The 57,671-nt window shown below is 75.1% G+C and carries 39 protein-coding genes and 1 pseudogene (2 of these 40 running past the window's edge); 21 read left to right on the plus strand and 19 right to left on the minus strand.

The annotated features are described in order from the left end of the window. From ACF09E_RS14225 to ACF09E_RS14275, 11 genes and pseudogenes are all read left to right on the plus strand, one after another. Positions 1-638, plus strand: the 3' portion of a protein-coding gene (locus ACF09E_RS14225) for a hypothetical protein (RefSeq protein ID WP_392205442.1). Its footprint begins 373 nt before the window's first position; the window shows 638 of its 1,011 coding nt (coding positions 374-1,011); the start codon falls outside the window, past its left edge; it ends in the stop codon at positions 636-638. Between the two features lie 78 nt (positions 639-716). Continuing rightward, positions 717-1,265 (plus strand): SMI1/KNR4 family protein, encoded by a 549-nt coding sequence (locus tag ACF09E_RS14230; RefSeq protein ID WP_392205443.1) that lies wholly within the window; start codon positions 717-719, stop codon positions 1,263-1,265. Positions 1,266-1,620: 355 nt separating this feature from the next. Next, positions 1,621-1,755, plus strand: a pseudogene (locus tag ACF09E_RS14235) (aldehyde dehydrogenase family protein); the annotation flags it as partial. 840 nt (positions 1,756-2,595) lie between these two features. Further along, the gene (locus tag ACF09E_RS14240; protein WP_392205444.1) at positions 2,596-5,859 is read left to right on the plus strand and encodes an amino acid adenylation domain-containing protein; all 3,264 of its coding nucleotides are present in this window, start codon (positions 2,596-2,598) and stop codon (positions 5,857-5,859) included. Next, the gene (locus ACF09E_RS14245; protein ID WP_392205445.1) at positions 5,856-11,645 is read left to right on the plus strand and encodes an amino acid adenylation domain-containing protein; all 5,790 of its coding nucleotides are present in this window, start codon (positions 5,856-5,858) and stop codon (positions 11,643-11,645) included. Before ACF09E_RS14240 ends, ACF09E_RS14245 begins: the two co-directional genes overlap by 4 nt. After that, a complete protein-coding gene (locus tag ACF09E_RS14250; RefSeq protein WP_392205446.1) occupies positions 11,642-13,213 on the plus strand; it encodes an AMP-binding protein in 1,572 nt (523 codons plus the stop codon). Before ACF09E_RS14245 ends, ACF09E_RS14250 begins: the two co-directional genes overlap by 4 nt. Then, the gene (locus ACF09E_RS14255; protein ID WP_392205447.1) at positions 13,210-16,293 is read left to right on the plus strand and encodes an amino acid adenylation domain-containing protein; all 3,084 of its coding nucleotides are present in this window, start codon (positions 13,210-13,212) and stop codon (positions 16,291-16,293) included. The genes ACF09E_RS14250 and ACF09E_RS14255 overlap by 4 nt, the downstream gene beginning before the upstream one ends. Then, complete coding sequence (locus tag ACF09E_RS14260; protein WP_392205448.1) at positions 16,290-16,514, plus strand: MbtH family protein; 225 nt, start codon at positions 16,290-16,292, stop codon at positions 16,512-16,514. Before ACF09E_RS14255 ends, ACF09E_RS14260 begins: the two co-directional genes overlap by 4 nt. Before the next feature lie 140 nt (positions 16,515-16,654). Continuing rightward, positions 16,655-16,879 (plus strand): phosphopantetheine-binding protein, encoded by a 225-nt coding sequence (locus ACF09E_RS14265; protein WP_392205449.1) that lies wholly within the window; start codon positions 16,655-16,657, stop codon positions 16,877-16,879. Between the two features lie 65 nt (positions 16,880-16,944). After that, positions 16,945-18,345 (plus strand): condensation domain-containing protein, encoded by a 1,401-nt coding sequence (locus ACF09E_RS14270; RefSeq protein ID WP_392205656.1) that lies wholly within the window; start codon positions 16,945-16,947, stop codon positions 18,343-18,345. A gap of 65 nt (positions 18,346-18,410) precedes the next feature. Then, positions 18,411-20,249, plus strand: coding sequence for a N,N-dimethylformamidase beta subunit family domain-containing protein (locus tag ACF09E_RS14275; RefSeq protein ID WP_392205657.1), 1,839 nt, complete (start codon positions 18,411-18,413; stop codon positions 20,247-20,249). A gap of 111 nt (positions 20,250-20,360) precedes the next feature. Here ACF09E_RS14275 and ACF09E_RS14280 read toward each other — a convergent pair whose 3' ends face one another. The 13 genes from ACF09E_RS14280 to ACF09E_RS14340 form a co-directional block, all read right to left on the minus strand. Then, positions 20,361-20,882, minus strand: coding sequence for an NADase-type glycan-binding domain-containing protein (locus tag ACF09E_RS14280; RefSeq protein ID WP_392205450.1), 522 nt, complete (start codon positions 20,880-20,882; stop codon positions 20,361-20,363). Positions 20,883-21,998: 1,116 nt separating this feature from the next. Next, positions 21,999-22,568, minus strand: a complete 570-nt coding sequence (locus ACF09E_RS14285; RefSeq protein WP_392205451.1) for a phage tail protein — start codon at positions 22,566-22,568, stop codon at positions 21,999-22,001. Further along, positions 22,565-24,523 carry a putative baseplate assembly protein gene (locus ACF09E_RS14290; protein ID WP_392205452.1) on the minus strand — a complete coding sequence of 653 codons (1,959 nt, stop codon included), beginning with the start codon at positions 24,521-24,523 and terminating at the stop codon, positions 22,565-22,567. Before ACF09E_RS14290 ends, ACF09E_RS14285 begins: the two co-directional genes overlap by 4 nt. Beyond that, positions 24,523-24,945, minus strand: a complete 423-nt coding sequence (locus ACF09E_RS14295) for a GPW/gp25 family protein (RefSeq protein ID WP_392205453.1) — start codon at positions 24,943-24,945, stop codon at positions 24,523-24,525. The genes ACF09E_RS14290 and ACF09E_RS14295 overlap by 1 nt, the downstream gene beginning before the upstream one ends. Positions 24,946-25,042: 97 nt before the next feature. Next, entirely contained in the window at positions 25,043-25,360 is a 318-nt protein-coding gene (locus ACF09E_RS14300; protein ID WP_392205454.1) for a PAAR domain-containing protein, read from the minus strand. A gap of 33 nt (positions 25,361-25,393) precedes the next feature. Next, positions 25,394-27,217: a VgrG-related protein gene (locus tag ACF09E_RS14305; protein WP_392205455.1), complete on the minus strand. Its 1,824-nt coding sequence runs from the start codon at positions 27,215-27,217 to the stop codon at positions 25,394-25,396. Continuing rightward, positions 27,214-27,936 carry a LysM peptidoglycan-binding domain-containing protein gene (locus tag ACF09E_RS14310; protein ID WP_392205456.1) on the minus strand — a complete coding sequence of 241 codons (723 nt, stop codon included), beginning with the start codon at positions 27,934-27,936 and terminating at the stop codon, positions 27,214-27,216. The genes ACF09E_RS14305 and ACF09E_RS14310 overlap by 4 nt, the downstream gene beginning before the upstream one ends. 68 nt (positions 27,937-28,004) lie before the next feature. Then, positions 28,005-28,430, minus strand: a complete 426-nt coding sequence (locus tag ACF09E_RS14315) for a phage tail protein (protein WP_329857183.1) — start codon at positions 28,428-28,430, stop codon at positions 28,005-28,007. Between the two features lie 34 nt (positions 28,431-28,464). Next, the gene (locus tag ACF09E_RS14320) at positions 28,465-31,383 is read right to left on the minus strand and encodes a hypothetical protein (protein ID WP_392205457.1); all 2,919 of its coding nucleotides are present in this window, start codon (positions 31,381-31,383) and stop codon (positions 28,465-28,467) included. A gap of 214 nt (positions 31,384-31,597) precedes the next feature. Further along, entirely contained in the window at positions 31,598-31,756 is a 159-nt protein-coding gene (locus tag ACF09E_RS14325) for a DUF6760 family protein (RefSeq protein ID WP_163014002.1), read from the minus strand. Continuing rightward, the gene (locus ACF09E_RS14330; RefSeq protein WP_392205458.1) at positions 31,753-32,256 is read right to left on the minus strand and encodes a hypothetical protein; all 504 of its coding nucleotides are present in this window, start codon (positions 32,254-32,256) and stop codon (positions 31,753-31,755) included. Before ACF09E_RS14330 ends, ACF09E_RS14325 begins: the two co-directional genes overlap by 4 nt. After that, the gene (locus ACF09E_RS14335; protein ID WP_053640843.1) at positions 32,253-32,693 is read right to left on the minus strand and encodes a phage tail protein; all 441 of its coding nucleotides are present in this window, start codon (positions 32,691-32,693) and stop codon (positions 32,253-32,255) included. The genes ACF09E_RS14330 and ACF09E_RS14335 overlap by 4 nt, the downstream gene beginning before the upstream one ends. Positions 32,694-32,739: 46 nt before the next feature. After that, entirely contained in the window at positions 32,740-34,299 is a 1,560-nt protein-coding gene (locus ACF09E_RS14340) for a phage tail sheath family protein (RefSeq protein WP_392205459.1), read from the minus strand. 250 nt (positions 34,300-34,549) lie between these two features. On the opposite strand from ACF09E_RS14340, the gene ACF09E_RS14345 reads away from it, so the two are divergent. Next, positions 34,550-36,715 carry a DUF4157 domain-containing protein gene (locus ACF09E_RS14345; protein ID WP_392205460.1) on the plus strand — a complete coding sequence of 722 codons (2,166 nt, stop codon included), beginning with the start codon at positions 34,550-34,552 and terminating at the stop codon, positions 36,713-36,715. A 139-nt stretch (positions 36,716-36,854) separates the two neighbouring features. Here ACF09E_RS14345 and ACF09E_RS14350 read toward each other — a convergent pair whose 3' ends face one another. The 4 genes from ACF09E_RS14350 to ACF09E_RS14365 all read right to left on the minus strand — a co-directional run bounded on the left by ACF09E_RS14350 (position 36,855) and on the right by ACF09E_RS14365 (position 43,767). Beyond that, positions 36,855-38,939 (minus strand): AAA family ATPase, encoded by a 2,085-nt coding sequence (locus ACF09E_RS14350; protein ID WP_392205658.1) that lies wholly within the window; start codon positions 38,937-38,939, stop codon positions 36,855-36,857. 17 nt (positions 38,940-38,956) lie between these two features. Then, positions 38,957-39,670 carry a DUF4255 domain-containing protein gene (locus ACF09E_RS14355; protein ID WP_392205461.1) on the minus strand — a complete coding sequence of 238 codons (714 nt, stop codon included), beginning with the start codon at positions 39,668-39,670 and terminating at the stop codon, positions 38,957-38,959. Next, positions 39,667-42,861, minus strand: coding sequence for a hypothetical protein (locus tag ACF09E_RS14360; protein ID WP_392205659.1), 3,195 nt, complete (start codon positions 42,859-42,861; stop codon positions 39,667-39,669). The genes ACF09E_RS14355 and ACF09E_RS14360 overlap by 4 nt, the downstream gene beginning before the upstream one ends. Positions 42,862-43,044: 183 nt before the next feature. Continuing rightward, positions 43,045-43,767, minus strand: a complete 723-nt coding sequence (locus ACF09E_RS14365; RefSeq protein WP_392205462.1) for a response regulator transcription factor — start codon at positions 43,765-43,767, stop codon at positions 43,045-43,047. Between the two features lie 206 nt (positions 43,768-43,973). Here ACF09E_RS14365 and ACF09E_RS14370 point away from each other — a divergent pair, with 206 nt between their 5' ends. Continuing rightward, positions 43,974-45,326: a hydrolytic protein gene (locus tag ACF09E_RS14370; protein ID WP_392205463.1), complete on the plus strand. Its 1,353-nt coding sequence runs from the start codon at positions 43,974-43,976 to the stop codon at positions 45,324-45,326. A gap of 274 nt (positions 45,327-45,600) precedes the next feature. Then, positions 45,601-46,356, plus strand: a complete 756-nt coding sequence (locus ACF09E_RS14375) for a thioesterase II family protein (protein WP_392205464.1) — start codon at positions 45,601-45,603, stop codon at positions 46,354-46,356. A 35-nt stretch (positions 46,357-46,391) separates the two neighbouring features. On the opposite strand, the gene ACF09E_RS14380 is transcribed toward ACF09E_RS14375, so the two are convergent. Both ACF09E_RS14380 and ACF09E_RS14385 read right to left on the minus strand, forming a co-directional pair. Then, complete coding sequence (locus ACF09E_RS14380; RefSeq protein WP_392205465.1) at positions 46,392-47,060, minus strand: SAM-dependent methyltransferase; 669 nt, start codon at positions 47,058-47,060, stop codon at positions 46,392-46,394. A gap of 146 nt (positions 47,061-47,206) precedes the next feature. Further along, positions 47,207-49,033 (minus strand): solute carrier family 23 protein, encoded by a 1,827-nt coding sequence (locus ACF09E_RS14385; RefSeq protein ID WP_392205466.1) that lies wholly within the window; start codon positions 49,031-49,033, stop codon positions 47,207-47,209. 301 nt (positions 49,034-49,334) lie between these two features. On the opposite strand from ACF09E_RS14385, the gene ACF09E_RS14390 reads away from it, so the two are divergent. The 7 genes from ACF09E_RS14390 to ACF09E_RS14420 all read left to right on the plus strand — a co-directional run. Beyond that, entirely contained in the window at positions 49,335-50,051 is a 717-nt protein-coding gene (locus ACF09E_RS14390) for a helix-turn-helix domain-containing protein (protein ID WP_392205467.1), read from the plus strand. 319 nt (positions 50,052-50,370) lie between these two features. Then, the gene (locus ACF09E_RS14395; protein ID WP_392205468.1) at positions 50,371-51,801 is read left to right on the plus strand and encodes a nucleobase:cation symporter-2 family protein; all 1,431 of its coding nucleotides are present in this window, start codon (positions 50,371-50,373) and stop codon (positions 51,799-51,801) included. 326 nt (positions 51,802-52,127) lie between these two features. Next, positions 52,128-52,856 carry a two-component system response regulator CseB gene (gene cseB, locus ACF09E_RS14400; protein ID WP_392205469.1) on the plus strand — a complete coding sequence of 243 codons (729 nt, stop codon included), beginning with the start codon at positions 52,128-52,130 and terminating at the stop codon, positions 52,854-52,856. Next, on the plus strand, positions 52,853-54,112 hold the full coding sequence (locus tag ACF09E_RS14405) for a sensor histidine kinase (protein WP_392205470.1): 1,260 nt from the start codon (positions 52,853-52,855) through the stop codon (positions 54,110-54,112). The genes cseB and ACF09E_RS14405 overlap by 4 nt, the downstream gene beginning before the upstream one ends. Positions 54,113-54,524: 412 nt before the next feature. Continuing rightward, positions 54,525-55,478 carry a D-alanyl-D-alanine carboxypeptidase family protein gene (locus tag ACF09E_RS14410; protein ID WP_392205471.1) on the plus strand — a complete coding sequence of 318 codons (954 nt, stop codon included), beginning with the start codon at positions 54,525-54,527 and terminating at the stop codon, positions 55,476-55,478. After that, on the plus strand, positions 55,475-56,620 hold the full coding sequence (locus tag ACF09E_RS14415; protein ID WP_392205472.1) for an endonuclease/exonuclease/phosphatase family protein: 1,146 nt from the start codon (positions 55,475-55,477) through the stop codon (positions 56,618-56,620). The genes ACF09E_RS14410 and ACF09E_RS14415 overlap by 4 nt, the downstream gene beginning before the upstream one ends. A gap of 284 nt (positions 56,621-56,904) precedes the next feature. After that, a protein-coding gene (locus tag ACF09E_RS14420; protein ID WP_392205473.1) for an AI-2E family transporter crosses the window boundary here: on the plus strand, positions 56,905-57,671 show its 5' portion. It continues 382 nt past the right edge of the window; 767 of the gene's 1,149 nt are visible here — the first part of the coding sequence; its start codon is at positions 56,905-56,907; its stop codon lies beyond the right edge, outside the window.

Raw genomic sequence — 57,671 nt, forward strand, 5'->3', positions numbered from 1 at the left:
CGGCCGGCCATGTCCTTCTGGCAACCATGGCCGGGCCTCTCGGAGCCGACGGGCTTTCCGAGGGCGACATCTGCCGCGTCCTCGACCTGAGCACCGGCGAGGTGCTCGCCGAGCACGTCCTGCCGTCCTTCTCGGCGACGTACGCCTTCCAGCAGTTCCCGGACGCGCGCCCTCAGGTTCTGCTCACCGCCTCCATGGGCCAGGACGGTACGCGCTGCCTCCTGGTCGCCTACACGTCCGCCGGGCTCGACGTCCGGGCGGCGGGCACCGCCGAGGAACCCTACGTCGGCCTCGGCGGGGACGGGGCGTTGGTCAGCCAGGACGTCGGTGGAGGCTATCTCTGCCGCACTCAGGACGGCGCCGACGACGTCATCATCGAGGCCGGCGAGGTTCTCCCCGAGGACTGGGTGTTCGTCGGCTACACCCCGGGCTTCCTCGACGACAAGCGGATCCTGGTCGTGGCGGCCGAGGAACAGTGGGCGGAGGAGGGTACCCACCTCCTCCTCGACGGCCGGACACTCAGGCCCCTCGCCGAACTCGACTACCCGCAGACGCCAGGAGTTACCGCCGTACCGCTCGGCGACGGCACCTGGCTCACCTACGACGAAGAGACAGTCCAGCGCTGGACCACGGCCTGACACGGCTCGCCGGGCAAGCCACAGGGGCACCTGAGAAGGCCGCTCCTTGCCTCCTGAGCCTCTCCTGGAGACACCCCGATGCACCCCGACGTGGAACAGCTCACCCACCTCGTCCCGCCGCCGGCGGAGCGTCGGCCGCGGGCCTGGCCCGAGGTCGAGGCCCGCCTGGGCAGCGCCCTGCCAGAGGACTTCAAGGACCTCGTCGACACCTACGGCGGGGGCGTCTTCGACGAGACGATCTGGATCCTGGAGCCCGACTGCGCCGACCCCGACCACGACCTCCTGGTCATGAAGGAGGAGCGCGCCGAGGTGCTGGCCCGGCTGTGGGAGATCGGTCCCGAGCCCCGTCCCGAGCGGCTGGAGGCCGACGGAGCGGGGCTGCTCCCCTTCGCGTACATCGAGGGGACCGGCGCCTACCTCTACTGGCTCACCGGCGAGGACGCACGCCCCGAGGACTGGACCGTCCTGGCGAACGCGGGCCGTGGACCGGAGTGGGAGTACCACCCGGTGCCCGGCGCCCGGTTCATCCTGTCCGTGCTCACCGGCGAGACCCACTCCGACATCCTCGACGACCTGCCGGCCGACGACCACACCTTCGATCCGAACGACGAGATCCTGGGCGGCTGACGGGCCGCCGGTGCGAGGTCACGCGCGAGCCCCTCCCGGCCGCCCACAGGAAGCCGCACTCTCCTCGCGGCCGACGTGGTGTGAACCACGCTCAACGGTCTCGGCCTCGGCGTCGCCGACCGGGAGGCCGCCGCTGACGCCCGTCAGGCCCATCTCAAGACAGGCAGGTCCACCCGAACCGTCATCGGGAGCGCCCAGAGGCACAGTCGTCATCATCCTCGGTCAGGTGCTCCGTGATCCGCTCCAGGGTCGCCCGAGAGAGGGCCGGAGCCCGCTGCAACCAGCGATCAATCCACTCTGCTTCCGTCATCACGCCTGGTCAACCACTTTCCATGTCTACGGACTTTCATCAAACTCCGCCCACGCGGCCTTCGGCGGCTACAAGCAGTCGGGCATCGGCCGCGAGACCCACCGGATGATGCTGGACCACTACCAGCAGACCAAGAACCTTCTGGTCAGCTACTCGCCGAAGAAGCTCGGGTTCTTCTAGGGAACACGAGAAAGGGCGCCTGCCTGGGCTTCTGCCCGGGCAGGCGCCCACCGGTCGCGTCGGCCGTCACTACACAGGCCATGCGGTGCAGTTCGCGCTCCTCGCCGATCCCGCTCCTGACCGGTCTTCCGGCCTGTGTCCTGTCCAGGTCCGGTCCGGCTGAGGGAATGGCCCCCGGCCGACACGGCCCCGTTCCTCCGTGGGCTGACGATGCGCCCGCTCCCGAACGCCGTCACCGGTGTCACGGGGGTTCGTCCGGGAGGAGCGGCCGTCCACGGGTGCCACATGCCACCAGCACCGCATGCGGAGCATGCCGTTGGACAGGTGGCCCCGGCCTTTCCCCGCCCAGGCCCCCGATCATGACCTGCGGCTCGGCGGCGTCACAGACCGCTCGCTCGTTCCTCCCCGCATCGCCCCGCCCACCCGTCCCCACGCAGCCACACGGTTCCGGCCACAGGGCGCCCCCTCCTCGTTCGCCGTCCGCCCTCGGCCCGCTGCCGGTCGGGTGGCGTGAGCGGGGTCCGTGGGCGGGCCGGGCGAGGCCCTCGCGGCCGGCGACGCGCCTCGGGTGCGGTGGTCCGCACCGGGCTCTCAACTGCGGTGACCGGTCTCTCCCTCTCGCAGGCCGGCACGATCAGATGGTCCAGACCATTGACCTCGCATCGGGCCGCTCCCTAGCATCGGTGCCATCACGGCGGCCGCCCCACGAGGGCTCCCGTTGCTCCGAACGCCCTTCTTCTCATGTCCGGAATCGCTCCGTTCAGGTACGCCCGGTTCCGGTCCGCGCGGCGCCCCCGAGAGGGTGCCGCACTCTCGCACTGAAGTCGAACAGGAGTCCATGTGGAGACCTCGGGAGCCGAGCCGCCGGCCGGTGCAGTGGACGGGGGCTCCGGGGTCCTGTCCGTCGGACAGGAACGACTCTGGTTCTTCGACCAGTTGGAGCCCGGTGACCCCGCGTACAACATCCCGTACGTGCTGCGGCTCGGCGGCGAGCTCGACGCCGTCGCGCTGAGGCGGGCGCTCGACGGGGTCGTCGCCCGTCATGAGGCGTTGCGCATGAGGTTCCCCGCCGAGGACGGGCGGCCGTCGGCGGTCGTGGACGATCCGGGGCCCGTCCCCCTCGACGAGCGTGATCTGCGCGGCGACGGAGCGCGGGACGTCGCCCGGACGCTGGCCTCCCTCACCAACACGGGGTTCGACCTGGCCCTCGGGCCCCTGCTCAAGGCAGCGCTGCTGCGTACCGGCGACGACGAGCACCTGCTCTGCCTCGTCCTGCACCACATCGTCGCGGACGGCTGGTCGCTCGGGCTCCTGCGGACCGAACTCGCCGATCACTACGCGGCATACCGGCAGGGCCGCGAGCCCGACCTCCCCACCGTGCCCTCCTACCGGGCCCATGCCACGGCCGAACGCGCGTGGCTGGACGGCCCCGAGGCCGCCGACACACTGGCCTACTGGCGTGAGTACCTGTCCGGGGCACCCGTGCTGGAGCTGCCGCTCGATCTGCCCCGGCCCTCCGCGCCCAGCAGTTCCGGCGCGTACCACACCCGGGTGCTGCGCGGGATCGGCCCCGTCCTGGACGCCTTCGCCCGCGCCCACCGCGTCACGCCGTTCATGGTCCTCGCCACCGCCTACGCGAGTGTGCTCCACCGGAGCACCGGCCAGGACGACTTCTGCGTCGGCGTGCCCACCGCCGCACGCGACACCGTCGACAGCGAGCGGACCATCGGCTACTTCTCCTCCGCCCTCGTGCTCCGGGCCGACTTCACCGGAGCCCCCACCTTCGCCGGGGCCCTGCGCACGACCCGCTCGGACTGGCTGCGCGCGCTCACCCACCGACGCATCCCCTTCGAGCGCCTCGCCGAGGAGCTGAGAACCGAGCGGGACACGGGCCGCACGCCCGTCTTCCAGACCCTGCTCGCCGTCCACACCCACGAGGGCGGCGCGCTCGGCGAACAGAGCTTCGCCGATCTGACGTGCACCGAGGCCGACGGCGGGCACACCGCGGCCAAGTTCGAACTCGGGCTGGACATCCGGCCGGACGGAGACGACCTGCACGCCGTCTTCGGCTACCGCACCGACCTGCTGCACGCGCGGACCGCCGCCGCGGTCGCGTCCCGCTTCGAGACGCTCCTCCGGGCCGCGCTCGCCGCCCCGGAGACACCGGTCCACCGGCTCCCCCTCCTCGACGCGGACGAACTCCGGCTGCTCGCCGACGGATCCCGCGGCCCCGGCCTCACCGGGCCGGCCGCCCCGACCGTCCTCCAGGCCGTCGACCTGGCCGCGGCCGAGCGGCCCGGCGCCCTCGCCGTCGTCGGTCCCGACGAGAGCCTGACCCGCGGCACGCTCGCCGAAGCCTCCCGGACGCTGGCCGCCCGGATGGCCGCGTGCGGCGTCGCGCGCGGCGACCTGGTCGCGCTCTGCCTCCCCCGCGGGCCGCGGGCCGTCGTCGCCATGCTCGCCGCCTGGCGGCTCGGCGCGGGCTACCTCCCGCTCGACTCCGCATACCCCGCCTCCCGGCTCGCCTTCATGCTCGCCGACAGCGGCGCCAGGCTGCTCGTCACCCTGGACGGGACTCTGCCCGAAGGGTTCCGCGACAAGGCCCCCGAAGGCATCCCGCTCCTGTCCCTGCTTCCCGACGCGACGGAGCCCGTACCCGACACGCCGGCGGAGCCGACCGCCGAGGACGCGGCCCGCCCCGACGACCCGGCGTACCTCATCTACACGTCCGGGTCGACGGGGACGCCCAAGGGCGTGCTCGTGCCGCACCGGGCGCTCGCCGCGCGGGTCGACTGGATGCGCGAGGGGTACGGCCTCACCGGCGACGACCGCGTCCTGCAGTACGCCACGCTCTCCTTCGACACCAGCGCCGAGGAGCTGTTCCCCACGCTCGCCGCGGGCGCCGTCCTCGTCACCGCACGGGCCGACACCCCCCTCCCCGACCAGCTGGCCGAGCCGTACTGCGCCGACGTCACCGTTCTCGACCTGCCCACCCCCTACTGGCACCACCTGGTCGCCGACCTGGACGAGACCCCCTGGCCGGACCGGCTGCGCCTGCTGATCCTCGGCGCCGACCAGGTCCGGTCCCATGCCGTCGCGGCCTGGCGGGCACGGTTCGGCGACCGGGTGCGGCTCGTCAACTCGTACGGCCCCACCGAGACGACGATCATCGCGACCACGGCGGTGCTCGGCGACGAGGACGCCGCCACGCGTCCGCCGATCGGCCGTCCGATCGGCGCGACCACCGTCGCGGTCCTGGACCGGCACGGCGGTCCGGTGCCCCCCGGAACCCCCGGAGAGCTCGTCATCGGCGGTGCCGGAGTGACCGACGGGTACCTGGGCCGGCCCGGCGCGACCGCCCGCGCGTTCGTCCCCGACCCCGACGGGCCGCCGGGCGCCCGCCGCTACCGGACGGGCGACCTGGTGCGGCGCCGGGCCGACGGGGCGCTGGAGTTCCTGGGGCGCATCGACGAACAGGTCAAGGTTCGCGGCTACCGGGTGGAGCCGGGGGAGGTGGAAGCCGCGCTCCTCGCGCTCCCGGGCGTCACGCGAGCGGTCGTCACCGCGCACGGGGACGTCCTCGTCGCCCACGTGGTCCCCGCCCCGGACGCTCCCGCACCCGACTCGGACGTCCTGCGCGGCGGACTCGCCGCGGTGCTGCCGCCGCACGCCGTCCCCCACGCCTTCGTCCTCCTGGACGCACTGCCGCTCACCCCGAACGGGAAGCTCGACCGGGCCGCGCTGCGGGCGCCCGACAGGGCGGCCGCCCCGCGGGCCGCGCACGTACCGCCGCGCACGGAGGCCGAGGAGCTCGTCGCCGACGTCTGGGGCGAGGTCCTGGGCGTCGACGGCGTCGGCGCGCACGACGACTTCTTCGCCCTGGGCGGACACTCCCTCCTCGCCACCCGGGTCGTCGCCCGCGTCCGCGCCGCCGTCGACCTGTCCGTGCCGCTCCGCGCCCTCTTCACCCACCGCACGGTGGCGGCCTTCGCCGAAGCCGTCGAAGCCGCCCTGGCCGCCGAGATCGACGGCCTGTCCGAGGCCGCCGCCGTCGAACTCCTGGCCGCCCAGGACGCCCTGGAAGGAAACCGACCGACGTCATGAGCACCGCCGACACCACGAGTCCGGCCGAGCCGTCCCCGGAAGCCCCGCGCGTCCGCGCCACCGACGCCGCGCCCCCCGCACCCCGGTCCACCCCCGCGCCCGCCCTCTCCGACGCCAAGCGCGAGCTGCTCCGGCGGCGGCTGGCGGGACGGGCGAAGCCCGCGGCCGTCATCCCCCGGCGCGCTCCGGGAACGCCCGTCCCGCTCTCCTTCGCGCAGGAACGCCTGTGGTTCATGGAGCAGTTCGCCCCCGGGACCTCCGCGTACAACATCCCCGTCGTACGGCGGCTGCGCGGACACCTGGACACCGACGCCCTCCGGGGCGCGCTCGACGCGAGCGTCGCCCGCCACGAGACGCTGCGGTCCCGCTACCCGGCGACCGAGGACGGCCGACCGCTGCTCGTCGTCGACCCGCCGGGACCCGCCGCGTTCACCCTGCTGGAGGCGTCCGACGAACACGTCGCCGAGCGGATCGTGGACGAGGCCGCCGCGGTCCCCTTCGACCTGGAGGAAGGTCCGCTGTTCCGGACGCTGCTGGTGCGGCTCGCCGACGACGACCACGTCCTCCTGCTGCTCGTCCACCACAGCGTGAGCGACGGCTGGTCGAGCGAGGTGCTCCTCGGAGAGCTGCTGCGGAGCTATGCCGCCCGGGTGGCCGGCGCACCGGACCCCCTTCCGGAACTCACCGTCCAGTACGGCGACTTCGCCCTCTGGCAGCGCGAGCGCCTGAACGGCGAGCGACTCGCCGCCGAGCTCTCGCACTGGGGACGCGAGCTCGGTGGCGTCGAGCCGCTGGAGCTGGCCTTCTCACGGCCCCGGCCGCCCCGGCAGACCTTCGAGGGCGCCGGTTACGCCTTCTCCGTGGACCGGCCGCTGCTCGACCGGCTGACCGCCCTCGGCGACCGTCAGGACGCCACCCCCCACATGGTGCTCCTGGCCGCCTTCCAGGTCCTGCTGTCCCGCTACGCCGGACGGAGCGACTTCGCCGTCGGATCGCCGGTCGCCGGCCGCCCCGAGCCCGAACTGGAGCCGCTGGTCGGCATGTTCGTGAACGTGCTCGCGCTGCCCGCGCGGCTGGAGGGCGACCCGTCCTTCACCGAGCTGGTGCGCCGCACCCGCGAGACCTGCCTCGACGCGTACGCCCATCAGGAGCTGCCGTTCGCCCAGCTGGTCAGCGAGCTGAACGTACCCCGGGACGTCTCGCGGCCCCCGGTCTTCCAGGCCGTCCTCGCCGTACAGAACTACGCCGTCCAGCGTGACGACACCGGCCTCGAACTACCCCTGGAGGTCCAGCCGTTCGGAGTCCGCGCGCACGGCACCCGGTTCGACCTCGAACTCTTCCTCCAGGAGTGGCCGGAGGGCCTGTACGGCTCCTTCAACTACAACACCGACCTGTTCGCGGAGGAGGACGTCGCCGTCCTCGCCTCCCACCTCGGGCGACTTCTCGCCGCCGTGGCCGCCGCGCCCGACGTGCCCCTCTCCGGCCTCGACGCCGTCACCGACGAGGAGCGGGCGTTCGAGACCGACCGGTTCAACGCCACCGCCGTCGACCGGCCGGCCACCACCCTGACCGCCCTCTTCGCCGAGCAGGCCGCCCGCACGCCGGACGCCGTGGCGGTCGCCGTCGAGGACCGGCCCGCCCTGACGTACCGCGCCCTGGACGCCCTGGCCGGCCGGATCGCCGCCCGTCTCGCCGCGGAGGGCGTCGGCCCCGGCGACCTGGTCGCCGTGAGCGCCGAGCGCTCGCCGGAGCTCGTCGCCGGGCTCCTCGGGGTGATGCGCACCGGAGCCGCGTACACCCCCCTCGAACCGGACTACCCGGCCGAGCGCCTGGCCTTCCTGCTCGCCGACAGCGACGCCCCGGTGCTGCTCACCCAGCGCGGGCTCGCCACCCCCGACGGCTGCACCGCCCGCGTCCTGCTCCTCGACGACCCCGCCGAGTGGCCGCGCGCCCGCGCCGTGCCCGCCGGTCCGCTGCCGGACGACACCGCGTACCTCATCTACACGTCCGGCTCGACCGGCCGTCCCAAGGGCGTGCCCAACACCCACCGCGCCATCGCCAACCGCGTCCAGTGGATGCAGGAGGCGTACCGGATCGGGCCCGACGACGCCGTCCTGCAGAAGACGCCGACCGGCTTCGACGTGTCGGTCTGGGAGTTCTTCTGGCCGCTCGCCACGGGCGCGCGGATCGTGCTCGCCAAGCCCGGCGGCCAGAAGGACAGCGGGTACCTGCGCGACCTCGTCGTCTCCGCCGGCGTCACCGTCGCCCACTTCGTGCCGGCCATGCTCACCGCGTTCCTCTCCGAGGAGGGCGTGGAGCGCTGCACCGGGCTGCGCCGCGTGGTGTGCAGCGGCGAGGCGCTGCCGCCGGACGCCGCCCGCGAGCTGACCTCGCGGCTGCCCGGTCTGGCGCTGGCGAACCTGTACGGCCCCACCGAGGCCGCCGTCGACGTCTCCGCCTGGGAGTGCGCGGGCCCGATGGAGACCGTCCCGATCGGTCTTCCCATCGACAACACGCGCCTCTACGTACTCGACGAGCGGCTGCGTCCGGTGCCGCCGGGCGCTCCCGGAGAGCTCCACATCGGCGGGACCGCCGTCGCCCTCGGCTACCACCGGCGTCCCGGTCTCACCGCCGCCCGTTTCGTGCCCGACCCGTACGGCCCGCCCGGCTCCCGGCTCTACCGCACCGGCGACCTCGCGCGCCGGCGCCCGGACGGCAGGCTCGAACACCTCGGCCGGATCGACCAGCAGATCAAGCTCCGCGGTCTGCGGATCGAGCCCGGCGAGACCGAGGCGGCGCTCCGCGCGCAGCCCGGCATCGCGGACGCCGCCGTCGTGCTGCGCGAGGACCGCCCGGGCGACAAGCGCCTCGTCGGCTACCTCGTCGCCGCCGCGGGCGCCGACGAGCCCGACCCGTCCGCACTGCGCGCCACGCTCCGGCGGAGCCTTCCCGACCACCAGGTGCCGACCGCCTTCACCGTCGTGCCCGCGCTGCCCCTCACGCCGAACGGCAAGCTGGACCGGCGGGCCCTGCCCGTCCCGACGGTCCACCGCGCGGCGGGAGCGGCCGAGCCGGAGACACCGGCCGAGGTCGTCCTCGCCGAGATCTGGGCGGAGGTCCTGGGGCTGCCCCGGGTGGGCGCCGACGAGAACTTCTTCGACCTCGGCGGTCATTCGCTGCTCGCCACCCAGGTCGTGGCCAAGGCCCGCAAGCGGCTTTCGGAGGCGGGGGCCCGCCCGATCAGCGTGATGGACCTGTTCACCCACCGCACGGTCCGCGAGCTCGCCTCCGTCGCCGCTCGGGACGAGCGGGAGAGCGGCCCGCGGTCCCTGCTGCACCGGCTCACCCGCGCGGTCCCCGCCGAGCGGCGGCGGCTCACCCTCGTCTGCGTCCCGTACGGTGGCGGCAGCGCCGTCGTCTACCAGCCCGTCGCCGACGCCCTGCCGCCCGACACCGAGCTGTGGGCCGTCGCCATCCCCGGGCACGACCTCGGGGTGACCGAGGAACGGCTCTCCTTCGACGACCTCGCCGAGGGCATCGCGGCAGAGGTCCGGGAACGGGTGGAGGGCCCGCTCGCCGTCTACGGCCACTGCGCCGTGGGCACCGCGCTCGCCGTCGCCGTCGCCCGCTCCCTGGAGGCGTCCGGCCGCGAGCTGGAGGGCGTGTACGCCGGCGCCCAGTACCCCTTCGCGAAGCCGCGCAGCCGCTTCCTCAGCGCCCTCGGGAAGATCGCGTCGCTGGAGCCGCTGGTCGGCGACCGGACGTACGCGAACTGGCTGACCGGCATGGGCGTCGACACCTCCGAGCTCGACGAGGAGCAGGTCCGGTTCGTCATCGGCAACATGCGCCGGGACACGATGGCCGCCGAGGACTGGTTCACCCGGGCCATCGCGGAGGTCGCCGAGGGCGCGCCCCGGCTGCGGGCGCCGGTCGTCTCCCTGGTCGGCGACCGGGACCCGGCCGCCGACTTCTACCAGGAGCGCTACCGGGAGTGGCTGCTGCTCGCCGAGCGCTCGGCCGTGGCCGTGCTGGACGAGGGCGGACACTTCTTCATCACCTACCGGGCCGCCGAGGTCGCGGAGGCCGTCACCCGCGTGCACCGTGCCGTCCTGGACGGCACGACGGACGCCTTGCCCGCGGCGGATCCGGAGAACTCCTGGTGGTTCCACGGCGAGACCGGTCCCCCCGTCGACGACGCCGCACCGGAGACCACCGCGTCCGCGGCCCTCGCCTCGGGGACCGGTGCCGCCGACGGCAGGGGGCCCGGCCCCGCTGCCGCGGTCGGCGACGGCCCGGCAGCCGGTACGGAGCCGGACGGCGGCCCGCAGCCCGGCATGGGCCGGTTCCTCCTGGTGGCGGGCGGTCAGCTCGCCTCCATCACCGGCTCGGCGCTCACCGAGTTCGCCCTGCCGATCTGGATCCTCCTGGAGACCGGGTCGATGGCCCGGTACGCGCTGTACGCGGTCATCGCGATGCTCCCCGGCATCCTCGTCGGTCCGCTCGCCGGGGCGCTCGTCGACCGGATGGACCGGCGCAGAGTGATGCTCGTGGGCGATGTCGCCGCCGGCGCCACCCAGGCCGGGCTGCTCTTCCTGCTGCTCACCGGCCAGTTGCGATCGTGGGAGGTGTACGTCCTGCTCGGGGTGCTCTCCGTCGCCCTGACCTTCCAGCGGCTCGCCTACGCCTCGGCCGTGCCGCAGCTCGTGCCCAAGCGGTACCTGGGCCACGCCAACGGCATCGTCCAGCTCGCCTTCGGCACGGCTCAGTTCGTCGTGCCGCTGGCCGCCGTCGCGCTGATGGCGGCGATCGGGCTGCGCGGCATCCTCGTCATCGACGTCATCAGTTACGCCGTGGCCATCGGGATCCTCCTCGTGGTGCGGTTCCCGCGCACGCTGCCCTGGACCCGGCGCGAGTCCCTCGTCGCGGAGATCCGCAACGGCCTCGCCCACACGTGGCGGCACCTCGGATTCCGCTCCATGCTCCTGTGGTTCGCCGGGCTCAACGTGTTCCTCTCCCCGCTCTTCCTCCTCACCACCCCGCTGGTCCTCTCCTTCGACGACCTCGGCGGAGCGGCCCGGGTCGCGGTCGCGGGCGGCGCCGGCGCGCTCCTGGGCGGCCTGGCCATGGGTTTCTGGGGCGGGCCGCGCCGGCATCGCCTGCGCGGCATGCTCGCCCTCGCCGGGCTCCTCGCCCTGGCGGGCGCCGTCACGGGCCTGCGCGCGAACCTGTGGGTGGTCGCCCTCGGCGCCTTCGGCATGTCCCTCGCCCTCGCCCTGGTCAACGGGATCTACGCGACGATCGTCCAGACCAAGGTGGCGCAGCGGTTCCACGGACGGGTGTTCGCCCTCAACACGCTGGTCGCCTGGTCCACGATCCCGTTGGGCCATGGAGTCGTCGCTCCCCTCGGCTCCGCGTTCTTCGGTCCGCTGATGGAGCCCGGCGGCGCCCTCGCCCCGGTCTTCGGGCCGCTCATCGGCACCGGTCCCGGCCGCGGGATCGCCCTGATGTACGTGCTGTTCGGACTCGCGATGGCAGGACTGGTCGTCCTCGGGCTCCGGCTGCCGACCCTGGCCCGCTTCGACCGCGACGTCCCCGACGCGGAGCCGGACGACCTGGTCGGCCTGCGGGAACGGGCTCGGGCGGCAGCCGACCGCCGGGCGAAGGCGGGCGGCTCGGAGCACGGGGAGGAGACAGGCTCCGTCGGCCCCGGGGAGAGGGCGAGAGCCGCGGCCCGCGGAGCGGAGCCGGACGCCGTGAACAGCCGGGCGAAGGCCGGTGCCCGGTGATCCGCCGCCCCGGGACCGGCGCCCCCGCGGGCCCTCCCCCGTCCCCGCCCGCCACCCTGCCCGCGCTGCTCGCCCACCGGGCCGCGGTCCACGGAGGCCGTACGGCGATCGTCAACGGTCCGGCGCGGCTGTCCTTCGGCGACTGGCGGGACCGCAGCGGCGCACTGGGCGCCGCCCTGCGCGCGGCCGGGCTCGCCGCCGGGGACCGGGTCGGACTCTGCTTCGGCACGGGCCGGTGGGTGGAGTACGCGGTGGCGTTCCTCGCCGTCCTGCGGGCCGGCGGCGTCGCCGTCCCGCTCTCCGACCGGATGGCGCCCGCCGGCCTGGGACACGCCCTGACGGACTCCGGGGCCCTCCTCCTCGTGCACGCGGGCCCCGGGCTGCCGGCCGGCACACCGCCGGGCGTGCGGGCGCTCACCGAGGAGGACGCGAAGGGGCACCCCGCCGATCCCGGCCTCCCCGAGCCCGATCCGTCGGCCCCCGCCCAGATCCTGTACACCTCCGGCACCACCGGGGCGCGCAAGGGGGTGGTGGCCTCGCACGGGAACCTGGCGCACGGCTGCACACGCGACGAGCGGCGCCGGCCGCTCCGCCACTCCCGTACCTTCCTGCACGCGTTCCCCGTGGGCAGCAACGCGGGCCAGACCATGCTCGTCAACGCGCTCAACGCTCACGCGACCTGTGTCACCGCGCCCCAGTTCACCGCGGCACGGTTCCTCCGGGCGATCGCCGAGCACGGCGTCGGCAGCGTCTTCGTGGTGCCCGCCATGGCGATCGAACTCCTCGGCTCACCGGCCCTGGAGGCCGCCGCCGGGGCCGGCGCCCTCGGCACCGTCCGTCTCGTCGGCTCGACCGCGGCGGCCCTGCCGCAGCAGGTGGCGCTCGGCCTCGGCCGGGCCTTCGCGCCGGCCCAGATCGTCAACTACTACACGTCGACGGAGGCCGCCCCCGCCCAGGTGACGCTGCTCTTCGACGCCGCCCGGCCGTGGTCGCCCGGACGGCCGGCGTCGCTGGCCGAGCTGCGCGTCACCGACGGGGCGGGGCGCCCGCTGCCGCCGGGCGAGCCCGGGGAACTGTGGCTCCGCTCCGCCCAGGCTCCACGCGCCTACCTGGGGGACGGCGACGACGGGGTGTTCCAGGACGGCTGGACCCGGATGGGCGACCTCGGCCGGGTCGACGAGGACGGCTTCCTGCACCTCCTCGACCGCGAGCGGGACGTCGTCAAGTCCGGTGCCCACAAGGTGTCCACGCTCCAGGTGGAGAACGCGCTGCACGCGCACCCCGACGTCGTCGACGCCGCCGCGGTGGGGATCCCGCACCCCGTCCTGGGGAGCGTCGTGGCCGCCGCCGTCGTCCCGCGCGGCACGGACCCGGTGGGCGGCGGCGACGACCGGGACGGTCTGACGGCGACCGCCCTGCGGACCTTCCTCCTCGACCTGCTGTCCGCCCACGAGCTCCCCGCCACCGTCCTGTTCCTCGACTCGCTCCCCCGCAACGAGGGCGGCAAGGTCCTCAAGCGGGAGCTGCGCCGGATCCTCACCCACGACCCCCGCGAGGCCACCCCATGACACAGCTCAGCCCGGCCCAGCACGGCATCTGGCTCACCGAGCGCACACGCGACACCGGCGGCGCCTACCACCTGGCCGTCACCCTCGACCTCGCCGGCCCGCTCGACACCACGGCCCTCGACCTCGCCTGCCGCGCGGTGACGGCGCATCATCCGGCGCTCGCGAGCCGGCCGGGACCGGACGGCCGCGTGCAGCCCTGCGACGTGCCGGCCCCCCGGCGCGCCGACTGCGCGCCCGAGGAGCTGGAAGCCACCCTGGCCCGGGAGCGCGCGGCACCGTTCGACGTCGACGCCGGTCCCCTCTGCCGCTTCACCCTGCTCCGGACCGGCCCCGAGCACCACGTCCTCCTGATCACCGCCCACCACCTCGTCTTGGACGGCGAGTCCAAGGACAGGCTCGTCGCGGACCTCGCCGCTGCCTACCGGGGCGAGGACCTCCCGCCCGCCGCCGGAGCCCCGGCGGACCCGCCCGCCCCGGAGGCGCTCGCCGCCGCCCGCGCGTACTGGGAGGAGAAGGGATACGCCCCGGCCCCACCCGTCCTGCCCGGCCTCGTGCCGCCGGCGGACGGCGGCCTGATGGCCGCGCACGGCGCCGAGGTGCCGTTCCGGCTCGGCGCCCGGCGCTGCGCCGCGCTCGCGGAGGCCGCCCGGAAGCTCGGCGTCACCCGTTTCGAGCTCCTCATGTCCACCTGGCACGCGCTCCTCGTCCGGTACGGGGACCCCGCACCCTCCACGGCGATCGAGTTGTCCCTGCGGACGCCCGGCGCGCCGGTGGGTGTCGGACTCGCCGTCAACGAACTGCCGCTGCGCGTCGGCCCGGTGGACGGCGGGAGCGCGGTCCGCCTGCCGTTCGAGGACTGGGTGCGCGCGGTACGGGGCGAGCTGCGGGCGCTGTACCCGCACCGGGCCGTCCCCCTCGGGCAGGGCGTCCGGGGCCTCGCTCCCCGGACGGCCGTCGCCCCCCTGTCGGTCAGCTACCGGCGCCGCCCGGACGCGCCCGCCCCGGACTTCGGGGCGGTGACCGCCGGGGTGCGCTGGATCGGCTTCCCCGGCACCGTCCGCAACCTCCTCCACCTCCAGCTCGTGGACAGCGGGCACGAGATCGAGGGCAGCGCGCAGTTCCGGACCGCGCCGCCCTTCGAGCTCACGCCCCACGGCGACGGCCCGGCGGGCGGCGGCGGGTGTCTCACCGCCGGCATCGTCCGCCGGATCGTCGGCCACTGGACGCGCCTGCTCGACGCGGCCCTCGCCGACCCCACGACCCTCCTCGGGGAACTGCCGCTGCTCGACGAGGACGAGCTGCTCGACCAGCTCGCCGCACCCGCCCCGCGGCCGGAACTCGCCGCCCGCACGGTCCCCGCGCTGCTCGCCGCCCGCGCGGAGGAACACCCCGGCGCGGTCGCCGTCGTCGCGGACGGCGAGCACGTCACGTACGCCGAGCTGACCCACCGGGTCGCCCACGCCGCGGCGGCGCTCGCCCGGCACGGCGCCGGGCCGGGCACCCTCGTCGGCATCGGGCTGCCGCGGGGCCTCGACCAGCTCGTCGCCGTCCTCGGCACGCTGGCCGCCGGGGCCGCCCATCTGCCGCTGGACCCCGCCTATCCGGCGGAGCGGCTGGCCTTCGTCCGGGAGGACGCCGCCCTGGTCCTGTGCGTCACCCGCTCCCCGGAGGCCGGCGGCGACCTCACCCCGGCCGACCTCGCCCCGGCGACCGGCGCCGCCACGCCGTCCCTCCCGCCGCCCGATCCGGGCCTCCCCGCGTACGTGCTCTACACCTCGGGCTCGACCGGCCTCCCCAAGGGCGTCGAGGTGCCGCACTCCGCCCTCGCGAACGTCCTCGGGAGCCTGGCCGAGCACCTCGGCTCGCGACCGGAGGACCGCTGGCTGGGGCTGACCTCGCTGTCGTTCGACATCTCCGCCGTCGAACTGCTGCTGCCCCTGACGACCGGCGGACGCGTCGTGCTCGTCCCCGAGGCCGTCCACCGCGACGGACCCGCGCTGCTCGACCTGATCCACCGCGAGGGCATCACCCATGTGCAGGCGACTCCCAGCGGCTGGCGGCTGCTCCTCGACGCCGGCCTCGACGCCACCGCCCCCGTCCCCACCGCCCTCACCGGGGGCGAGGCCCTGCCCGCGCCGCTGGCCGCCCGGCTGACGGCGGCTGCCACGCGTCTGGTCAACGTCTACGGCCCCACCGAGACCACCATCTGGTCCACGCTCGCCGAGCCCGCCCTCACCTCCGAGGGCCGCGTCTCCCTCGGTGCCCCGCTCGCCAACACCCGTGCCTACGTGCTCGGTCCCGACGCGAGGCCGGTGCCGTACGGGGTCGCCGGCGAGCTGTACCTGGGCGGCGCCGGGGTCGCGCACGGCTACCGGGGGCGGTCGGGGCTCACCGCCACCCGCTTCCTGCCCGATCCGTACGGACCTCCCGGCAGCCGCATGTACCGCACCGGCGACCTGGTCCGGCGCGGCACCGACGGAGTCCTGGAGTTCCTCGGCCGCTCGGACAGCCAGGTGAAGGTGCGGGGCCACCGGATCGAGCTGGGCGAGATCGAGGCCCGGCTGGCCCGGCACCCCTCGGTCGCCCAAGCGGCGGCGGCCCTGCACGGCCCGGAGACCGACCGTCGCCTCACCGCCTACGTCGTCCCGTCCGGTACGGCCCCGCACCCCGACGCGCTGCGGACCTTCCTCGCCGGCTCCCTCCCCGCGGCCGTGCTCCCGGGGACGTACGTCGTCCTGGACGCCTTCCCGCTGACGCCCAACGGCAAGCTGGACCGCGCCGCACTGCCGGAGCCGGCGGCCGTCCGCCCCGAGCCGACCAGCCCACCGCCGTCGGACGAGGCGCTCGATCCGGTCGGCACCGCCGTGCTGGACATCTGGCGCGAGGTGCTGGAACTCGACGACCTCACACCGGACGAGGACCTCTTCGACCTGGGCGGCCACTCCCTGATCATCACGGCCATCGCCGCCCGCATCCACGAGCGCCTCGGCGCCGTCGTCCCGCTGGACGTCTTCTTCGACACACCCACCGCGCGCGACGTCGCCGCCGTCGTCCGTGCCCTGCGCGAGGAGCAGCCATGAGCAACGAGTTCCGCTACGCCGTCGTCGTCAACGACGAGGAGCAGCACGCCGTCTGGCCGGAGGACACACCGCTGCCCGCGGGCTGGCGGCCCGAGGGCTTCGCCGGCACCGAGGAGCAGTGCGTCGCGCACGTCGACCGCGTCTGGCCCGACATCCGCCCGCTCAGCCTGCGCCGCCGACTGGCCGCCGAGCGCTCCGGCGACCGGACGGAGACCCGATGAACACGACGAGCACGCCGGAACACCCTCGATCCCTGCCTGTGCCGGAGGCACCGCCGTCGGACGAGAGGGTGCCGGACGCGCCGCCTCCTCCCGTCCCCCACGACGGCGCGGAGGCACTCCTGCCCCAGGTGGCCGCGCTCGTGTCGCGGTCCACCGACGGGCTGATCGGCGTGCGGGAACTGCTCGACTCCACCGAGCCGCTCGCCGCCCTCGGCGTCAGCTCGCTCTCCCTGCTGCGTCTGGCCGACGCCGTGGAGGAGACGTACGGCGTCTTCGTCGACCTCGGCGACCGCACACTGCACACCGACGGCCTGCGCGGGCTCACCGAGCGGCTGATCCGGCTCGGGGCGGAGGCCACCCCGTGAGCCCCGCCGCCACCGGCGCCGCTGCGGAGGCCACACCGAGGGACGGCCACCTCCCGGACGAGGTCCTGGAGGTCGCCTTCGCCGGCGGCCGGTCGGGCGACGCCCCCCTCACCTGGGGGCAGCGCGCCCTCTGGCACGCGATCGGCCGGACCGCCCCCAACGACCACTACTTCAACCTCGGCCGGGTCCTGCCCCTCGCGGACCGAGGCGCCCCGGTGGACACCGCCCGCCTCAGCACGGCGCTCTCCACCCTGCTGGTGCGGCACGAGGCCCTGCGGACACGGGTGGTCGCCGAGGAGGGTGAACCGGCGCAGCGGCTCCACCCGGAGGGACGGGCGGAGCTCGTCGTGCGCGACGAGCCCGACCCGGACCGGACCGGAGAGACGGCCGCGGCGCTGCTGGCAGAGCTGTCCCGGCACCGGTTCGACTACGCGCGGGAGTGGCCGGTGCGGCTGGGCGCGGTGCGCAGCGGCGGGCGGATCACCCACGCGGTGCTCGCCCTGTGCCACCTGGCCGCCGACGGGCATGCCGCCGAGATCCTGGTACGGGACCTCCGGCTGCTGGTCCGGCGCGGGGCGGCCGGGCCGGCATGTCCGGAGACCCCGCTGGACCTCGCCCGGCACCAGCACGGTCCGGCGGGGCGCCGGGCGAGCGACGCGGCGCTCGCCCACTGGGAGCGTGGGCTGGCGCAGGTGCCGCCCACGATGTTCGCGGACCGGGTGGCGGAGCCCCTCCGGCCGCGCTTCTGGACGGGCCGGCTGGTCTCGGCGGCCCTTCCGCGCGCCGTGGACGCGCTGGCGGTCGCCCACGGGGTGAGCGGTTCCACGGTGCTGCTGACCGCGGCCGCGGCGCTGGTCGCGACCGGCCAGGGACACCGGGCCGCCGCGGTGATGCCGATCGCGGGCAACCGGGCGGCGGAGCGGCGGCGGACCCTGGTCAGCACGCTGTCGCAGGACGCGCTGTTCGTCCTGCCGCTGCCGGAGGACGCGGCCGGCGAGGCGGTCTTCACGGATCTGCTGGCCGAGGCGTGGCCGGCCGCGCTGGCCGGCTACCACGCCGCCGCCTACGATCCGGTCGGCTGGGACGCGCTGCTGGAACGGGCGGCCCTCGACCGGGGCACCGAGGTGCATCCGTACTGCTGCTTCAACGACATGCGCCTGGTGGACCGGGCCGCGGCCCCCGGTCCGGCACCCGCGGCCGCGGAGCTGGCGGAGCTGCGCCGCCGCACCGTCGTCGACTTCCCGGCGACGCAGGAGCGGGTGGCATGCCGCTACTGCCTCCACCTGACCGGCGACGCGGCCGCGCTGACCGTCACCCTCACCGCCGACACGGCCTATCTGCCACCGGAGGCGATCCACGCCCACCTGCGGGGCATCGAGGAGGTCGTGGTCGCGTCCGCCGCCGGCACGCCGCCTCGGCTCTCCCGGCTGGCCGGGCTCCTCTCGGGACCGGAGGTCCGCGGGTGAGCGGCCGGCGGGTGCCCCGGCCGCTCGCCCACGCCGACTCGACGTCCTGTGCGCAGGGCGGACGGATGCGGTTCCACGTGGCGGCGGGCGACGGGGCCCGGTTCCGGGGCCGGGTGGTCGTCACGGACGTGGTGGGGAGGCGGGTCGTGGCGGAGGCGGAGATCGCGGGGTCGGGCTGGACCCTCGACGTGCCGGAGACGTGGGCGAGTTCGCTGTACCGCGCGTCCTTCCACGACGTCCGCCCCGAGACGCCCGCGCCGGAGCGGGACGCCGAGCACGAGGTGTGGTTCGTCGTACGGGCCGCGCGGCCGGGCGCCGCCTCCTCCGTACTCGTCTCCGTCCCCTTCCCGACGTGGCGGGCGTACCACCGGGCGGGCGAGCCCGGGCGGAGCATCTACTACGCGGAGCAGCCCACCCGGGCCGCACGGGTGCCCCTCGCCGCGCCGGGCGGCGGGCCGCCGCCGGAGCGGTGGGAGGAGCCGCTGCTGCGCTGGCTGCACCGGACCGGGCGCCCCGTCGAGTACTGCTCCGGCTTCGACCTCCACGAAGGGGGCGGACTCCTCGCGCCCTACCGGCTCCTGGTCGTGAACGGGCACGACGAGTACTGGACGGCGGAGATGCGGGACTCCGTCGAGGGGTTCGTACGGCGCGGGGGGAACCTCGCCGTCTTCGCCGGGAACACCGCCTGGTGGCAGATCCGGTTGGAGGACGGGGGCCGCACGATGGTCTGCCACCGCGACGCCCTCGCCGATCCGGTCGCCGCCGTGGACCCGGCGCGGGCGACCGTCGAGTGGTCCAGCTCCCCCGTCGACCGGCCGGAGAACGCGATGACCGGCGTCAGCTTCCGGCAGGGAGCCGGAGCGTGGGGCGACGGGATGGCGGTCATCGGCCGCGAGGCGTACACGGTCCGCTTCGCCGACCACTGGGTCTTCGAGGGCACCGGGCTGCGCGACGGTGACACCTTCGCGCGCGGGACGCTCGGATACGAGACGGACGCGGCGGAACTGGACTGGTCGGCCGGGGTGCCGCGGGCCACCGGCCGTGACGGGACGCCCCGGTCGTTCGCCGTGCTCGCCACCGCCGACCTGCGGCACTGGCGGACGTACGGGCAGGGCGGCTGGGCGACCATGGGCGTCTTCCGCGCGGGAGCGGGCACCGTCTTCAACGCCGCGACCATCAACTGGGGTCGCGCGCTGCACGATCCGGTGGTCGACCGCGTCACGCGCAACGTCCTCGACCGGCTCTCGGGCGCCGTCCCGGTCCCGCGCTGGCACTCCATCGGTCCGGCGCCCCGGCTGCGGGCGCTCACCGCGTGCGAGGGGTTGCTCTTCGCCGTGGCCGAGGACGGCCGGACGCTGCTCCACCGCGAGCCGTCCGAGCAGAACCTCCCCTGGACGCCGTGCCCGCCGGCTGACGGCTCCTCGCCCGCACTGCGCTGTCTGACGGCCCCGCGCGAGGCGTCCCACCCGATGCCGCTGGCCCTGCTGGCGGTCACCGCGGACGACCGGTTGGTGCACCGGGCACCGGTGCCGGGCCCCGCCCCGTGGCTCCCGGCCGGCCGGGTGCCGACGGGGACGACGGCCCTGGCGATGTGCGACAACAGCCTGTTCGCGGTCACGCCCCACGACGACACCCTGCACGGGCGCCCGGCCGGCGACTTCGAGGCGCCATGGCGACGGCTGGGCCCCGCGGGCAAGGCATCGACGCTGACCGTTCTCGGGGCCCGACTCCACGCGGCGACCCCCGACGGTCTCTTCACCCGTCCTCCCAGCCTCGACGAGGCCCCGTTCACCCCCGCCACGCCTCCGGCCCCCTTCCCGCCCGTACGGGCCCTCGCCGCGTACGCGGGACGCCTGCTGGCGGTGACCGAGGACGACAGGCTGATCAGCCATCCAGGGAGGTGAGGAGGGGGCTCGGAGGGGGGCTCGGAGCGGGCACGGGAGCGGGAGGCCACGGGGCGGGTCCTTCCGGTGCGGTGCGCCGCCCCCGTCGCGTACGGACGGTGCGACGGACCCTCAGCTCCGCTGGAAGAACTCCACCTCCGCCAGCGCGAGATGGGTTCCCGGAGACAGGCCGGCGGGGGAACGGAGCGTCAGCCGGACCGTCTTCACGTCGCTGATCCCGGTGAGGATCGTCTGCGGGCCCGCCTTGTCGCTCAGGGTGAGTTCCTTGGTCCGACGCGTGCCGTCCGCCGCCGTCACCTCCATGTCCATCCGCAGGGCGCGTCCCTGACGGGCGTACTCCTCGGGGGACTTGGACGCGCCGTTGGTGATGATCAGGTCGACCATCCGGAACGGCTTGCGGAACGTGTACGTCACCGAGGCGCCCGCTCCGGGGGCCGCCCAGTACGTGTTGTTGATGCCGTCCGTGGTGTTCGTCACGGGGTGCCCGGGCAGCTCTCCGCTTCCCTCGGTCCTCTCGGGCGTGATGGCCGTGGCCTTGCCCAGCTTGTCCCGGGTGTCCTCGATCAGGACCCGGCCCGCGGGCATCAGGAGGAACCCGGCGGCGCACAGCGCGAGCACGGCCAGGAGGATCACGACGAAGCGTGTGCCCCTCCCCGATCCCGCGCGGGCCCGGCGCCGGAACGGCCACACGGTACGCCACCACGGCAGCGGCGCCGCCTTCGGCGCGGGCCTCAACTCCGCTGCGCAGCGCCGGCAGAAGCGCCGGTCCGGCCGGTTGGCCGTCCCGCACGCCGGGCAGGCGAGCCCGCTCCCCTCGTCCTCCACCGCCGCCGGACGCACGACCGGACGCGGTGCCACGGCCTTCGCCGGGAGCACGGGCAGGATGGGGTCGCCGGCGGGAGCCGGGCCGACGGGCGGGCGCGGGCCGATCGGGGAGGAGGGGCTTCGGGGCGGCACGGCAGGAGCGCTCGGCCTGCGGGGGGCCGTCGCCGGAACGGAGTCCGTGTCCGAGCCGGGTCGCGCCCCCGGGCCGGCCTGCGAGGCGTCCTGGGCGGGCTCGTCCGGGGCTTCCTCGTCCGCGGTCTGGGCCCCCCGGGCCCGGGTGATCCGGTTCCGGGCCGCCTGGGTGAGGGCCGCGCCGGTCCTGACCACCCGGGCACGGGCCGACTCGGCGACGGACGCCGGGTTCTCCGGTTCCGGGATGTCCGGAGCCGGTAGGCGCGGAGCCGGAAGGTCCGGATCCGCGCCGTCCGGTGCGGAGGCATGCGGTGCGGAGGCACTCGGCAGCGAGGTGTCCGGTAGGGAGGCGTGCGGTGCGGGCGCGTCCGGTGCCGGGGGGCTTGTCGACATGGTGCCCTCCCGCCGGGTTCCGTCCTGCCCCTCGGCTCCTGACCTCTCGCGCGTGCCGGCCGCGGCCGCGCGGTCGGGAGTCCCGCCGTCCGGCCCGGCGGGCGGTGTGCCCGGGGTGCCGCCCCGGACGGCCGGGCCCGCCGCGTCGGCCCCTCCCGCGTTCCCCGTCGGCGCGGGCGCGGCCACCGGGGCCTCCCCGGACGGGGAGGCACCGGCTTCGCCCGCTCCCCCGGACGACGCCCTCCCGCCCGGCGGTGCGGCGTCCTCGTCCGGCTCCGCCCCGCCTCTCGTCGCGGGGCGCGCGGGCTCGTTCGACCAGGCCAGGTACGCGCCGCAGTTGCCGCAGAAGTCGTCGGCGGGGTCGTTGGCGGCCCCGCACGCAGGACACGCGCGCATGCGTCAGTTCCCTTCCTCGGCGGGCGGGCCGGTGAGGACCTCCACCCGGAACGCCACGTGGACCGGGCACATCGCCCGTACGACGTCGTGGACCCGGTCCACGTCCACCCGCCCGGCCCGCGCGCCCTCGGGAGCGACCCGTACGAGCAGTTCGGCGTCGGGCTCCGGGGGGAGGTCGGAGCGGGCGGTGTCCGACCAGACCGCGCCGCCGTCGCCGACGATCTCGGTGCGCACGTCCAGGGCGAGCCGCAGGGCCTCGGCGAGTCCCCGCTTCGTGCCGCGCCACCGGTGCAGCTCCACCGCGCGCGCGACGGCCTCGCGGCGCCGTTCCATGGGTCGGCGCGGATCGTCGGCGGCGCCGACCCAGGACGCCAGCCACACCAGGAAGTCCGGCGGCGCCAGCCGGGGATCGAGGTAGGCGGGCAGGTTGTCGAGGGTGGAGAAGACCGGGGCGAGGACCGTGTCGAGACCGGCGGTGAGGCGCTGCGCGAGGTCGTCGTCGGCGTAGAGGGCGGGCAGCTGCTCCCCGATGGGGTGCCGGCTGGGCAGCCCGGGGATCGCGGCGCGGTTCATCGTGCCTCCGCTTCGCGGGGGGTCACGACCACCTGGTGCTGGTAGGAGAAGACCAGGGAGCCGGGGCCGACGTCGATGCGGTCGGCCGGGGCGCCGCGCCGGCCGGTGACCGGGTCGGCGGGGAAGAGCCGGATCTCCTCGACCAGCGCGTCGCCGGTGGCGCGTTGCAGGACGCCGAAGACCTCGCCGTACTGGACGGGTCGCCCGAACGGCCAGCCGGTGCCGTCCGGTCCGCCGGTCAGCGGGTTGAAGTGGCGGAACAGGGCGTCCAGGGCGGCGGTGCGGACCGCGTCCGTGTCGCCCGGGGCGGCGGACAGGCGGGCGACGACGGTGACGCCCTGGTAGACGGGCGGCTCCACCACGAGGCGGGTGCCGATCAGGCGCCGTTCGTCGAGGCTCGCGGTGATCGCCGCAAGGACCTGCTCGCCGGGGATGAGCTGCTCGAAGCGGAGCCGGTCGTCGCCCTCGTCGGCGACGGCGTCCGGCACCACGAGGACCCGGACCGCGCCCGCCGTGTCCGCGGCCGGCAGGCAGCGCACCCGGCGCACCGAGGGCGCGGCCTGGCGGCTGATGATCTCGTAGTCCTCGGCGGTCACCGCGCGGTCCTGCATGCGCAGCGCCTCGGGGGCGCGCAGCCGGGCGTTGTGCACGCTCTCGCCCGCGACCCCGCCGCGCGCCGCCTCCCGGTTGCCGACCCGGGCGACGTACGGCACGGAGCTGAGCAGGACGGAGATCGCGCCCCGGGCGACGTTGCCCGCGGGGCCGCCGCCGGTGCGGTAGCGCGCGACCCGGATCCGTTCGCCCTTGGGCGGGACGGCCCCGCACTGCCGCAGGGTGCCGTCCGGCTCCCGCAGGGCCGGGGGGAAGGCGAACTCGCCGGTGGTGGCGTCCACCCGGACGTGCCGGTCGGCGGGACGGGAGCGGCCGAAGTGCTCGACGACCTCCCAGCGTTGCCAGCCCTCCTCGGAGGACACCTCGACCTCGGGCGGTCCGGCGTCGAGGAGGACGGGCGGCCGGCCGAGCCGGAAGGTCTGTCCGGCGACGCCTTCGGAGGTGCCGAGCGGTACGTCGGTGACCGTCTCCGCGTGCTCGGCGGAGATGGTGCCGCCGACGGTGAAGACCTCCGCCTCGCGGACCGTCGGGGACTCGGAGTAGAAGGGCTGGCCCGGTTCCGGCTCGGTGACCCGGCAGCGCAGCCAGCCGGCCCGGGTGCCGCCGATCACGGACGCGACGTGTCCGGCGGGCACGTGGACGACGACCTCGCCGGGCCGGTTGAGGCCGCCGGTGGTGTCGTCGCCGGTCTCGCAGGCCTCCCAGCCGGCGCCGTTCCACGCCTCCCACACGAGCGGGGGCTGGCGCGGGTCGACACCGACGCCCTCGACGCGGCTGTCGAGGCGTACGGCGACGATGCAGCGGGGTACGGCCGTGGGCAGCCCGAAGAGCAGCGCGTCGCCGGGTTCCGGTGTGGCCTGGAAGCAGGGGATGTCGAGGCCGTCGGCGAGCATGCCGGTCCTGTCGTGCTGCTCGCTGCTCCGCCACGCGGTCACCAGGCGCGTCAGCTCGCTGGGCAGGACGCGCAGTTCGCCGGTGGTGGCGAAGACGACGGCGTCGTCGGTCTCGCCGCCCGCGGTGGTCACCTCGGTGCCGGGCGGCAGCGTGACGGTGTCGGGCTGCGGGGCGGACAGCCAGAAGTCGACCTCGGCGGCCGCGGCCGTCGGCGGGAACAGCCGGATGCCGAGCAGGTCGAGGAAGGCGTGGTAGTTCTTGTCCGGCACCCGGTTGAGCCGGTAGAGCACCTGGTCCACCAGGTAGGCGAACGTCTCGATCAGGGTGACGCCCGGGTCGGACACGTTGTGGTCGGTCCACTCCGGGGCACGCTGCTGCACGTACCGCTTCGCCTCGTCGACGAGCTGCTGGAACCGGCGGTCGTCCAGGTTCGGGGAGGGCAGGGCCATCAGTCAGCGCCCGCTTCCTCGGCCCCCTCCTCGGAGGGGATCGTGTAGAAGGGAAAGACCAGGTTGCGCCGGTCGTTGGTGGAACGCAGGGTGTAGTGCACGTCGATGTAGAGGGTGCCGTCCTCGACGGCGTCGAAGGCGACGACCACGTCGTCCACGGTGATCCGCGGCTCCCATCGCTCCAGCGCCTCCCGCACCTGCCGCGCGACGCGGCCGGCGGTGGCGCCGTCGCCGGGCGCGAAGACGTACTCGTGGATGCCGCAGCCGAACTCGGGGCGCATGGGGCGCTCGCCGGGCGCGGTGCCGAGGACCAGGCGGATGGCCTCCTCGATCTCCCGCTCCCGTTCGACGAGGGCGATGCCTCCGGTCGGTCCGACGCGCAGGGGGAATCCCCAGCCCCGGCCGATGAACCGTTCGGTCATCGGCCGTCCTCCGGGGAGCCGTGCGCGGCGGCCGGTCCCGTGCCCTGCGGGGACCCGTGCGCGGGACCGCGGTCCGGCCGCCGCTCGGCGCCGGCCATCACACGCCCCCGATCAGCACGTTGGGCGCCCCGGTGAGGATCATCGCGCCGCAGGCCGTCCTGTCGCGGGCGCGGGCGGCCGGGAGACCGCCGATGAGGACCTGTCGGCCGGCGAGCCCGGCCGGGTTCGGCAGGATCACGTTGGCCGGTCCGGTGGCGGCGTGCGGCGGCACCACGCAGGTGTGCAGGCTGCCGGTGACGGCGGCGGGACGGCCGCCGATGAGCACGGTCGCCACCGCCCTCGCGACGGCGGGCGGCGGGGTGGCGACGACCCCGCCGTGGTCGGTGGGGTCGCCGGTCCGGGCGGCGGCGGGCATGCGGAGCTCCTTTCACGAGCATGCTGCGGAGGGTCAGTTGATGCGGATGAGCTTGGCCTTGAGGGTGGCGAGGAGGCCGCCGTCGACGGTGACGCCGGTGGCGCCGGAGACGTCCACCGTGCGGCCGCCGATCTTCACCCCGACCCGGCCGTTGATGGCGACGTTGCGGCCCGACACGTTGACGTCGCCGCGTCCCGCGTCCACGGTGACGCCCGTCTTGTCGAGGACGACGGAGCTGAGCACCTGCCGGCTCCGCCCCTGGTACACGGTCAGTTCGATCCGGTCCCGACGGTCGTCGAGGAAGACCTCCAGGCGCTCGTCGGCGGACCTGAGCCGTACTCCGGAGGGGCCCGGCGCCCGCGCGTCGAGCAGTTCCACCCGGTGGCCGGAGCGGGACACGAGGGAACGGCGGTTGACCTTGCCGGTGGTCTTGTCGATCAGGGGCACGTCGTGCGGCGAGGGCCTGTCCACGCCGTTGTAGAGCCCGCCGATGACGTACGGGCTGTCGAGCAGGCCCTGTTCGAAGCCGACGAGGACCTCGTCGTTGACCTCGGGGCTCACCACTCCGCCGCCGCCCTTGCCGCCCCACTGCACCGTGCGGACCCAGTCGGTGACATAGGTGTCGTCCAGCCAGGGGAACCGCAGCCTCACCGAGCCGCTCTCGGCGCCGCCGGTCTCGCGGACGTCCGTGACCACGCCGATCGCCAGGCCCGGCATGCGCGGCCCCCGGGACGGCGCGTTGGCCCCGGTGACCAGTCCGGTCAGGGAGCGGTCGGGGCTGGCGCTCACCCACACGGTCGTGCGGTAGCCGCCGTGCGGTTCGAGGACGTGCTGCACGGCGGTGGCCGTGTACTTGCCGGAGAACGCCCCTCCGACGTTCCCGAGCGCCACGGGCTTGCCCGCGCGCAGCAGCGGATTGCCCTCGACCACCGCCTCCAGCTCGCCGAATCCGGCACTGACCTGCCCGGCGACCGCGTCCGCGACCGCCTTCGTCTCGGCCTGGGTGCGGTACGGGGTGTCGGTGACGGTGACCTTGGACGCCTTGCCGAACCGGGCGGCGAGCGCCGGGCTCAGGCCCGGTACGACCGTGTCGCTGTCGACGGAGGGCTTCCGGGCCACCAGCGGCCGCTTGGTGGTGACGTCCCAGCCGCGCACCTCCACCTGCTGCGCCCCGTCCGCCGCCGACAGGGAGGCCCGCAGGGCGAGGAGGTTGCGCCCGTACTCCAGGACCAGCGGATCGCGGGCGGCCGAGGTGGTCGGCGAGGGCGCCCCGGACGCCTTCCGGGGCTTGGTGAACTGGAGCAGCCCCTTGTCGTCGACGCGCACCAGCGCGCCGCTCTCGGCGGCCAGGTACTGGAGGAACTCCCAGTCGGAGACGTTCGCCTGGGACAGCTGCCGGTAGGTGACGGGCGCGGCCTCGACGGTGCCGCAGGCCAGGCCGGCCCCGGCGGCCACCTTGCGGACGATGGCCGCCGCCGTCATGTTCCGGTACGCCACCACCTTCCGGCCGCGCTGGAGCCGGTGCGCCGTGGAGTAGGCGCGGAGCACGGTGAACGAACCGGTGCGGTCCCGGTCCGCCTCCAGGGCCGTCACCTCGCCGTTGAACAGCCGCTCGCGGGCCTGCCCGGTCACGGTGACGACGGAGACCCGGAGCGGGGTGCCGATGGTGATGCCGGTCTTGCGCAGGAACTCGTGGTCGGGGTCGCGGTAGGTGAGCACCGCCGCGTCGGGCAGCCCCACGTTCTCGTCGATCACGCAGCTCACCAGCTGGGCCGCCCAGACCGGCGGCAGTTCGCCGGGCGTCTCGACGATCGGGTCCGCGGCGAACGACCGGCCGTCGCGCCCTCCGCCGCTCATCGCTCCTCCTCGGCGCCCGCGTCGGTCAGTGCCGGTACGACGAGTTCGGTGCCGGGCACGAGTGCCATCGGGTCGTCGATGTCGTTGGCCTCCGCGATGACCCGCCAGGCCGTCGCGTCGCCGTACTCCCGCCAGGCGAGCAGGGCCAGGCTGTCGCCGGCCACGACGACGTGCGTGCTGCGTCCGGTGCGCGAGCCGGACGTCGGGTTCTGTCCGCCGGGGCCGACGCTCGCCTCCTCGATGGAGAGGCGGCAGGTGGCGCGCAGCGGCTTTCCGTCCACGTCGAACAGCGTGTACGACACGGACAGGCTGGAGAGCACACCGTCGAACGAGGTGGTGCGCGCGCTGCCCCACTCGAACCGGACCCAGGGGCTGGCGGGCTTCTTCCGCCCCAGGCTGGCCTTGGTCGGCACGCATGCCTTCATCAGCTTCTCCACCGCCTGTTCCACGGAGTTGTCGTGGGTGGCGGTGGCGTCCAGGAACACTTCGAGGCTGAGCTCGCGCGGGCCGCTGCCGACGAACTCGGGCAGGGAGGACTCCTCGGCCGTCCGGGAGGGCGAGCGCCGCCACTCGGTGCTCTTGCGCAGCTCCAGGGTGGAGGGGTTGAACTGGAGGTTCAGCCGGGCCAGCGTCCCGCCGGGCTTGGCGCCGACGGACGCCGGAGGCTCCTTCAGCGTGAGCTGGGCCCTGGCCCGACTGGCTCGGGACGCTGGGGACATGACGGGGATCCTTTCCGGGGAACCGGGGGTGGGGGGACGGGCGGTGACGCTCGGCGGGGGGCGGGGCGTCAGGAGGGGCGGAGTCCCTCGTGCGCGATCTCCAGGGTCTCCACCGCCGCCTGCGAACTGCTGGGGTCGAAGGACGGGCCCTGCCAGCGCACCGGGACGATCCCGAAGACCTGCCAGCTGATGATCCGGCTCAGGTCGGGGCGGAGGGCGACGATCTCGCCGTCCTTGGGCTCCACGCGCTTCAGCGTCTCGTCGAGCCAGCGGGCGATCTTCGCGGTGTCGGCGGTGACCGGCCGGGTCAGGGTGATGTTCGACCAGCTCACGCGGCCGGGCAGCTGCCAGGTGAAGCCGTTGTTGCCGCCCTCCGCGTAGCTCTCCATCTCCACTTCGGCGCCCATGCCGGAGCAGGTGTGGAAGGCGCCCAGGTCGTTGCCGCCGATCGCGAGCCGGAAGAACACGCTGCTCGCGAAGATGTTGTCCGTCATTGATCCGTTATCCGTTCCGTGCCGTGTCGTGCGCTCAGCGGCGTCCGTCGAAGGGGCGGCCCGAGCGTTCCCGGCCGCGCCGCAGTTCGGTGCGCAGGAGGCGGGCCATCGGGTCGAGCAGCCGTCGCGCGAGGTCGTCCAGGTCGAGACCCGGGTCCTGCGCCGGTTCGGCGTCGCGCCCGGTGGTCCGGCCCGTGCCCCGGCCGGCGGCCGCCGGCGCGGCGGACGACGCCTGCTTCCCGCGGGCGGAGACCGCCTTCACCGGGACGGCCGGGGCGGCGGACGCGCTCCCGCCGGTGTCCGGTACGGCGCGCTGGATCCGGGGCGCCGCGCCGCCACCCGTCGAGGCGGCGGCCGGGGGCACGCTGCGGGGCCGCACCACGGGGACGGGCGCACCGGGCGCCGGCGTCCCCGGAGCGGACGGGCCGTGCGCCACGGGAGGAGCCTGCGGAGGCGCGACCGGGAGGGAGCGGGCCGGGGCGGCGGACGCGCCTCCGCCCGGAGGAGCGGGCGTGACGACCGGGACCCGCGCCCCGGCTGCCGGGGCGCCCGTCGCCGCTCCCCCGTCGGCGTGCCACGGCCCCGGGGCGGTGGCGGCGCGCTGGACGGTCGGCGCGGCGAAGGGCCCCGGCGCGTCCGGGCGGGTGGACGGCGGAGGTACGGAGCCGGACGCCGGGAATCCGCGAGTCGGCGCCGCGGCTCGCGGTGCGGACGCGGTTCCGGACCCTCGTACGGATGCCGACACGGCGCGCTGTACGGGCGCCGAGGTGCCACCGCCGGGGGCCGACGCGGGGGCCGGCCCGCCCGGGGCGTCCCGCGCCGTGTTCCAGCGCGCCGCCACCACGGGAGGGCCGCTGACCGCGCGGGACGCGGCGGACGGGGCCAGGCCGTCGGCGGCCCCGGTGCTGAGCGTGAGGGGGCGGGCCGGGAGCAGCGCGAGCGTACGCCGCGCCACCGGAACGGGCCCGTTCGCCGCGCTCCCGAGGTACGGGGCGAACGCCGGACGCCCGCCGCCGGTCCCGACCCGGGACGCGGAGCCGGCCGTGGGGCGCGGACCGGTCCCGGGAGTGCCGGAGGCGCCGACGGTCCCCGACGGGGACGGTCCGCCGGCCGTCCGCACGGCGGTGATCGGCTTCGGGCCGGTACCCGTCTGAGGCCCGGCGGGCGGCTTCGATCCGGCGGTCGACTTCGATCCGGTGGCGCTCGCGGGTCCTGGGGTCGGCGGCGGTCCGGCCGTCCCCGACCGGTCGCCGCCGGACCCGGGCGCCGCGCCGGAGGCCTGCGTACCCGGTCCGGACACGGCACGGGCCACGACGACCGGAACGGGAGCGGTGGAGCCGGAGCCGCCGGAGGCCGGGTGCGGGCGTACGGCGTCGCGGCTCGCGGCGCGTTGCGGAGCGCTCCCGGAGGGCGGCGCGGCGGAGCCCGGAGTACGTACGACGGGGGCGCCGCCCGACGTACGGTCCGTGCGGTCGGCCGCCGGGGACGCCGGGTGGTCCGTGAGGCGGCGTTGCACGTCGGTCGCCCCCAGCAACGGAGCCTCGGGCGCGGCGGGCGAGGGCCGTTCTCCGGCGGGCGAGGCCGGGGCGCGCTGGACGCCGGGGCCGGGTGCGGGGCGGCCGGGCCGGGCGCCGGAACCGGTGGAACCGGCGGGCGGGGTCGCACTGGGCGGCATCGCGGACAGGGGTGCGCCCAGGCCGCCGCGCGCCCGCGCTCCCGGACGTCCGGGGGACACCGGGTCGGAGGCGGAAGCGCCGGACGTGTCCCGGGAGGTGCCCTCGGCCTGCCGCTGCACGAGGGGGAGTCCCGGGCCCTGGACTCCTCCCCCGCCCGGCGCGGGGGACGGGATGCCGCTCGTCGGGGTGGTGCTCGCGGTCGACGGCAGTTCGGTCAGGGGGGCGCCCAGGACCGTCCGGGCGGCGGCGCGCTGGACGGCGGGACTCGGCGAGGCCGGGTCGGGGGCCGCCGTCCCGGTCGGTTCGGCGCGCCCGGGAGCGGTGGCGGGGAGCGCGTCCGTGGCCGGAGTCGCCCTGTCCTGGCGGGGCGGTGCCGCCGGGGCGGCGGGCCGGAGCGCGGGCACCGGGCGGGCGCTCCCCGGCACGCGGCGGGCGACCGTCAGCGGGGCCCCGACCGGTCGGGGGCGGACGACGGGAGGGGACGAGGGCTCCGGTCGGCCGCCGCCGGGGGCGACCCGTGCCCCGCTCGCCGTGGAGCCTTCCCGTGCCGTACTCCCCCGGGCCCCGCCCTTGACGCGGGGCGAGAGCTCGCGGGCCGCGCCCGTCGCGGTCGCGGTCGTCCGTGCCGGGGCGCCGCTCGCGGGCCGGGGAGCGGACGCCTCGCGGGTGCGCGGGGCCGGCGTCTCGTGGGTGCGCGGGGCGACGGGGACCACCGCGACCCGTCGGACCAGTGGGGCAGGGGCCGTGGCCGGGGTGCCGCCCCCGCCGGCGGGGGCGGCGGCGCGTTGGACGGCGGCCGGCTCCGGTGGAGAGAGCACCGCAGGGGACGTCGTGAGGGACAGGTCGCGGCTCGCCGGACGACCGCTCGCGCTCCGCCCTCCGGATGCCATGGCGGTGCCGCGCGTACCACCGGGCGACGAGGGGGCCGCCGTACCGCGGCCGCCTGGCGACGGGCGGGCCGCCGTGCCGGAGTCCGGGGCCGCCGGGGCGTGCGAGGAGGCTTCGGGAGTCCCGTCCGCGCGGACCGCGCGCAGCAGCAGCGGCCCTCCGCCGGAGTCGGTGGTGCGGGGCGTGGCCCGGCGGGTCGCCCCGTGCACCAGGCCCGTCGGAGCCGTGGGCAGCAGGGCGTGGCCCATGCCGCTGTCGAAGGACGGGTTCTGCCAGGCGGCGAGGCCGGAGCGGAAGGCGAGGCCGTCGCTCACGCCCAGGGGCGCGCGGGAGAGGGTCAGGAGCGGCGGTGCGGCACGCCGCCAGCCGCCGTCCCAGTCGCCGGGCACGGCAGAGGGGTCCGGGGCGCCGCCGGACACGCCGGAGCCCCGGGACGGCCCAGGACCGCCGGAATCACCGGAAGCACTGGCACCGGTGGCGCCCCCGGACGGGCCGGGACCACCGGACGTGCCCGGACCGCCGGAGCCGCCGGACGTGCCCGGCCCGGCGCCCGTGCGGTCGGCCGTACCGCCGCGGCGCAGCCTGTCCCGCCATGCCATGTGCTCAGCCGCCTTCGTTCATGCGGGTGTTGATGCGGGCGATCTCGGCCACCCACTGCTGTCGTTCGCCGTGGGTGAGGTCGAGGATCTCCTCGCGCTGCCAGTGGAAGTGGTAGGCGATGTACGCGATCTCCTCCCGCAGGCGGGGAAGGGCGTACGTCACGATTCCCCCAGGCGCCCACCCGAGAGGTCGACCTCGAAGCCGCCCTCGCAGTGCGGGCAGGTGACCGCCGCGCGGGTGTGGCCCTCGCTGTTGACGCGGCGGTAGAAGTCCTGGAGGAACGCCACGTCGGTGGCGTACATCCGCTCGACGATCCCGGCGTGCACGTCGGTGACGCCGCCGAGCCGGGTGATCACCTGGCTCAGCAGGACCACGCTCAGATAGGCCGGGTTCTCCTTGACCCGCAGGTCGATCTGGGGCCGCAGCTCGTCGCGGGCGGTGGCCAGGCGCATGGCGCCGTGCCGGTGCACCGTGCCCGCCTCGTCCACGTATCCGCGCGGGAGCTCGAACTCGAACTCCGTGCGCAGCCCGTCGCCCTCCTGGCGCGGCGGGGGCTGCGGGGCGGCTGCCGGGGGCGCGGCCTGCTGCTCCTGCGCCCGGTCGGGCTCCGTCAGCTGGAGGATCTCCTCCAGGTTGCCCGCCGTCACGGTGCGGCGCCTCATTCGACGACGATCTCCTCGAACACGATCGTGACGGACTCGGTGGCCGGGGAGGACTCGCCCGCCTTCAGCGACGGGCCCTCCCACTTGGACGCCCATCCCTGCATGAGCTGGATGCGGCGCACCGTGGTGCCCTCGGTGTCCTTGATCTCGATGGTCAGATTCTGCCGAGCGGAGTTGACGGCCCCGTTGTTCAGGGTCTCCTTGATCCACTTGGTGAACTCGCTGCTCTGGTCGAGCCCGCGGGTGATCGTGATCTCGCCGGCCTGCCGGGCGCCCGGCTGCTTGCGGATGATCTGCTTGCCCTCGGCGGTGACCTGCTTGACCTCTACGACGTCCTCTTCGACGGTGAAGCCGCTGATCTCCTGGATGGACTCCACGAGGTATCCGCCGAGCTGCACGCCGAAGACGTGGGTGGAGAGTGCATCGCCCGTTGCCATGTCTGTCTGTCGACCTTTCCTTGCGTGTGCGACCGGGACCCGCGGGTCACTCGTCGATGAGGCTGGTGGTGTCGGAGAACTGGGCCAGTCGGAAGACCACGAACTCGGCCGGCTTGACCGGCGAGACGCCGATCTCACAGACCACGCGGCCCTGGTCGATGGACTCCTGCGGGTTGTTCGTGCGGTCGCACTTCACGTAGAACGCCTCGTCGGCGGTGCGGCCGAACAGCGCGCCCCTGCGCCACTCCTCCATGAGGAACGCGGTGACGTTGCGCCGGATGCTGGACCACAGCCGGTCGTCGTTGGGCTCGAAGACGACCCACTGGGTGCCCAGGAGGATCGACTCCTCCAGGTAGTTGAAGAGGCGGCGCACGTTCAGGTAGCGCCAGGCCGGGTCGGAGGAGAGCGTGCGGGCGCCCCAGATCCGGATGCCCCGGCCGGGGAAGGCCCGGACGCAGTTGACGCCGATCGGGTTCAGCAGGTCCTGCTCGCCCTTGCTGAGACGGATGTCCAGGTCGACCGCGCCTCGGATCACCTCGTTGGCGGGGGCCTTGTGCACGCCGCGCTCGGCGTCGCTGCGCGCCCACACGCCGGCGACGTGACCGCTGGGCGGGACGGTGGTGTTGCGCCCGAGGGCCGGGTCGAAGACCCGCACCCAGGGGTAGTAGAGGGTGGCGTACCGCGAGTCGTAACCGGCCTCGTCCATGCGCCAGTCGCGCACCTGCTGGGCGTTGAGGCCGGGCGGGGTGTCGAGGACGGCCACGCGGTCGCCCATCTGCTCGCAGTGCGAGATGACGGCGAGCTGGACGGTGCGCACGCCCTCGGCGTCGATGTCGCCGCGCTGGTGGGCGCCCATCAGGTCGGGGACCGCGACCATGGTGATCTCGTCGATGGTCTCCAGGCCGCCGAAGCCGGTGCGGGCCGCCGCGTCGCCGACGTACTCGGCGGGGTCGATACGGGCCACGTCGGCGGCGGCCGGGGCGGCGGGGACGCCGGGCGCGTCGGGGATCGCCAGGGTCTGGGCGCCGGGGCGGGTCTGGGGGGCGCCGCGCTGCTCGGTGACCTCGATCAGCTCGGAGGCGCGGGCCTGGGTGACCAGGTAGCCCTTGACGTTCTTGCGGGCGGAGGCGTCGTAGGTCTCGCCGACCTGGTCGCCGCGGCGGACCAGCAGCCGGAAGCGGTCCTCCGGCGGGTTCTCGCCCTCGGGGTCGACGACCTCGACCGAGACGCCGGTCACGCCCGGCTTGGCCGCGATCATGAAGCCGCCGAGCTCGACCGGGCGTGCGGCCCCGGTCTCGCGGTCGGGCCGACCGGTGGCGGCGGACCGGGCGCCGGACTCGGCCGAGCCGCCGATGCGCACGACGTACGCGGCGCCGCCGCCGTTGGAGAAGTACCCGTAGAGAGCGTGGGCGAGGTAGGTGCCCTCGGTGAACCCGCCGAACGCCTGGGTGTACTGGTCCCATCCGGTGACCAGGGTCGGCGTGTGGAACGGCCCCTTCTCGGCGAAGCCCACGAACGCGGCGACGGCCGTGCCGACCCCTTCGATCGGCCTGGCACCGGACTGCACCTCCTCCACATACACACCCGGGGTGAGGTACGTCGGCATGCTCGCTCCTTCACGTTCTTGCGGCCTCGCGATGACCTGTGTCCAGGTCGAGTCTGTTCGGCCCGCGGCCGGACCGGCAGGGACCGGGAGACCTCCCCGGGGGCAGCGCCTCTGCCTCAACGGGCGGTCCGGGGTGGCCGCCCGGACATCACCGGGGACTGCCCGCACGCTGCCCGTTCGTCCCTGGACACGCGGCCGGGCGGACGGTGTGCTGGAGCGTCGTACGACGGGCGCCGACGAGGAGGCAGCTGTGCAGACCCCCAGGCCGCGCATCGATCGGGTCGAGGAGCGCCGCCCGGCGCGCGACCGGTCCGGACCCCGGCGGGAGGGCCCGGGGACCGGCGCCGCCGTCCCGCCCCCGCTCACGGCCGACGTGCTGCGGGCGGCCCAGGGCGGCGCCGGCAACGCCGCGGTGAGCGGCATGATCGCCCGCCGGGCGAGCGCCGGGCCCGCCCCGGCGCGGCAGGACACCGGGGTGCGGGAGGTGCTGGGCTCGGCGGGCCGGCCGCTGGCCGGTCCGGTGCGCTCGGAGATGGAGTCCCGCTTCGGCACGGACTTCTCCGGCGTGCGGCTGCACACCGGAGCCGCGGCGGCCCGCTCGGCGCGGGCCATCGGGGCGCGCGCGTACACCTCGGGCAGCCATGTCGTCCTCGGAGAGGGCGGCCGGGACAAGCACACCCTGGCCCATGAGCTGACCCATGTCGTCCAGCAGCGGCAGGGCCCGGTGTCCGGCACCGACCGGGGGGACGGGCTGCGGATCAGCGACCCCGGCGACCGCTTCGAGCGGGAGGCGGAGAGCAACGCCCGGCGGGTGCTCTCCGGACCGGTGCCGGTGGCCCGCGCCGTCGAGGACCACGGCGCAGGGCACCACGCGGGCGACGGGCACGACCACGGACACCACGGGCACCACGGGCACCACGGGCACGGCACGGCGCAGCGCGCGGCCGACCCGGACTCCGTGCAGCGTCTGGTCGGCTTCGAGGTGGAGCTGAGCGTGCCGAGCTTCGCCCAGCACGACACGACGGGTCTGAACACGGTCGGCGGCCGGGCGCCCTCGGCGGATCTCGGCGGCTTCTTCCACGGCGGCTTCGGCTACGCGGCCACCGTGATGAGCGAGCCCAACCTGACGATCCTCACCGACCACAACTCGCTCGCCCGCAAGGCCGCTCAGCTGTACGCCGTGCTCTGCGGGCTGGCGGGCGACGGCGGGCAGCCGGTGGCGACCGGGCGGCCCGCCTCCTCGCTGAGCAACCTGGAGTACGTCACCGCACCGTTCGACGAGATGGCGCCGGGCTCCGACGTCGCGATCGGGCAGGTCGCCGACCGGATCGACGCGCATGTGAACGAGATCTTCGGGAACGACCCTAAGCACCGCGCCTCCCGTGTGCCGGGTTCGCCCATCGCCGCGACGGGCACCCCGCTGACGGCCCTGCGCGAGTGGCTGGGCCCGGAGCTGTTCGCCAGGGCCGACGTGCAGAAGGCGATCGCGGACTTCCAGAACGACGTGAAGCGCGAGATGTACATCCAGGCCACCATCGGCGTGCTGCCCTCCGGACTGCCGTCGCTCTACAGCTTCCAGACCCAGGTCAGCCACGATTCGCGGCGGGCCGCCGGCAAGGAGCACATCGCGGACGGCTGGCGCGACGCCGCCGCCGCCATCAACCGCACGGTGCCGCAGCTGCGTTCCGACGTCGTGCCGCACCTGCTGCCCGGGCTGGAGAGCGGCGACCAGCAGGCCCTGACCGGCACCCTGGCCCTCGGTCTGTCGTACGCGATCGGCTCGGCCATGATCGAGGCGGGGGTGCGCGGGCCCACGGCCTCCACGAAGAACGCGGTGCCGTTCCTGCTCAAGCTGGCGAACCTGGGCGGTATCCGCAGGGCCGCGACCACCGACACGCTGCGCGAGAGGGTCGTCGGGCAGGACGTCCTCCAGCAGCTCGCGACCTGGCTGCACAGCCAGGTCCCGGAGACCGGTGTCGCCCACTGGCAGGGGCTGCTGGCGAGGTACCCGGCCAACAGGGCGAACCCGGCCGGGCCGGCGTACGGCCACGGTGCCACCGGGGTCGTCAACACCGCGCAGATGCTCGACAGCCTCCTCAACGGCACCGAGAACTTCCCCGTGATCGCGCCCGGCAAGGCGCTGCCGAGGGCCGACGAGCCCAACGCCGCCCTCGTGCCGCACATCGGCGGCCAGAAGGGCGCCCCGGTCGAGATGCGCTGGCTGACCACGCGGGCCACCGAGGCCGGCCAGCTCAGGTCCATGTTCAAGACGATCACCGACGAGGCGCGCAAGGCCAACCTGGCGACGGTCCCGTCGGCGGAGAGCGCGCGGATCTGGGCGGCGGCCACCGACCCCGGCGCGGCACCCGCCGCGGGCGGGCAGGGCGTGCACCAGGCCGAGATGATGGAGATGTGAGACGAGTGAGGGGGCCCGGTCCGCGGACCGGGCCCCCGGGGGCAGCCTCGGACGCGGCCCGTGGGGACGGGCCCCCTCGGACGCGGCCCCGTGAGGTCGGGCACCCTCGGACGCGGGCCCCCCGGCTCGGATCCCGCCCTCAGGCCCCCGCGGCCTCGGCCAGGTACGGCCCGAACTCGCCCTCCAGGACGAGCCGTCCGAGCTTGCGGTACTCCTGGGCCACCGCGGTGACCACCTGCCCCATGGTGAGCGGCTCCCCGGACTCGGCGGCGAGATAGGCCGCGGTGACCGCGCAGGCACGGATCGAGCCGCCGGCCAGTTCGAACCGGTCGGCGCAGAAGGCGAGGTCCAGGTCCTCGCTCCGGGGCAGCCGGGAGCCCAGGCAGCGCTCCCACAGCGCGAGGCGCTGTTCCGCCTCCGGCACGGGGAAGTCCGCCACGACGTCCAGACGGCGGGTGAACGCCTCGTCGAGGTTGGCCCGCAGGTTGGTGGTCAGCACCGCGATCCCGTCGAAGGACTCCATGCGCTGGAGCAGGTACGCCGACTCGATGTTGGCGTGCCGGTCGTGCGCGTCCTTGACCTCGGAGCGTTTGCCGAAGATGGCGTCGGCCTCGTCGAAGAGCAGGACGGCGTTGACCGCCGACGCGCCGGTGAAGATGCGCTCCAGGTTCTTCTCGGTCTCCCCGATGTACTTGTCGACGACCGTGGACAGGTCCACCACGTACAGGTCCATGCCGAGGTCGGCGGCGACGACCTCGGCGGACATGGTCTTGCCGGTGCCGGACCCGCCGGCGAACAGGGCGACGACCCCGCGCCCCCGGCCGCCGCCTGGCCGCATCCCCCACTGCCCGAGCACCTGCTCGCGATGGCGTGCGCGCAGCGCGAGTTCGCGCAGCCGGCGGTGGGTGGTCGGCGGCAGCACCAGGTCGTCCCAGCCGACGGCCGGCTCCACCCGGCGGGCGAGCCGGTCGAGTCCCGCGCCGTTCTGTGCCCGCACGGCGGTCCGCAGGTCGTCGGGCGCCACCGGGCGGCCGTCCAGGGCGGCGGTCCGCACGGCCGCCTCGGCGGCGCGGCGCAGTTGCCCGGAGTCCAGGCGGTGGGCGGCGACGGCCCGGGCCAGCGCCGCGACGTCGCCGGTCGCCGCGCCCCCGTCGCCGGCGGCCCGGTCGAGGGCGTGGCGCCAGCGGGCGGCCTGGCGTTCCGGTGAGGGCGGCCCGACGTCCAGGACGACGGGGGTGTCGGCCGACCAGACCGGATCCCAGCCGCTCGTGCCGTGGGTGAGGAGCGGGAGACCGCGCAGCGCGGCGCACAGCGACGCGAGGACCCGCTCCCGTTCGGCGGGTTCGCCGGGGAGCGCGGTCAGCGGGCCGAGGACGACACCGGAGCCGGTCAGCCGGGCCTCGCGGGCGAGGACCCGGGCGAGCGCGGGCACGTCGGCGGGGCGCCGGGCGAGCGCCGCCGCGTCCAGCACGAGCGTGCCGAGCCGGGCCTCGGCGAGCGCGGCGGCGGCCAGTCCCCCGGCGTCGCCGCCCCGGCCGCGCAGATGGACGAGTCCGACGCCGGTGGTGGCGGCCGAGGCGGCGCGACGGACGTCCGCCGCCTCGGCGGTCGGGTCCGCGCGGACCTCGTCGAGCACCCCGGTGAGGCGGGCGTCGGGCCGGCCGTCGCCGAGGAGGTGGGCGGTGACCCGGTCGGGCACGGTCAGGACGCGGGACAGCGGAGGCCGTTCCGGTTCGGTGACCTCGAGGAGGCCGTGGTCGACCAGCGGCGCGCCGGGGGCGAGCCGGAAACGGGCGGGCGAGGCGCCGTCGAGTCCGCACAGCTCCAGGGCCAGACCGACGGTGGGCCGACGGCGCGTCAGGTCGTCGTTGAGATAGCCGTAGAGCCGCTCGAAGCGGGCGTCGAGGTCCGGGGCGGTGGCGACGAGGAGCAGGTCCAGGTCGAGCGGGGTCAGGCCGAAGCGCTCCGCGAGGACGTCGAGGAGGGACCCGGCGGGCGGCCCCCAGGGCTCCGCCGGTGGCAGGCCGAGGCCGCCCGGCTCGTCCAGGAGACGCGCGGCGGCGTCGGGTGCCAGGTACTGGCCCCGGTAGGGGTCGTCGGGGTCGGGGTCGACGGCCCGGCGGGCGGCCACGGCCTCCCGCACGCGCGTTTCGACGGCGGCGAGCCGCGTCCACAGGGCGTCGGGGGCGCCGGGCCGCCGGGTGCCGGGCCCGCCGTCGGTCAGGGGGTCGATGGTGTGCGTCACGGCTGCCGGTCCCCCCTGCGTCGTCGGCGGGCCGGGGCGGGCGGGCGTTCGCGGGGGCCGGTGAACCCGTCGCGGCCGGGGTCGGCGACCTCGGTGTAGCGCAGTCTGCGGCCCTGGTCCGCCTCCTCGGGGGCGCCGTCGCGGGCGGCGGCCGAGCGGACGACGAGTCCTTCGGTGACGGGGGGTGCGGCGGCCTTGGCCACCCCGGCGAGCGGCGCCCACACCCGTACCCCGAGGGAGGCCTTCATCTCCCCGCCGAGCGCCGACCAGACGTCGGCCGCGGCCGGCGCGTCCATGACCGGTCCCGCGGCCTCCAGGCCGACGGTCAGGCCGAGTTCGGCGAGGGAGCCGGTGAGCAGCGGCGCGGGGAGCGCGTCCTGCGCGACGAGGGCGGCGAGGACCTGGGACAGCAGCCGGTGCTCGTCCTGCGGGCGGTTGGCCCACGCGGTCACCAGGTAGGTGAGCTGGAACCAGCGCGGTGGTGAGCGGCGCGCGACGAGGTGGCCGTCCTCGTCGTAGACCTCGCCGGTCCCGGAGCCGCGGCGCAGGGCGTCCTCGCGGATGTCGTAGAGGAACGCGCAGACGGTGGGGGCGCTGCGGCGCGCCGCCCAGTCGCGGGTGGGGGCGTCGAAGGTGACGTCGATGCCCGAGGCCTCCAGGCCGCTGCCGTTCAGCAGCCGCCTGAGGCCCTCGTCGACCTCGTGGATCACCGGCGGGTCACCCCGTCCGGCGGCTGGACGGTCCCGCCGACGACCAGGAAGTCGGTCTTCACCGGGGAGAATCCGGGGCCCGAGGCCGTGATGGTGCGCGGCCCGGTCTGGTCCTTGGCGAGGATGAGCAGCTGTCCGATGAACGTGCCGTCGGCCTTCGGGTAGGTCGGCGGGGCGGCGGCGGTGATCCCCGGGTTCCAGCTGAAGCGCACCGGGACGCCGGGCGGGAAGTCCACGCCGCGGACGGAGGTGACGAATCCGGGCTTGCCGATGTCGGGCACGGCGACGATGCGCGGCTGGAGGACGCGCAGGCGCTCCCGGGCGGTGTTGTCGCCGCGGTCGGCGTCCGTGCCGGTGGTGGTGAGCACGGCGGTGACGCGGGCGGTCATCGCCTTCCTCGGGCTGAGGACGACCCGCAGGACGGCGGTCGTGCCGGGGGTGAGGTCGGGCAGCGCGCACGCGCCGTTCCCGTCGCAGCCTGCCGGGAGTCCGCCGTGGGGCACCCCGGCGGGCAGTCCGATCCTGAGCCGGAGTCCGGTGGCGAGCGCGTTGCGGCCGTTGCGGACGCTGTACGTGACGACGACGCGTCCGCCGACGTAGCCGGGTTCGGGCTGGACGGTGATCCGCACCCCGGGTCCGGCCTTCGGCGCGGGGGGCTGCGGGGGCCGGGTCGGAGTCGGGGTGGGCGTCGGGGTCCGGGTGGGGGTCGGAGTCGGGGTGGGCGTGGGGGTGGGGGTCGGGGTGGGCGTGGGGGGCGGCGTCGGGGGTGCCTCGCGTACGGGGATCACGCTCCGGCCGCCGTTGTCGCCGGGCCGGGGGTCGAGGACCGCGCCGGTGACCGACCAGTCCACGGGTGCGTCCCCGGCGGTGACGCCGGTGAGCGTGACGTCCACGGGGACCCGGGCGCCGGGTTCGACGACGCCCAGGTCGCACTGGAGGGAGGAGGCGTCGCAGGTGCCGCCGGGCCACTCGATCCCGGTGATCCGCACACCGGACGGCGGGACGGCGGTGAGCCGGGTGCCGGGCGAGGCGGCGGGGCCGTGGTTGACCACGTGGACGGTGACCGTGCCGGATGCGCCGACGGTGACCTCGGGCGTCGTGCCGGGTGCCTCGACGGCGAGGTCCACGGACTGCTGGACGGTGGGTTCCTTCTGGCGTCCGGCGAGTTCGGCGGTGAGCGGGGTGACGTCGCCGGAGCCGACGTCCAGGACGTTCAGCTTCTCCGGGCTGTTGACCGCGGCCGTGGCCCGGGAGCTGAAGACCAGCCTCCTGCCGTCGGCGGTCCAGGCGGCGTCGCGCGGCTGGTGCGGACCGGTGAGCGTGGTGTCCGGCAGTTCCCGGGCGCAGGCGCCGTCCTGACCGCGGGCGGCGGTGGGCAGCAGGACCTGGCAGGCGTCGCCGGACAGGGTGGTCAGGAGGAGGCCGTTGCGCTCGTCGATCCGCCCGCCGCCGTTCTTGCGGTTGAAGGCGAGGGAGCGCCCGTCGGGCGAGAAGGCGGGGCTGTCGTCGATGACGTCGCAGTCGCGCGGGCAGTGCGTCGCGCTCAGGTCGCGCTGCCGGGTCGGGTCGGCGACGGACGCGGTCCACACGTGCTTGCTGCCGCCGCCCCCGGCGGTCTGCCGGGCGCGGGTGAAGGCCAGGGTGGTGCCGTCGGAGGACCAGGCCGGCTGGGCGTCCCGGCCGCGGAGCTCACCGGCCGGGGGCACGATCTCGCCGGTGATCCGGCCAGTCGCGACCTCGGCGAGGAGGATGCGGCTGTCCCCTGCGGCCTCGCCGACCCCGCCGGGCGAGGTACGGGTGAAGGCCAGGCGGGTGCCGTCCGGGGAGAACGTCGGGTCGGTGTCCCAGTCCCGCGGGCCGCGCCCGTCGAGGGGCATCGGTGCCTCGTTCGTACCGTCGGCGTCGGCCGTCCAGATCCGCTCGATCCGCGCGTCGTCGGGTCCCTCGAAGCGGGTGAGGACGAGGCGGCGCCCGTCGGGGGTGTAGTTCTGCCGTTCGGTCCACGGGTCGAACGGGGAGGCGGGCTGGAAGAGCGGGTCCTTGGCGGGGTCGGTGTTGGTGTCGGCCTGGGGGTCCTCGCGCAGGATCTTCCGCACCAGGTCGCGCGGGTCGGAACCGTCCGCGCGGATGTCCTGGAGGGTCGCCGTGTGCGCGGTCGCCGCCGAGCTGCGCTCCACGACCGCGTGGCCGCCCTCGGCGGGGCCGAGCCAGGTGGGCGAGAGGACGTCGCGGTCCTCGTCGAGCACCAGGGAGGGTTCCCGGTCGGAGTGCACGACCGACCGGAAGACGTGGTCGTAGGGGGTCCTGCAGGTGCAGGTGGTCTCGGGGCTGAGGAACACGATCCCGTCCCCGTCGGGCAGCCATGCCGCCGCGTGGCCCTGCCAGTTCGCGTACGCGCCGGTGAACAGCGTCTCGTCGGTGGTGCCGTCGGTGATCCGCAGCCGCTGCCTGGTCTGCCCGTCCTCGGTCGTGGTCGACGTGTACGCGATCCACGCGCGGTTGACGTCGTCGTCGACGGGGTTCCAGGCGGGCTCGGAGGCGGTGCCGCGGGCCGGGTCGGTGAGCCGGGTGGGGACGCCGCCCGTGAGGGCGCGGACGTAGATCTGCCGTCCGGCCAGGGGGTCGGCGTCGCTGGAGTAGGCGATCCGGGCGCCGTCGGGGGAGACCGCCGGGTCCTCCTCGCTGGCGGGCGTGTCCGTCAGCCGGGTCAGCCCGGTGCCGTCGGTGCGCACCGTCCACAGGTCGCGCTGGGAGCCGCCGGCCGGGTCGGCGGCGTCGAAGAGCACCGACCCGCCGTCCGGGGTGAGCCGGGGATGGGCCGCGTCCAGGCCGCTGGTGAGCCGCAGGACGCCGCCGTCGGCGCCCCGCAGATAGATCTGCGGGTGCTTCTCGTCGCGGCGGCTCGCGAAGACCAGCCGGTCGCCGAGGGCGGACGGGTCGGTGTCGTAGTGGGTGGGTCCCGCACCGAACAGCGGGGTGCTGGAGCCGGTGGAGACCGGTTCGCCGAGGCTGCGGTGGCCGGTGCCCGCGTAGGCGATGCGGGTGGGCTCGGCGGCGTCCGCCGCGGCCGCCTCGGTCCGGGGGGCGTCCGGCCCTGCCACGCCCGTCGCGCCCAGCAGGGGGACGAGCAGCAGGAGCGCCGAGGCGAGTCTCCCCCGGCGGTGCCGTCCACCGGGGCCAGCGGTCTTCATCACGGTGCCCTTCTCCGTCCGGTGCGGCACCGGGAGGTGCCCCCCGTCATCGTGCGTCGGCGGCGCACGCGGCGGGAGGGCCCGGGGGCCGCGCCCGGGGGAAGGGCGGGATGCACTTTGGGGCAGCGCCGTCTTCCCTCCGGCTGTCGCGCCGGCCGCCGGGCCGCGCTCCGGACGGGACGGTCATATCAGCCCGTTGCGGAGCGCGTAGCCCACGGCGTGGGCGCGGTTGCGCAGTTGGAGGCGGGTGGTGATCTCGTGCAGGACGTTCTTCACGGTCCGCTCGGAGTACGAGGTCTTGCGGGCGATCGCCGCGGTGTCCAGGCCCTCCGAGACCAGGCGCAGCATCTCCGCCTCCCGGCTGGTGAGGGTGGAGAGGGGCAGGGCTCCGGGGTCGAGGGCCGCGCGGCGCAGGCTGCCGACGTGTCCCAGTAACTCGCCGAGCAGGTCGCCCGGGAGCACGCCCTCGCCGTTGGCCACCGCCAGGACCAGCTGGACCAGCTGGTCCTGGTCGGCCTCGGCGCGGCGCAGTACCGCCGACACCCCGCACTCGACGACGCGCTGGAGCGCTCCGACGCCGAGGGTGCCGATCACGAGTCCCGCGCGGGTGGCGCCGTTGTAGCTCAGCCGGGTCAGCAGGGCGGTCACGTCGTCGTCGAGGGCGTCGACGACGACCAGGGAGACCTGCGCGTTCTCCGCGTCCGCGTCGTCGACGAGTTCGGTCTCGGGGCGCTGGCGGAGCTGTTGGACGACGCCGACCCGCAGCACGGGGTCGGCGGCGTAGACCGCCACGGTGACGCGGGGCGGGCGGCCGAAGGCGGCGGCATGGGGGTCCGGAAGGCCCCGGACGGCGTCATGCGCCGTACTGCCGGCCGCGACCGGCCTCTTCTCCTCGGTGCGGAACATCGGGTACCTGTTTTCCTGAGTCGGTGGGGGGGAAGGCGGACACGACACGAGCCGACCACGGGCCGGTGGTGTGTCGACGGCGGCTCTCCAGACTAGAAATCCATTGTTACCGGAGAGTTGACTTGTGCTTGCCGGGCAGCCGAGCTGCCCGGACATTGCCCTCGCGTGCCTCGTACGGATCTGTCAGGTCTCCTACGGTGGGGCGGGTGACGCCTTCCGCAGCCTCCTCCGGTCCCGGTGCGCCCGGCCTCGACATCCCGGCCGTGTCCGTGACGCCGGGCGACATCGCCACCACCACCCTGACCGTCCGCAACGACAGTGACATCGTCGAGGCGTACGACCTGAAGGTCGTCGGTGACGGTGCCGAGTGGACCACCGTCGAGCCCGAGCGGCTCTCCCTCTATCCCGGCACGTCCGAGACGGTGACGCTCCGTCTGGCCCCGCCGCGCTCGCCGGAGATACGGGCCGGCGAGCTGCCCCTCGGCGTACGGATCCTCCCGAACGAGCAGCCCGAGTCGGTCAAGGTCCTGGAGACCGTGGTGCGCGTCGGCGCGTTCCACGAGCTGCGGACCGACCTCTCGCCACGCCGCCGGCGCGGCTGGCTCCGGGGCCGCTATCTGCTGGCCGTCCGCAACCAGGGCAACACCCCGGTACGGGTGGGGTTCACGCCCGGGCAGGCGGGCGAGGAGCTCCGGTTCGCCTTCGCCCCGGCGGAACCGGCGCTGGAGCCGGGCGAGTCGAAGGAACTCCGGCTGCGGGTCCGCACCGCGGGCCCGGTGTGGTTCGGCGACCCCGTGGTCTGGCCGTTCACCGTGGACTCCCGCGAGACCGGCGAGCCGGAGCGGACCGAGGACCGTGCCGAGGAGCCCCACGCGGGGCCGACGCTGGACGCGGAGTTCGTCCAGATACCCGTCTTCCCCAAGTGGCTGCTCCTGCTGCTGGCGGCGCTGATCGCGCTGCTGATCGCCTGGTTCACGCTGGTCCGGCCGGCCGTGCGCAGCGCCGCCGAGGAGGCGGCCACCCAGGCGGTGCAGCCCCGTCCGATCCCGACGGAGAGCGGCTCGGACGGTTCGTCCCCCGGCCCGGGCCGGCCGTCCGGCGGCAGCAGCCAGAAGCCGGGAACGGGCGGCGGACCCGGCGGCGGGGGCGACGGTCCGGACGGCACGGGGGACGGCACGGGCGAGGGCACCGCGACCGGCGGGGGCCGGCAGAGCTCGGCCACCATCGACCTGAGGTCGGGAGCGGGACAGTCCAGGACCGGGACGTACACGGTCCCCGAGAAGACCGTGTTCGGGATCACGGACATCGTTGTCGCGAACTTCCAGGGCGACGAAGGGGTGATGACGATCACCTTCGGCGACCGCAAGATCACCACGATCGCGCTGGAGACGTTCCGCAACCAGGACTACCACTGGGTGACTCCCATCAGGATCGGCGCGAAGGACACCGTGACCATCGACGTGACCTGCACGAAGCCCGGTACGCCCGCGACGGGACAGCAGGCGCGGGAGTGCCACGAGGTCGTCAACGTGAGTGGTGCGCTCAGGAGCACCGAGTGATTCCGACGTTACCCGTCCACGGCATTATCGATCGGCTTCGATCGCAGCTGTAAAGTCCGACATATCTTTCGGCCTGAAATCGTCAGACCAGGACTCGAAACACGCATCGGCCCCCACACACCCTGGTGTGCGTGGGGGCCGACACGTGTGCGGCCGCCGGTCCCGGAAGCACCGGGCCACGGGAGCGGCTCGCCACCGGACCCCCACCGTCCGGACACCGGGCCCTGCGGGGACACTGGCACCCCACGAACCCGAGGACGGGGTGTACGCACACATGACAACCGGCACGGACAGCACGACGTGGTTCCGCAGGTACTCCACCGCTCCGGCACCCCGGCGCCGGCTGGCGGTCCTGCCGCACGCGGGCGGTTCCGCGAGCTTCTTCCACTCCTGGGGCAGCGCCTTCGACGGCGACACCGAGGTCCTCGTGGCGCAGTACCCCGGACGCCAGGAGCGGTTCAACGAGCCGTTCGTCGACCGGATGGACGTGCTCGCGGACCGGGTCACGGCGGCGCTGCTGCCCTTCGCGGACGTGCCCCTGACGCTCTTCGGCCACAGCATGGGAGCGTCCCTGGCCTACGAGGTGGCGCTGCGCCTGGAGGAGCGGCACCGCGTCACGCCCGCCGCCCTCCACGTCTCCAGCCGCAAGGCCCCGCACCGGCTGACCCCGCTCGACCTGCACCGGAAGGGGGACGACGAGCTGGTCGCCGTACTGCGCGGGCTCGGCGGGACCGACACCGCCCTGCTGGACGACCCGGACATCCGACAGCTCGTGCTGCCCGCGGTCCGGGCGGACTTCACCGTCGTGAGCACCTACGGACCCCGTGCCGCCACCACCGTCGGCTGTCCGGTGCACGCCTGGATCGGCGACACGGATCCGAACGTGACGGTACGGGACATGGACGCCTGGGCGGACGTCGCACCCGTGGGCTTCCGGGTACGGGTCCTGCCCGGCGGCCACTTCTACCTGCTCCAGCAGCACGAGACGCTGATGCGCGAGCTCACGGGGCACCTGGCCGGAGACCGCTGACAGAACGCCCCACGGGGGCCGTCCCCGGGAGGACGTCAGGGGGTGGCGCGGACGATCACCAGCGATCCCTCGTAGACGGGCCGGCGGCGGAGGTGGCCGAAGCGCTCGTCCCACTCCCCCGACCGGAGTTCGCGGCGCAGGGTCGTGTCGAACTCCTCGCGGACCCGGTCGTCGACGAAGCTCCAGGCCGACCCCGCCTGGCGGGCCGACGGGTCCAGGAGCCGCTCGGGTCTTCCGTAGTACGCCTCGTCGAAGGTGTCGGTGCAGTCGAGGGGAACGGGGACGCTCCGCACCTCGGCGGAGCCCCCGAGGGCGGCGGTCAGATCGGCGATCGGCGGATGGCGCCGCGCTTCGACGGCCAGGACCTCGGGGGCGTACCGGTCCAGCCAGAATCCGCGGACGCGCGAGGGGTCGGTGGCGAGGACCACGACGGGTCCCCGTGTCACGCGGCGCAGTTCCCTGAGCCGCGAGAGCGCGTCGGAGACGCGGGGGGCGTTGCAGAGCATCATCGCCGCGTCGAACCTCCCGTCGCCGAAAGGGAGTCGCGTGGTGCCGAGGCCGGGCAGCGCATCCGAGTCGAGGACCGTCCGGGCGGATCCGAGGGCCTCGGCCACGACGTGGGCGATTCTCTCGTCGGGGCCCGGGCGGGGCGTGCCGCGCGGGGAGCCGCCCGCGTGGTGGCGGGCGGCGGAAAGGGTGGTCATCGGGGCTACCTCGTCTTGTCGCCGGGGAATCGGTGGGACACGGGTCCCCGGGGGGCGAATCCGGCGGTGGTCCGGTGGGTCGGCGCGAGCTCTCCGCCGGGCCTGCGCGATGCCGGGCTCCGCGGAGAGGTCGGGGAAGGTCGTCTCTACTGACCGTCGCCGGGTGCGGAGGGGGTCTGCGGATGCGGCCAGGGGTCGGACGCCGCGCTGTGCCGTTGCCGGGGACGGTCGGGACGACCGGTGTGCCGGGGGTGGAGGGGGTGCAGCGGGCCGGGGAAGACCGCGTTCTCGGTGACGGCGGGCGGGGCCGTGCCCTCGTGAGCGGCGGAGGAGTGGAGCGGCGAGGACACCTCGTCCGGCCGGTCGGGCGGCGCCGGGACGTCGTGCGGCCGGTGGCGCCGCCCGGTGTCGGTGGGGTCTACGGGGCCGGTCACGTAGGGCCAGACGGGAGCGGGCCGTGCCGTGCCGCTGGTGTCACGGCCGTTGGAGGGGCGGCTGGAGGGCTGGAAGGGTGTCCAGCCGGCGGAAGGCTTCGGCCCGAGGACGGTGTCCGCGGTGTCGAGGGCGGTGACCTGTTCCGCGGAGATCGCGTCGGGGTCGGCCTCGGTGCCGCGACCCAGGTGGTTCAGGAGGTAGTTGAGGAGGACCGCGACGAGGCAGCCGGCGGTGATCCCCGAGCCGAGCACGGTCGCCACCGGGGCGGGGAGACGGGCGTAGAAGTCCGGGTCGAGGACGGGGAAGAGACCGAAGGCGAGGGTGACGGAGACGATCAGGGCGTTGTGACCGGTGCCGAGGGCGGCCTTGGTCAGGGTACGGATGCCCGTGACGGCGACGGAGCCGAAGAAGACCACTCCCGCACCGCCGAGGACGGGCAGCGGGACGAGGGCGACGAGCGAGCCCAGGACGGGCACGAAGCCCATCAGGACGAGGATGGCGCCGCAGAGCGTGACGACGTATCGGCTGCGGATCCGGCTGAGGGAGACCAGGCCGACGTTCTGCGCGTACGACGTGCTGGTGAACGAGCCGAGGACGCCGCCGAGGACCGTGGCGAGACCGAGGGCGCGGAGGCTGCCTGCGATGGTCCGGTCCCGGACCGGCCGTTCGGCGACCGCGCCCAGCGCCAGCAGCGCGGCGGTGGACTCCATCATGGACACGATCATCACCACCGCGGCGGTGGCGATCACGGTGGGGACGAACTGCGGGGCGCCGAAGCCGAAGGGCGTGGGCAGGGCGAAGAGGGGCGCCTGGGCGAGGGGGGCGAGGTCGACCTTGCCCAGCGGGATCGCGATCAGGGTGCCCGCGAGCATGCCGATGAGGATGGCGACCCGTCCGAGGAAACGGCCCGAGAGCATGCGGTGCACGGTCAGGGTGATGACGAGGGTCGTCGCCGCGAGGGCCAGGTCGGCGGGCGAGCCGAAGCCGGGGGCTTCGGCGTCTCCGCCCCGGGCCCAGGTGCCGGCGACCGGCAGGAGGGAGATGCCGACCAGGGTGATGACACAGCCGCTGACGACCGGGGGGAAGAACCTGACCAGTCGGCAGAAGACGGGAGCGAGCAGCAGGCAGAGGAGTCCCGCCACCAGGGTGGCCCCGAAGATCGCCGGGAGGGCGCCGTCGCGCCCCTGGGTGGCGGCGGTGGCGAGCGCCGGTGACACGACGGCGAACGAGACGCCGTTGACCAGGGGCAACCCGGCGCCGACGCCGTAGACGCCGAGGGTCTGGGCGATCGTGCCGAGCCCGGCGATCAGCAGCGCGGCGGCCAGGAGGGCGGAGAGCTGGGCCGGGGTCAGCCCCAGGGCGCTGCCGATGATCAGCGGTGGTGCGGTCAGGCCGGCGTACATGCTCGCCACGTGTTGGAGGGCGGCGGGCAGCGGACTGCCGGGGCGTGTGGGCAGAGTGACCGGTGCCGGGGGACGGCCCGAACCGGGGGCATGACCGATGGGGGCGAGCCGCAAGGGGTGGGCGGCTGTCACCACAGTTTTCGCATGACGGAAGAAGTTTTCCGTTGTGGACGGGACGGGACTTTATGGCCCGGCCTGAACCTCGTCAACTCCCCCAAGAGAAGCCGCCAGTTCCTCGCGAATTCTGGAGGAACCGACAGTCGCCCCGGCCTCCTCCCCTCCCCACTCGCCCGCCCTTTCCCATGAAAGAGCAGGTCATCGACGGTCCAGCCCCTCAGGAGATCCGACGAAGGAGCCGAACGCCGGGCTACGGAGCCGTCATCGAGAGCGTTCCGACCCTTGGCCGTGAACGGCGGGGTCCCTACGGTGTCCCGCTATGCCACCCGCAGACGATCCGTACTCCCTGCCCCGCTTCGATCCCGCCCGTGCCGCGGCCGTCCGCGCCCAGCTCGGCCTGACACTCGGTCAGGTCGCCTGGGCCGTCACCGCCTACTGCGGACACCCCGCGCACCCCGGCCTCGTCGAGGCGTGGGAAGCCGGCACCGCCACCCCCGAGAACACCCAGGTGAAGGCCCTCGCGGCGGCCCTCTGGTGCTCCCCGGTCGATCTCGTCGAAGAGCCCGTCACCCTCGCCCAGTGCCGTACCGTCGCCGGACTCACCGTCAACGAGACCGCGACCGAGCTCGGCCTCACCCGCGGCCAGTGGGAGGACGCCGAACGCCGGAACCGCTGGCAGGGCACCCCCGCCCAGACGGACGCCCTCCTGAGAGTCCTCTGCCCGCCGCCGGCCTGCTTCGTCGCCGCCTGCGGCAGGACCGGCCGGCTCCGCGTCCTGCTCAGAGAGGCCGCCACCACCTGGTGGCCCCCCTACGTGGGGGCCCTCGCCCGCATCGTGCCGCTCGACCCCGCGGTACTCGGCCACGCCCTCGAACGCCTCCACCTCACCTACCAGCAGTGGGAGGGCGCGGCCGGCGGCCCGCCCCGTCAGGCGGCCCGCGCGGAGGCCCGGGCGGCGGACTTCCTCGAACACATCGACCTGCACCTCTGGCACCACGTCCGGGAGGTCGCCAACCCGGCCCGTCCCGCCTCTTGACACCCACGCCGCACCGTGAGGAACTGTTCCGACTTCGCCGGACGGAGTGGCACGACGCGCATCACGGACAGCTGCGCGCCGGCCGGCCGGGGGACCGCGGGAACACCGGGACACGAATCCCGCCCGCCCGTTCTCCGGCGCCCCACTCCCCGCTCTCCGGCCGCGTCACCCCGGCACGACGGCCTCTCGGCCCACGCCCGGTGCCGCATCCTCCGCACCCCGTCATCACACCCATCCGCAGAGCCGTGCGTCACCGACGCCGGCTCTCCCACAGGGCTGCCCGCGCTCCCACGAGACCGCCGCGGCCAGGAGACACGCCATGCCGGAATCCCGCCCCGCCCCGGAACCGACGAAGACCGAGGACGGAACCGACGCTCGTCCCGACACCCCCGCAAGACCGGGCGACACCCATCCGGTCGACCAGATGCTGCCCCCGCTGAAGCTCTTCAGCGCCGGTCTTCAGCACGTCGCCGCCATGTACGCCGGCGTCGTCGCGCCGCCGCTGGTCGTCGGCATCGGCGTCGGCCTGTCCACCGCGGACATCGCGTTCCTCATGAGCGCCAGCCTGTTCACCTCGGGCATCGCCACGCTCCTGCAGACGCTCGGCTTCTGGAAGGTCGGAGCGCGGCTCCCGTTCGTCAACGGCGTCTCCTTCGCCGGCGTCGCGCCGATGCTCGCGATAGCGAAGGCCGAAGGCCCCGAGGACGCGCTGCCCGTCATCTACGGCGCCGTGATCGTCGCCGGCGTCTTCGGATTCCTCCTCGCCCCCTTCTTCTGCAAACTGATCCGCTTCTTCCCGCCCGTGGTCACGGGCACGGTCATCACCCTCATCGGCGTCTCCCTGCTGCCCGTCGCGTTCAACTGGGCCCAGGGCGGCAACGCGCAGGCACCGGACTACGGCAGCCTCAAGTACATCGGCCTCGCCACCGCCACCCTGCTGATCACCGTGGTCCTGCGCCGCGTCCTGACGGGCTTCCTCAAGCAGATCTCCATCCTGCTGGGCCTCGTGGCCGGCACGCTCCTCTCCCTGCCGCTGGGCGTCGCCGACTTCAGCGCCGTCGGCGACGCCGACATCATCGGACTCCCCACCCCGTTCCACTTCGGCGCCCCGCAGTTCGCGGCCGCGGCGATCATCTCCATGTGCATCGTGATGCTCGTGTCGATGACCGAGTCCACCGCCGACGTCCTCGCCCTCGGCGAGATCGTCGAGCGGCCGGCCGACGAGAAGACCCTGGCCGCCGCGCTCCGCGCCGACGGCCTCGGCACCGCCCTGAGCCCCCTCTTCAACGGCTTCGCCGCGAGCGCCTTCGCCCAGAACGTCGGCCTCGTCGCCATCACCAAGGTCCGCAGCCGCTTCGTCGTCGCCGCGGCCGGCGGCATCCTCCTCCTGCTCGGCCTCTGCCCGCTGCTGGCCTCCGTCGTCGCGCTCATCCCCCAGCCCGTCCTCGGCGGAGTGGGCATCGCCCTCTTCGGCACCGTCGCCGCCAGCGGCATCCAGACCCTCGCCGGAGCCGCCCTCGAACGCGGCGACAACGTCCTCATCGTCGCCATCTCCCTGGGCGCGGGCATCATCCCCATCGCCGCCCCGGACTTCTACCACGCCTTCCCCGAAGGCGCCCGCATCGTCCTTGACTCCGGCATCAGCACCGGATGCGTGGTAGCCGTCCTCCTCAACCTCGCTTTCAACCACCTCGGCCGCAGGACCGACCCCGCTCCGGAGACGCTGCCCGCGCCCGCCGCACACCACTGACCCCCGCCCCGAGCCCTCGCGGGCGCCCGCCTCGCCGCCCCTGGACCGGGCGGGGCGGGCGCCCGTGCTCCGTGGGCGTCTGTTCCGGGCGGCGTCGCCTGTACGCCGATGGTGGCCGCCGGAGCGGCTGCCACTCCCTCCGGTGTCCGGCGCACCGCCTCCGTGTCCGTCCCCGCTCGGGTGTGTGTCGGTCACCGCGCCGTGGCGTATCAGGCGCGTATCAGCCCAGTTCAGGGGCGTACCGACGGCTCTCCGGCGGCGCCTGGGGTGGCGCGGGAGTGAGGCATGATGGAGGCCCCCCTCCGCCCCGTGCCCGAGAGATGGACATGTCTGATTCCGTGTCGGCGCCCGCGCCCGCGCCTGCGACCGTGACCGTCCTGCTGGTCGAGGACGACGAGGTGATCCGGCGGTCCGTCGCGATGTCCCTGGAGCGCTACGGCTACCGCGTGCTCGTCGCGGCCGACGGACTGACCGGGCTCGAACTCTTCCGGGAGGGGCGGCACGACCTGGTGCTGCTCGACGTGATGCTGCCGGGACTGGACGGCATCGGACTGTGCCGGCGCATCCGGGAGACGGCCACGGACCCGATCCTGATGATGTCGGCGCGCGGTGACGCCCTCGACGTGGTGTCCGGCCTGGAGGCCGGGGCCGACGACTACGTGGTGAAGCCCGTCGACACCGCCGTCCTGGTGGCGCGCATCCGTTCGCTGCTGCGCCGGGCCGCCTTCGTGTCCCCGGCACCCGAACCCGCCGACCCCGCGACGCCGGCCGGACCGCTGCTCTTCGGCGACCTGTCCCTCGACCCCGCGGCCCTGGAGGTCCGCCGGGGCGGCGAGCGGATCGCGCTCGCCCCGACCGAGCTGCGGCTGCTGCTCCAGTTCGCCGCGCACCCCGGGATCGTGCTGGACCGTCAGACCCTGCTGCGCGAAGTGTGGGACTACGGCTGGGACGGCGACACCCGGGTCGTCGACCTGTGCGTGCAGCGGCTGCGCAAGAAGATCGGCGCCGAGCGCGTCGAGACGGTCCGGGGCTTCGGCTACAAGTGGAAGCGGTGAGCCGGGCCCCGCGGGGAGCGGTCGCGGGCCTGGTACCGCGCGCCCGCTCGCTGCGCTGGAAGATCGTCCTCCTGGTGGCGCTCGCCTGTGCCTCGATGGCGCTGACGGTCGGCGTGCTGGTGCACGACTCGGTGCTGCGGCGCTCCCTGCACGAGGGCGCGGGCAGGGCCCACGTGGCGCTGGCGACGGCCTTGGAGGAAGCCGAGGCAGCAGGTGCGGAGGGGCCCCGGGTGTCCCCCGAGGAACTGCCCGAGGCCCTGCTGAGGCAGGTCGAGCACGGCGGCGAGGCCACCCTCTACGAGGACGGGCCCCCGGCCCCCGTCTTCTGGGCGGCCCGCCGGGAGGGCGGGAAGCTGTACGCGGTCGAGATCGACATGACCGCCGACCTGCTGACCCGGCAGGCCCTGGACCGTCACATGTGGAAGTACTCGCTGCTCACCCTGGGCGTCGTCGTCCCCGCCACGGCCCTGGCGACGGAACTCCCCGCCCGGCGGCTGCGCCGGGTCGCCCGCACGGCCCGGCGCATCACGGCCGGCGACCTCGACGCCCGGACGGGAACGGTCCGCGGAGGCGACGAGGTCGCCGAGATCTCGGCCGTGGTCGACTCGATGGCCGACAGCCTCCAGCAGCGGATCGACACCGAGCAGCGCTTCACCGCCGATGTCGCACACGAGCTGCGCACCCCGCTGATGGGCCTGGTCACCTCGGCCGAACTGCTGCCCGCGGGCGAGGTGACGGACATGGTCCAGAGCCGGGTGCGGGTGCTGCGCGACCTGGTGGAGGACCTCCTGGAGGTCTCCCGGCTCGACGCGGGCGCCGAGACGGCCCAGCAGGGACCGGTCGACCTGGCCGCCCTCGTCCGGGACTCGGTGGCGCGGACGGGCCTGGCGGCGCAGGTGACGCACCAGGGGGCGGCAGTGGTCGAGTCGGACCCCCGGCGCCTGGACCGCATCGTCTCCAACCTCGTCGTCAACGCCCACCGGCACGGCGCGGGCCGGGTGGAGGTCACGGTCTCCGGCCGTACCGTGACCGTCCGGGACCACGGCCCCGGCTTCCCTGCCGACCTGCTGTCCCACGGCCCCCAGCGGTTCCGTACGGGCTCGGCCGAACGGGGGCACGGGCACGGCCTGGGCCTGACGATCGCGTCCGGCCAGGCGAGGGTGATCGGGGCGACCCTGGCCTTCGCCAACGCCCGCGACGGAGGGGCGGTCGCGACCCTGCGCCTGCCCCAGGACGGACCTGCGTCCGAGGCGTGAACCGGCCTCCGGGCCGTCCCACGGGCGGGCGACGGCCCGCTCACCGGGAGGGCCTGTGTGCCGGTGGCGCGGCTTCACCGGGACGACGTGACTGCCGGTGGCCCCGGCTGCACCAGGACGGCGTGACTGCCGGGGCCCGGCTCATCGGGAGGACCGGTCGGCCCGTGGCCCGGCCGCACCGGGACGACGTGACTGCCGGTGGCCCCCGCTGCACCAGGACGGCGTGACTGCCGGGGGCCGGCTCATCGGGACGGCGGGCCTGCCGGCGCGGGTCCGCGCGCCACCGCCCCGCTGATACACGACCGATGGGTTCCCGAGCACGGGCCGCGCTCTCCCGACCGTGGGGCGGAGACCTCGTCCCCGGAGTCTTGCTGCCGTACCGATCCCGTACCGCAGCCCCTGGAGGCGGCCCGTGTCCCTGCCCCGCACCCCCCGTCACCGCCTCGTCGGCGGCGCCCTGTCCGTGGCCCTGCTGACGGCCCTGGGCATCGCCGTCGCCTCGCCCTCCGGCACGCCTCCGACGACGGGAGGCGAGCGGCTGCCGGTCTCCGACATCGGGCCGCTCCCCTGGCCGCAGGACGGCCAGAGCGCCGTCGAGCTCGAAGGGACCGGCTCGCTGGGCGAGCGGGGCGGGCGGCGGCCCGTACCGATCGCGAGCCTGACGAAGGTGATGACGGCCTACGTCATCCTCGAGGAGCACCCGCTGAGGCCCGACGAGGAGGGCCCCCTGATCGAAGTGGACCGGACGGCCGCGTACGAGGTGGGGGTCGGCGGCGAGTCGACCGTCCCGGTACGGCCCGGCGAACGCCACTCCCAGCGTCGGCTCCTGGAACTGCTCCTCATCCCCTCCGGCAACAACGTCGCCCGTCTGCTGGCCCGCTGGGACTCCGGCAGCCAGGCGGCCTTCGTGACGAAGATGCGGCGCGCCGCCGGACGGCTCGGTATGAAGGACACGGTCTACACGGGGGCGAGCGGCATCGAGCCGACGACCACGAGCACCGCGGCCGACCAGGTGCGGCTGACGCGGGCCGCGATGGAGGACCCTGTCTTCCGGGCTGTCGTCGCCACCCGCGAGACCGCCGTCCCCGGCCTCGGGACGGTCACCAACACCAATCCCCTGCTGGACACCCCGGGCGTCGTCGGTGTGAAGACCGGCTCCAGCACCCCGGCGGGCGGGAACCTCCTGTGGGCCTGCGAGGTGCGCGTCGGCGGCGAGCCCCGACTGCTGGTGGGCGCCGTCCTGCACCAGCGGGCGAACACGACGCCCGCCGAGGGGCTCCGGGCCGCGGTCGACGCGGGCCGGGCCCTGCTCGCCGCCGTCCGCGAGCGGCTGGCCGCCGCCGGAACCGAGGGCGGGGAACGATGACGGCGACGACACGTCCGGCGCCGGACGGCGGAGCGGCACAGCGCGTTCCCTGCCCCGCGGCGCCGGACGGCACGGCGGCGCGGACCGTCGCGTCGCCCGCGGCGGACGGCACGGCGGCGCAGACCGTTCCGTCCCCCGCGGCGGACGGCACGGACCGCGCTCCCGGAGCCCCGGCCGACGCGGCGGGCGCCGGGGCACGCCGCCGGTGGTGGCGGCGCCGCGGGGCGGCGGTCACGGGCTGCTCCGTCCTCCTCGCGGTGAGCGTCGCGGGCCACGGGCTGCTCCCCGGACTGCCCGGACGGCTGAGCAGTCTGGCCGAGACCCTGCTGCCCTGGAGCGCACCGGCCGTGCCCGTGCTGGTGACGGCGGCCCTGCTGCGGCGCGCGCGGGTGGCGGCGGTGGTGGCCCTGGTGCTGCCGGCCGTGGCCTGGCTGACGGCCTTCGGCGGAGCCCTGGCCGACAAGACGTCGCCCGGTGGGGACCTCACGCTCGTCAGTCACAACGTCAACCAGGCCAACCCCGACCCCGCCGGTACGGTGCGGAGCCTGCTCGCCGCCGGGGCGGACGTACTGGCGCTGGAGGAGCTGAGCCCGGCCACGGCGCCCGCCTACGAGCAGGCCCTGGCGGAGGCCTACCCGTACCACTTCTACGAGGGCACGGTGGGCCTGTGGAGCGTGCATCCGCTGAGCGACGCGCGGGCGGTGCCGATCATGCCGTGGACGCGGGCGATGCGGGCCACGGTGGACGCGCCCGGCGGGCCCCTGGCCGTCTACGTCGCCCATCTGCCGTCCGTCCGCGTGGGCCTGGGCGGATTCACCGCCGGGGCGCGCGACGAGGCGCTGGGGGTGCTGGCGGCGGAGGTACGGGCCGAGCCCGCCCGGCGCGTCGTCCTCCTGGGGGACCTCAACGGCTCCACGGACGACCGCGCACTGCGCCCCCTCACCGACCGTCTCGTCTCCGCACAGGCCGCGGCGGGCGCGGGCTTCGGCTTCACCTGGCCGGCGCGCCTGCCGGTCGTCCGGATCGACCAGATCCTTCTCGGGGGCGTCCGGGCCGCCTCGGCGTGGACCCTCCCCGCGACGGCCAGCGACCACCTCCCGGTAGCGGCCCGGATCCACCTCGCCCCGGACCCCGCTCACTGACGAGGGGTGGGTGGCCGCAGGACACGGGGAGGGGCGAGGCGGCGACCGCCCTTGTCCTCGGTGAGCGCCGACGAGTCCTGTGCCCGAGAGCTACGCCGGAGAACGTCCGCTCCGATGGCCTGCCATGGCAGCCCCGCTCCCGCTGTGCGTCGGCTCGCCCCCGACTCCCGCCATCGGGCCGAGGCCGTCTCTTCCGGATCTTGCCTGACCCGCGCCGCCCGGCAAGATCCGGAAGACACGGCCTCGGTCCAGCGGACCGCCCCGGCCGCTCTAGGGTGATCGCCATGTCTGCCTCTCTCAGTCCTGCGAGAACACGTGCCGCGCTACGGGCCTCGGCCCGCATATCGACGGAGCTGCTGCTGGTGCTCTTGGGCACGGCGGCGGTGATCTGGCTGCTCGGCCGGATGTGGTCGATCGTGTGGCCGCTCGTCATCGGTCTGCTGATCACCACGCTGACCTGGCCCTTCGCCCGCTTGTTGCGCCGCCTCGGCTGGCCGCCGGCGCTCGCCGCCTCCGTGGTCACCGTCGTCTTCCTTGCCGTCACCGCTGGCACCGTCGCACTCATCGCGATACCGGTCGCCTCGCAGTCCGGCGAACTGGCCGACGGTGTGGTCGAAGGCATCCAGCGTCTCCGTGAATGGACCGCGGGTCCGCCCCTGAACATCGGCGACGACCAGATCACCGGCGCCCTGGACACCGCGACCGACCGCCTTCAGAACAGCGTCGGATCCCTGCTGACCACGCTCGCCACCGGCGTCGGCACGGTCGTGAACGGGGTCGTCACGGCCGTGCTCGCGCTCTTCCTGATGTTCTTCTTCCTCAAGGACGGGCCGCGCTTCCAGCCCTGGCTGGCCCGTCAGCTCCCCGGCCGCCTCGCGACCGACGCCACCACGATCGCCGAACGCGGCTGGGACACCCTCGGCGCCTTCGTGCGCTCCCAGGCCGCGGTGGGCCTCCTCGACGCCGTCCTCATCGGCATCGGTCTGTGGATCCTCGGCGTGCCGCTCGTCCTGCCGCTCGCCGTGCTCACCTTCGTCAGCGCCTTCGTGCC

The organism is Streptomyces sp. NPDC014891, from assembly GCF_043081085.1.
In the GTDB taxonomy this organism is placed as follows: domain Bacteria; phylum Actinomycetota; class Actinomycetes; order Streptomycetales; family Streptomycetaceae; genus Streptomyces.

Excerpts from the sequence above, each read along its gene's own strand:
- ACF09E_RS14330 (WP_392205458.1), bottom strand. The coding sequence starts at position 32,256 with ATGAGGCGCCGCACCGTGACGGCGGGCAACCTGGAGGAGATCCTCCAG.
- ACF09E_RS14245 (WP_392205445.1), top strand. The coding sequence starts at position 5,856 with ATGAGCACCGCCGACACCACGAGTCCGGCCGAGCCGTCCCCGGAAGCC.
- ACF09E_RS14230 (WP_392205443.1), top strand. The coding sequence starts at position 717 with ATGCACCCCGACGTGGAACAGCTCACCCACCTCGTCCCGCCGCCGGCG.
- ACF09E_RS14300 (WP_392205454.1), bottom strand. The coding sequence starts at position 25,360 with ATGCCCGCCGCCGCCCGGACCGGCGACCCCACCGACCACGGCGGGGTC.
- ACF09E_RS14290 (WP_392205452.1), bottom strand. The coding sequence starts at position 24,523 with ATGGCCCTGCCCTCCCCGAACCTGGACGACCGCCGGTTCCAGCAGCTC.
- ACF09E_RS14315 (WP_329857183.1), bottom strand. The coding sequence starts at position 28,430 with ATGACGGACAACATCTTCGCGAGCAGCGTGTTCTTCCGGCTCGCGATC.
- ACF09E_RS14375 (WP_392205464.1), top strand. The coding sequence starts at position 45,601 with ATGACAACCGGCACGGACAGCACGACGTGGTTCCGCAGGTACTCCACC.
- ACF09E_RS14395 (WP_392205468.1), top strand. The coding sequence starts at position 50,371 with ATGCCGGAATCCCGCCCCGCCCCGGAACCGACGAAGACCGAGGACGGA.
- ACF09E_RS14390 (WP_392205467.1), top strand. The coding sequence starts at position 49,335 with ATGCCACCCGCAGACGATCCGTACTCCCTGCCCCGCTTCGATCCCGCC.
- ACF09E_RS14275 (WP_392205657.1), top strand. The coding sequence starts at position 18,411 with ATGCGGTTCCACGTGGCGGCGGGCGACGGGGCCCGGTTCCGGGGCCGG.
- ACF09E_RS14310 (WP_392205456.1), bottom strand. The coding sequence starts at position 27,936 with ATGTCCCCAGCGTCCCGAGCCAGTCGGGCCAGGGCCCAGCTCACGCTG.
- ACF09E_RS14360 (WP_392205659.1), bottom strand. The coding sequence starts at position 42,861 with ATGAAGACCGCTGGCCCCGGTGGACGGCACCGCCGGGGGAGACTCGCC.
- cseB (WP_392205469.1), top strand. The coding sequence starts at position 52,128 with ATGTCTGATTCCGTGTCGGCGCCCGCGCCCGCGCCTGCGACCGTGACC.
- ACF09E_RS14380 (WP_392205465.1), bottom strand. The coding sequence starts at position 47,060 with ATGACCACCCTTTCCGCCGCCCGCCACCACGCGGGCGGCTCCCCGCGC.
- ACF09E_RS14365 (WP_392205462.1), bottom strand. The coding sequence starts at position 43,767 with ATGTTCCGCACCGAGGAGAAGAGGCCGGTCGCGGCCGGCAGTACGGCG.
- ACF09E_RS14295 (WP_392205453.1), bottom strand. The coding sequence starts at position 24,945 with ATGACCGAACGGTTCATCGGCCGGGGCTGGGGATTCCCCCTGCGCGTC.
- ACF09E_RS14255 (WP_392205447.1), top strand. The coding sequence starts at position 13,210 with ATGACACAGCTCAGCCCGGCCCAGCACGGCATCTGGCTCACCGAGCGC.
- ACF09E_RS14285 (WP_392205451.1), bottom strand. The coding sequence starts at position 22,568 with ATGAACCGCGCCGCGATCCCCGGGCTGCCCAGCCGGCACCCCATCGGG.
- ACF09E_RS14335 (WP_053640843.1), bottom strand. The coding sequence starts at position 32,693 with ATGGCAACGGGCGATGCACTCTCCACCCACGTCTTCGGCGTGCAGCTC.
- ACF09E_RS14415 (WP_392205472.1), top strand. The coding sequence starts at position 55,475 with ATGACGGCGACGACACGTCCGGCGCCGGACGGCGGAGCGGCACAGCGC.
- ACF09E_RS14305 (WP_392205455.1), bottom strand. The coding sequence starts at position 27,217 with ATGAGCGGCGGAGGGCGCGACGGCCGGTCGTTCGCCGCGGACCCGATC.
- ACF09E_RS14340 (WP_392205459.1), bottom strand. The coding sequence starts at position 34,299 with ATGCCGACGTACCTCACCCCGGGTGTGTATGTGGAGGAGGTGCAGTCC.
- ACF09E_RS14260 (WP_392205448.1), top strand. The coding sequence starts at position 16,290 with ATGAGCAACGAGTTCCGCTACGCCGTCGTCGTCAACGACGAGGAGCAG.